The following is a 54246-nucleotide window of genomic DNA, read 5'->3' on the forward strand; positions in this document are numbered from 1 at the left end:
CGTGCTCGCAGCGGAACTGGGCGCCGGCCGCCACCGGCTCACCAGCTTCCGCCGCGAAACCCCCACCGCCATCGCCGCCTCGCAACGTCAGCCATCCGAGCGCGAGCCGGCGCAACCCGAGCAGCTCCTGGCCGCCTGAGACGGGGGCGCCCGGGGGAGGGCTGGCAACGCCTGAAGATCACAGGTCGCGGTTGAGCTTGCCGCTCACCAGGCCCTCCAGATCGAGCGACACGGCGCTGAAGCCCAGCTCCAAGAAGGTGGAGACCAGCTCGGCTCTGAGCTGGGGATCGGCCCAGCGGGCGCAGGCCTGAGCCAGCAGGGCCGCTGGCAGTTCGATGCGGGCGGTCTCCCCCTGGCTGCGCACCCGCACCTCCGGCCAGCCCTGCTGCAGCAGCCAGGCCTCGGCGGCCGCCACCCGCTGCAGCCTGGCGGCCGTGATCGGCTCGCCGTAGGGGAAACGGGACGCCAGGCAGGGCTGGGCCGGTTTGTCCCACCAGGGCAGCCCCAGGGCTCGGGACAGCCGCCGCACGCCGGCTTTGTCGATGCCCAGCTCCGCCAGCGGGGACCGCACCCCATGTTCCCGGGCGGCACGGATGCCCGGCCGGTGATCCCCGAGGTCGTCGTGATTGACGCCATCGAGCACCACGGCGCCGCCGGCGCTGGCGGCGATCGGCGCCAGCAGGCCGTGCAGTTCCCGCTTGCAGGCGTAACAGCGCTCCTGGGGATTGGCGGCGTAGGCCGGATCGGCCAGCTCGGCGGTGGGGATCTCCCGGTGGCGGATGCCCAGCCAGCGCGCCTGCTGCGCGGCCTCCCGGCGCAGGTGGGGGGCCAGGGCCGGTGAGACGCCGGTGACGGCCAGGGCGGCTGCGCCCCGCTGTTCCACCGCGATGGCCGCCACCAGGGCACTGTCGACGCCCCCGGAGTAGGCCACCACGACGCGCGGCAGTGCCGCCACCTGGTGGCGGAGATCGCTCAGGCCCCGCTCCAGCGAAGCCGGCAGGGAGTCCAGGAGGGTGAAGGCCATCGGTGAACCCGGCAGCGGCCGCAGGGATCCTGGCAGGTTCGCGGACGGCGCGGCCGGGAGACTGGGTGGCCGGCGAGGCTGGGTAGCATCGGTTCCACTGTCCCCGCGCCATGAGCTCCAGCAGCACCGGCACGCCGCAGCGGGGCAGCCAGCGCGGCACCGGCCGGGGCATCGGCATCCGCACGGCCGCCGGCAGCGAGGAGCGCGTGCACGGCCAGCTGCACGTGTACGACGGCGACGGCAAGGGCAAGAGCCAGGCGGCGCTGGGGGTGGTGCTGCGCACCATCGGCCTGGGCATCTGCGAGCAGCGGCGCACCCGGGTGCTGCTGCTGCGTTTTCTCAAGGGGCCCGGCCGCGCCTACGACGAGGACGCCGCCATCGAGGCGCTGCAGCAGGGCTTCCCCCACCTGATCGATCAGGTGCGCACGGGGCGCGGTGAGTACTTCGGCGCCGATGCCATCACCCGCTTCGACCGGCAGGAGGCCCAGCGGGGCTGGGACATTGCCAAGGGCGCCATCGCCTCCGACCTCTACTCGGTGGTGGTGCTCGATGAGCTCAACCCGGTGCTCGATCTGGGTCTGCTCGACAGCGAGGAGGTGTGCCGCACGCTGGCCGCCAAGCCGGCGGGGATGGAGGTGATCTGCACGGGCCGCGGTGCCCCGGCCCAGCTGATCCAGCTGGCGGATCTGCACTCGGAGATGCGCGGCCACCGCCGCCAGCACCCGGGCGCCGGCCAGGAGCCGGAGCGCGAGGGCGAGCCCTCCCGCCAGGGTCTCGATGGCATCGAGATCTACACCGGCGAGGGCAAGGGCAAGAGCACCAGTGCCCTGGGCAAGGCCCTGCAGGCGATCGGGCGAGGCATCAGCCAGGACAAGAGCCACCGGGTGCTGATCCTGCAGTGGCTGAAGGGGGGCAGCGGCTACACCGAGGATGCGGCCATCGCTGCCCTGCGCGAGAGCTATCCGCACCTGGTGGATCACCTGCGCTCCGGCCGCGACGCGATCGTGTGGCGGGGCCAGCAGCTGCCGATCGACTACGTGGAGGCCGAGCGGGCCTGGGAGATCGCCCGGGCGGCCATCGCCTGCGGGCTCTACAAGACGGTGATCCTCGATGAGATCAACCCCACCGTGGATCTGGAGCTGCTGCCGGTGGAGCCGATCCTGCAGACGCTGCTGCGCAAACCGGCGGAAACCGAGGTGATCCTCACCGGCCGCTGCAAGAACCGCCCCGCCTACTTCGACCTGGCCTCGGTGCACTCGGAGATGGTGTGCCACAAGCACTACGCCGAGCGCGGCGTGGACCTCAAGCGGGGCGTGGACTACTGAATCGGCGGGGCGATCAGTAGCGCGGCACCTCCGGGTCGATCTGTTCGCTCCAGGCGTCGATGCCGCCGCTCACATTCACACCCTCGATGCCGTGGCGCCCGAGGGCGATCAGGGCCTTGGCGCTGCGGCCACCCATCTTGCAGTGCACATAGAGCTTCTTGCCCTCGGCCAGGCGGCGCACGTCCTCAACCGCCTCGCCGCTCTCGATGCGGTCCAGCGGCACCAGCACCGCGCCGGGGATCACGGCGATGTCGGCCTCCTGGGGGTTGCGCACATCCAGCAGCAGGATGTCCTCGATCTGGCCATCGATCACGGTTTTCAGCTCAGCCACGGTGATGCTGGGCACGGCACCTGCTTCCTCCTGGCCAGGGGCGGTGCCGCCCACGCCACAGAATTCCTGGTAGTCGATCAGTTTGTCGATCACCGGCCGCTCCGGGCTGGGCCGCAGCTTGAGCTCGCGGAACTTCATGCCCAGGGCATCGAACAGCAGCAGCCGGCCACTGAGGGTGGTGCCGATGCCGGTGATGATCTTCACGGCCTCGGTGGCCTGGATGACGCCGATGATTCCGGGCAGCACGCCCACCACGCCGCCCTCGGCGCAGGAGGGCACCATGCCCGGCGGCGGCGGCTCGGGGAACAGGTCGCGGTAGTTCGGGCTTTCGGCATCGAGGTTGAACACCGTCGCCTGGCCCTCGAAGCGGAAGATCGAGCCGTAGACGTTGGGCTTGCCCAGCAGCACGCAGGCGTCGTTCACCAGGTAGCGGGTGGGGAAGTTATCGGTGCCGTCGCAGACGAGGTCGTAGGGCTCGATGATCGCCAGGGCGTTCTCGCTGGTGAGGGCCGTCTCGTAGAGATCCACCTGGCAGTGGGGGTTGATCTCGAGGATGCGGGCCTTGGCCGATTCGATCTTGGGTTTGCCCACCCAGCTGGTGCCGTGGATCACCTGGCGCTGCAGGTTGGAGTGATCCACCACGTCGAAGTCGACGATGCCGATCCGGCCCACGCCGGCCGCGGCCAGGTAGAGCAGCAGCGGTGAGCCCAGCCCGCCGGTGCCCACGCACAGCACCGATGCCGCCTTCAGCCGTTTCTGGCCGTCCATGCCCACTTCCGGCAGGATCAGGTGGCGCGAGAAGCGGGCCACCTCATCGGGGCTGAGCTGAACGCCGCTGATGTCGGGAGGGAGCATGGTGGCGCTGCCGGCCGGTTCAATCCTCCATTCTCCATGGCAGGGGCTGGGGCTGCTCCACCTCCTCCGCCAGCCACCAGAGCCGTTGCTCGCCGTCCTGACCCTGGATCAGCATCAGGGCAGGTCTCACGCACAGCTCCAGGTCCGTGGCGGAGGGGACCGGAAGGCCTGTGGGATGGCTGTGGGCATGGCCCAGCACATCCAGACCCCTGGCCCTGCCCCAGCGCTGAGCCAGCAGTTGCTCCCGCGGGTCGATGGCGAAGCGCCCGTGCCGCTCAGACGGCGCAGGCCACACGTTCAGACAGGGCCAGAGCCGGCGCAGACACCACCGGCCGGCGGGATCGCGCCGGTCTCCGAGCAACAGCAGGCAGCCCTCATCGGGCGCCGCTGAACGCAACAGGCAGGACAGCTGGATGCGCAGCCGCTGATCTGCCCCCAGGGCGGTTGGCGCAGAGCTGAGCACCCCGATACCTTATGAACGACCGCCACCGTGTGCAACGCAGGTCCATGAGCGACATCCTCTCCACCACCGCCGATCCCGGCGCCGATGCCAGCGTCGGCAGCGAAGCCGCCGGTGATGTGGCCGCCAGCGTGGAGGGCACGGCGGGCACCAGCGCCGTCGAGGACGCCGCTGCCGGCTTCAGCCAGCGTTACAGCGAGATCCTCGGCCAGGCCAACACCCTGCTGGAGCAGGTGGACTGGAGCCAGATGGGCCGGATCGGCAAGGCCGTGGGGATCCTGCTGGTGGTGATCGTGGCCCAGATCCTGATCAAGGGCGTGCTCGACACCATCAACCTGCTGCCGATCGTGCCGGGGCTCCTGGAACTGCTGGGTCTGGTGGTGGTGGGCCAGTGGAGCTGGCAGAACCTCACCACGGGCGAGAAGCGCAGCGCCGTGATGACGCGCATCCAGAACCTCAGGCGCGACTACCTGGGCTGAATCGCGCCTGCAGCCGGTCGAGACTGGCCTGGGCCTGGCGCCAGTAGCCGCCTCCGCAGCCGCCATCGAACAGATGGGCGTGGTTGAGCAGGTGATAGAGGTTGTAGAGCTGGGCCCGGACATCGGCGCCCGGCGGCAGAGGCCATGTGTCCTCATAGCCCTGGAAGAAGGCTGCCGGAAATCCCCCGAAGAGCCCGGCCATGGCCAGATCAACCTCACGGTCGGCCCAGTGGCTGGCGGGGTCGAACAGGGCGGCCCCCGATCCCGGTGTCAGCAGGCCGGCATTGCCGCTCCAGAGATCTCCGTGCACCAGCACAGGCTCGCAGCGATGGGCGCCCAGCCACGCCGGCAGAGCGGCCAGCAGCTGCTCGACGCCCCGCAGATGCCTGCCCGCCGCCGCCCCCAGTCGCAGCTGGGGGGCGATGCGGCAGTCAATAAAAAAGCCGGCCCAGTCGCTGTGCCAGGTGTTGGGCTGGGGGGTGGAGCCGATGAAGTTGTCGGTCTCGAAGCCGTAGCGCCCGGCTGAGCCGCCGCGGCTGCGGCGGTGCAGCTCGGCCAGTCCACGCCCCAGCTCCCGCCAGTCCTGGGCCCGACCGCCGCCGCCGCTGTGCAGATCGAGCCAGGGCAGCACGAGCACCGCCAGCGTGCCGGCAACTCCCACGGCCAGAGGCTCGGGCACCCGCAGGGGAGGGCGAGCCCAGACGCCCAGGGCCCGCAGGCCGGCGGCCTCCGCCTCGAGCAGAGGCAGGGCCTCGGCCCGGTTGGTCTTGACGAACAGGCGGCGTCCGTCGGCCAGATCCGCGCGCCAGGCCTGATGGATGCAGCCACCCCCCACCGGGGCGAGCTGCGTCAGGGTCACCTCCAGCCGCTCGGCAAGCCAGGAAGCCAGCAGCGCCTGGGGGAGATCGGACACGACGCGGCGGCAGGGGGGCCTTGCCAGCATGGCGCGATGCGACTGCCCGCAAGGCCATCCCCGCTGCGGCCTGCCCTCCAGACGCCCCCGGCCGATGCCCCCCTGGATGTGGTGGTGGTGGGGGCAGGCATCGCCGGCCTCACGGCCGCGGCGCTGCTGGCCCGGGAGGGTCTGACGGTGGAGCTGCTGGAAGCCCACCGCCAGAGCGGAGGCTGTGCCGGCACCTTCCGCCGCGGCCCTTACACCTTCGATGTGGGCGCCACCCAGGTGGCGGGCCTGGAGCCGGGGGGCAGCCATGCCCGCCTGTTCCGCCATCTGGGGGTGACGCCGCCGGCGGCGACGCCTCTGGACCCCGCCTGTGTGGTGCACCTCGCCGACGGCGGCGGGCCGGTGCGGCTGTGGCGGGATCCGCAGCGCTGGCGTGAGGAACGGCAGGCGCACTTTCCGGGCAGCGAACCCTTCTGGCGTCTCTGCGCCGCGCTGCACCGCGCCAACTGGGAGTTCGCCGGACGCGATCCGGTGCTGCCCCCCCGCAGCCTCTGGGACCTGGGCCAGACGCTGCGGGCCCTGGGCGCCGGCAACCTGCTCTCAGGACCGCTGATCGCCTCCAGCGTGGCCGACCTGCTGCGCCTGAGCGGCTGCGGCGGCGACACCCGGCTGCGCCGCTTTCTCGATCTGCAGCTGCGCCTCTACTCCCAGGAGCCGGCGGAGCGCACCGCAGCCCTCTACGGCGCCACCGTGCTGGCCATGGGTCAGGAGCCTCTTGGGCTCTGGCACCTGCACGGCTCGATGCAGGCGTTGAGCAGCCAGCTGGAGACGGCACTGGCGGCCGGCGGCGGCCGCTTGCGGCTTGGACACCGGCTGCAGCGGCTGAGACGGGCCGGCAACGGCCTCTGGGAGCTGGAGGCGACGGTGGGCCGGCAGGGCGGGGACTACCGCCGGCTGGCGCGCGACGTGGTGCTGGCGATCCCGCCCCAGGCCCTGCCCGATCTGCTGGGTGAGCAGCTGCCGCCGGGCTACGGCCGGCGCCTGCAGACGCTCCCCGACCCCAGCGGCGCCCTGGTGCTGTACGCGGCGGTGCCGCGCCGGGCGCTGGCGCCGGCCACCCCCGCCCACCTGCAGTTCGACGGCACCAGCCCGGGAGCCCTGTTCGTGTCGGTGAGTCAGGAGGGGGATGGCCGCGCCCCGGCGGGTCAGGCCACGCTGATCGCCAGCGTGTTCACCGAGGCCCGGCCCTGGTTCGGGCTCGAACCCGGCGCCTATGCCGCCGCCAAGGCGGAGACCCAGGCCGCCATCCAGGCAGGGCTGCAGCAGGGCCTCGGCCTGCCGCCGGACGCCTGGCTGCACGCCGAACTGGCCACGCCGCGGGGCTTCGCGCGCTGGACCGGACGGCCCTTCGGCTTCGTGGGGGGGCTGGGTCAGCGGCCGGGCTGCTTCGGCCCCTTCGGCCTGGCCAGCCGCACACCGCTGCCCGGCCTGTGGCTCTGCGGGGATTCCATCCATCCCGGCGAAGGCACTGCGGGCGTGAGCCTCTCGGCGCTCACCGCCTGCCGCCAGCTGCTGGCCCGTCGCGGCCGGCCGCTGCAGCTCGGGGCCTGAGGGCGCCCGGGGCGCTCAGAGGAACTCGGGACGCAGCCTGCGGCAGCGCTCGAGTTCGGCCTGCAGCCCGTCCCAGTCGGACGCCAGCAGCCGCCGCTCCAGATCGTCGAGACTGGCGCGGTAGGCCACCAGTGCCTCGGCCACGGCTTCCCGGTTGCAGCGGGCCATGAGCACGCCCAGCTCCGGATTGCCTCCGCCCACCCGGGTGGTGTCGGCAAAGCCGCTGGACGCCAGGAGGCGCACCAGCTGCGGCAGGTCGCAGGTCGGCGCCGCGGCGGCCGCACCGCGCTCAGCGGCCAGCAGCAGGCCAGCGCTCACCAGCACCGGCAGGTGGGAGATCAGGGCCACGGCCCGGTCATGGGCCTCGGCAGCGCAGGTGAGCCAGCACGCCCCCACGGACTCCGCCAGGGCCCGCACCACAGCGAGGGCCTCCGGTTCGGTGTCCACGGCCGGGGTCGCCACCCAGGGGCGGCCGCGGAACAGGTCCGCACGGCCCGCCTCCACGCCGGCATCGGCGGTGCCGGCCATGGGATGGCTGGCCACGAAGCGCGGATGCAGGCGGCGCCAGCGCTCCAGCACCGGCACCTTCACCGAGCCCACGTCGGTGACCACCGCCTGGGGGGGCAGTGCGGCCACCAGCTCGGCCGGGGGCTGCAGCAGGCGGTCCAGCGGCAGCGCCAGCACCACCAGCCGGCAGCCGGCCAGCACCGAGGCATCGGTGTCCACCACCTGGGCCAGCCCGCGCTGGCGGGCCCGCTCGGCCGTGGCGGGGCGATGCACCAGGGCTCGCACCCCATGGCCCTGCCGCTGCAGATCCAGCGCCAGGGAGCCTCCGATCAACCCCAGCCCCACCAGGCCGATCGGCCCCTGGAGGCGGCCGACGGGCACCGCCGGGGAACCGGCCGGGGAACCTGGAGTTGTCATCACGGCTGCAGAGCCCTCTGGTCAGCTTCCTACGATCGAGGGGCACCGGCTGACGGCGGATGCTCGAAGCCCGCGCCCACCACCAGCTCAAGGCGCTGCTGCAGCGTGAAGGTGGCGGGCGCTGGCCCCACCACCTCAGCCTCAGCCGGCTGGTGGCCCGCAGCCTGCGGCGTGGCGACCACACCCTGGTGCGCCTGGCCCCGGGCACCGACCCCAGCTGGTTGATCAGCCTGCTGGTTCCCCTGGCCCTCTGCGACACGCCCCTGGCGGTGGTGCTGAGCGAGCCCCTGCGCCGGCGGCTGCTGCAGCTGGAGCTGCCCCGTCTGGTGGCGGCCGACGCCAGCCTGGCCCTGCCCTGCGTGGAGGGGGCGGATCCCGGCGGGGCGAGGGTGTGGCTGCTCAGTCACCGGCAGCTGGTGGAGGCCTGGCAGAGCGGGGGGCTGGGAGAGCGCCAGCTGGTGATTCCCGAGGCCGAACAGCTCGATGCCGGCCTGCGGGAGGCCCTCGCCATCCGGCTCGAGACCGGCCACTGGGATCAGCTGCGGCGTGCCCAGCCGGGGGCGTCGGAGGCGCTGCTGGAGCTGCACGGCCGTCTCAGCCGCCGGGTGCTGCACCACCCCCGCACGGCCGCCGGCCTGGTGCCCCTGGCCCCGGAGGATGAGGCGCCGCTGCGGCAGCTGCTCGCCCTGCTGGGATCGCTGCCGCAGCCATGGCGCCGCTGGCTGGCCAGCGGTGACGAGCGCTGGGCCAGCTGGGCCCAGCGGGATGCCCGGCTGATGGAGTGGACCCTGCATCGCCAGCCGCTCGAACCCCTGCAGGTGCTGGAGGGCCTGCTCGAAGGACGGGGCGCCGTGGTGCTGGGCCAGCTGGGGCCCACGGTGGAGCTGAGCGGCGCGCTGGGGCTGGCGCCGGAGGTCTGCGTGGAGCTCGGTGATCCACCGCTGGCCGACCCGCTGCCCCTGTTCGCCCCCCTCAGGCAGCCGCTGCCCAACAGTCCCCATTTCGGCGAACACCTGCTGGAGCAGAGCCGGCGGCTGGTTCTGGGGCAGGCGGGGGTGAGCGTGATCCTGCTCGACGACGACGAGCTGCGGCTGGGTCTGGTCAGTGCGCTGGCCGCCGAGTTCGGCAGCCGGGTGGTGCATGAGCACACGGCGCCGGAGAGCAATGGGGTGGTGTGCTGCCGCTGGAGCTGGTGGCTGGAGCACCAGCAGCGTCTCCCCCTCCCCTGCCAGCTGATCGTGGCGCTGCTGCCGATCGCCAGCCTGGAGGACCCGCTCACCGCCGCCCAGGTGCAGTCCCTGCGCCGCCAGGGTCGTGACTGGTTCCGCGAACGCCTGCTGCCAGAGGGTCTGACGCGGCTGCAGCTGGCCGTCGGTGGTCTGCGCCGCAACGGTGGGCGCCTGGCCATCCTCGATGGCCGGCTGCGGGGTCGCAGCTGGGGGCGGCAGGTGCTCACGGCGCTGGAACCCTGGCTGGCCCTGAGCCGCCTCCTGCCCCGCTGAGCGACGGCAGCGACGCCGCGGCCCGGGCCGCACGACAGGCCTGACTAGCCTGGGCCGAGGCCACGAGGAATCCGATGGGAGAAGCCAGGCGTCGCAGCATGCAGGGCCTGCCGCCTCGGCAGACCAAGCCGCAGAGCAGGTCCGCGGCCAACGCCAGGGCCGACGACTCGCCACGGCTGGCACCCTGGCTGCCCCTCACCCGCAACCAGGCCGACCGCTTCGTGAGCATCACCTCCCGGGGTGCCTGGATCGGCATCGCCGCCCTGGTGATCTTCTGGGTCACCGTGCGCTTCATCGGCCCCGCCGCCGGCTGGTGGACCCTGGCCGACGGCTGAGTCGCAGGGCACAGACGGGAAAGCTGGGCTGGCGCGCAGGAGTGGGGTGGGGGAACCCTCACGCCGCAGCCCCACACGCGCCCAAAGCTGAAGAAAACCTTATAGTCACCGAATCATCCGTACTCGGCCATGTTCCCGCGTCTGGCGGAGCAATACCGCTGCCTCGTCCACGATCTGGTGCTCAGCCTCCACGCCCTCGCCCGGAGTCTCCAGGACCATGGCATGGCTGCCACCTGCTACAGCTGCGGGGATGGCCGCGACGGCCATGGCGCCTCCTTCGTGGCCAACCTCGGCACCAATCACATGGTGCGATTCCTGGTGTCCGATTTCGGCATCAGCTGGGTCGAATCCCGCGACGGTCACGAACTGGTGAAGCTCGAGGGCGCCGAGGCGATCCAGGAACTCCACCGTGTCGCCCAGCTCCTGCAGGAGTCCATCACACCCGGCCTGCAGACCCGAAGCAGCGCCAGCTCCATGGCGCTGCCGACCCGGCGGGCGGCCTCCTGACCGGCTCGCCGGGAGTGGCGCTCGCCCGGCGGCTCAACCCACCGCGGGAACTCCGCCGGCCCGGGCGGCTGCCGCCAGAGGCTTCATGGAATTCGCAGTGACCTCGGAGCCCTCGGTGAGCTTCTGACGGGTGAGGTGCTCCACCTGGGCACATTGCTCGGGGTTCTGCTCCAGCCAGGCGATGGTGTTGTCCCTGCCCTGGCCGATGTTGTCGCCCTCATAGCTGTACCAGGCGCCCTTGCGAACCACGACGCCGGTCTCCTCCGCCAGGTCCAGCAGACAGCCCAGGGTGCTGATGCCGCGTCCGAACAGGATGTCGAACTCGGCGATCCGGAAGGGCGGGGCCACCTTGTTCTTGGCCACCTTCACCTTGGCGCGGATGCCGTATTCCTCCGTGCCGCGCTTGAGCGTCTGGATGCGGCGGATATCCAGACGCACCGAGGCATAGAACTTCAGCGCATTGCCGCCGGTGGTGGTTTCGGGATTGCCGTAGGTGACGCCGATCTTCTGACGCAGCTGGTTCAGGAAGATCACCGTGCATCCCGACTTGCCGATGTTGCCGGTGATCTTGCGCATCGCCTGGCTCATCAGGCGGGCCTGGCTGCCCACGGCCAGATCCCCCATCTCACCCTCGATCTCAGCCCGGGGAGTGAGGGCGGCCACCGAGTCGACGACCACGATGTCGACGGCGGCGGAGCGCACGAGCTGGTCGACGATCTCCAGCGCCATCTCACCGGTGTCCGGCTGGGAGACGAGCAGATTCTCGATGTCGACCCCGAGGGCCGCGGCATACACCGGATCGAGGGCGTGCTCGGCGTCCACGAAGGCGGCGACGCCGCCGCGACGCTGCACTTCAGCGATGGCATGCAGGGTGAGGGTGGTCTTGCCGGAACTCTCCGGCCCGTAGACCTCCACCACCCGGCCCTTGGGATAGCCACCACCCAGGGCCAGATCGAGGGTGAGCGCCCCGGTGGAGATGGTCTCCACCCGCATGCGGGAGGCATCGCCCAGGCGCATGATCGAACCCTTGCCGAAGTTGCGCTCGATCTGGTTGAGCACCAGACCGAGGGCCTTGTCGCGCTCGGCGGCGGCCTTGGCATCAGCGGAACTCAGCGCCGACGTGGTCGCCGCTGTCGCGGGGGAAGCGGCCCCATTGCCGGCTGTGGACAGGGCGGAACTTGGCATGGTGCTGGGGGGCGTCGTGGTACCGGACTGCGAAGCGGCGGCCTTGGGATCGGCGGCCTTGGGATCAGGAGCCTTCGGATCGGCAGGCATGGGGCCGGGCATGGAACGGTTGGTGCGATGGAGCGGGCCGCGGAGCGATCCTGCCGGAAGAATTCCGCCAGGCGGACACCCTGCGGTCCCGGCAAGCAAGTGCCACCGAAGCGGGCCGGCGTCTCAGAGGCGCCTAGTACACACGTACCTTATCGGATCCCGGCCACTGCGCCAGGGGGCTCTCGAACTGGTGGGGCTCCAGCCAGTGGATGGCCGCGGGCAGATCGTGGCCATCGCCGGGGGCCAGGTAGCCCCAGCTGGCCAGGAAGCAGCGCACGGCGGCGAGATCCGGCCGCGCGCACACCTGCTCGAGGGTGGGTCGCCTGTCCTCCAGAAACCACAGCGGACGGGACTCCGCCAGCAGCCGCGCGAGCACCTCGGGCTTGCTGCCCTGCTCATGGCCGAAGACCGCCCGGGGCTGCAGTCCCGCCTCCTCCAGGAGGCGGCGGGCGAAGGCGCCCCCCTTGGTGGTGAGCACGAGCCAGGCGCTGCCCTCGCCGGCCAGCCGCTGCAGCCGCTCGATCACCCCGGGGTAGAAGCGGTGCAGGGCCAGCCAAGCCGGCAGATCATCGGCAACGGCCTGGCGGCGCACCTCCTCCAGGGCGGTCTGGAGCTGGTCGGCATGCCAGCCCCAGCGGCTGAGGGCCTCGGGCAGAGCCCCCGCGTAGGCCGCGAGCAGGGCTTCCAGATCGAGATCGGCCCGCGACAGTTCAGCCGCCATCAGCACCATCTCCCAGCCCTTGTGGATCAGCGGCCGCAGACGGGCAAAGCCTGGCGGCGCCTCCGCCGGCAGGTCCAGGTCCGGCCGCAGTCTCAGGGCTGCCCGACGGGCCGACCACCAGTACTCCGGCATGCCGTCCACAAGCACGCCGTCGAAGTCACACACCAACAGCGGCGTTCGCGGCACGGCGCGCAGAGGGGGTGCTCAGAACTGGGCCGCTAGGATTCGAACCTAGGAATGGCGGGACCAAAACCCGCTGCCTTACCACTTGGCGACGGCCCAACAGGAGCCCACGGAACCTGGGTTCACGCGGCACACCCGACGCCTTGGCCCGGGTGCTTAGACAGTTACCCACAGCGCCCCGCCCTTCGTCAACGGCTGCCGGTCCGGCGCCGCCCCTCAGGCGGGGAACACCCGCAGACGCTGCTGATCCCCCCGGCCGAACACGGCCGTGCGCAGGCGGTAACGGGCTGCCAGCTCTGCCTGCATGCCACGGATCGCCTCACTGCGGGGCAGCAGCTCCACCGGCTGGCCCGTGGCCAGCACCACCTGTTCCACGGCCAGCCGGCACTCCTCCATCGCGCCATGGGCGTCATCACCGGCAGGGTCGGGCGCAGCCAGCTGCGGCTGGTGGCCGCCATGGCGCTCCAGCAGCCGCTCCAGGGCCCGCTGCAGCTGGGGCGCCGCCGTGCTCTTGATCACCAGAATGGGGAGCCCGAGCTCACGGGCCTGGCGGCGCAGCAGGGGGTCGCGGCCCAGCTGCTGGCGCACGCTGAGCAGCACGTCGGCCGTTTCCACGCCGGCCACGACCTGCACGGGCAGGGCCCGGGAGCGCACCACCTGATCCAGCAGGACCCGGGGGATGCCGGCGCCGTACACGCGCAGCAGCTGGGGCGGCGCGGGAGTGGGTTGGGGTGTGGAGTCCGGAAGCGGGGAGCGGGCGGGGGGCACACCCTCGTCCCGCCGGGGAGACAGGGAGCGGGGCAGCGGCCGTGGGCGCAGCAGGGCAGGGGAGTCAGGCGGCGTGGGATGGGGCTCCGCGCAGCTGACGCGCCCGTCCTCGGCCAGCTCCCGCACCTGGGGCCGGGCGGCCTGGCCGCGCAGCAGGGCATCCACCGTGGCGGCCACATCCAGGTGCACCAGCCAGCGCCGCCGGCTGTGCATCTCCACGGCCAGGGGGAAGGTGGGCTCGGCGGCCCGCTCCAGCACGGTCTTCTGGGTGCGCCGGCGGCGGGCCTCCTCGTCTCCCAGGGTGACCGACTGGATCCCGCCCACGAGGTCGCTGAGGGTGGGGTTCTTGATCAGGTTCGCCAGCTCGTTGCCGTGGGCGGTGGCCACCAGCATCACGCCGCGCTCGGCGATGGTGCGCGCCGCCTGGGCCTCCAGCTCGGTGCCGATCTCATCGATGACGATGACCTCGGGCATGTGGTTCTCCACCGCCTCGATCATCACCTGGTGCTGCAGCTCGGGCCGGGCCACCTGCATGCGCCGGGCGCGGCCGATGGCCGGGTGGGGAATGTCGCCGTCGCCGGCGATCTCGTTGCTGGTGTCGATCACCACCACCCGCTTGCCCAGCTCATCGGCGAGCACGCGGGCGATCTCGCGCAGAGCCGTGGTCTTGCCCACCCCGGGGCGGCCCATCAGCAGCAGCGACCGGCCGGAATCGAGCAGATCGCGCACCATCGCCACGGTGCCGAACACGGCCCGGCCCACCCGGCAGGTGAGGCCCACGATCTCGCCGCTGCGGTTGCGAATGGCGCTGATGCGGTGCAGCGTGCGTTCGATGCCGGCCCGGTTGTCGCCGCCGAAGGCACCCAGCCGCTCCACCACGGCGGCCAGGTCGCCCCGCTCGACCGGCCGGGTGGCCAGCTCCACCACCCGGCCCGGGTAACGGGCCTCCGGCAGCCGACCCAGATCGAGCACCACCTCCAGCAGCTGATCGCGCTCCCGGCCGGCCGGCAGGGCCGCGGCGACCGGGGCCGGCAGCACCGCCAGCAGCCGGTCCAGATCGTCCGTGATGCGCTGGGGTGACTGCGGGCTGGACACCGGGGAACCACATGGGTGGATCAGGACCGTTCTAGCCAGGGCTGCAGCAGCGACCGGGCCAGCTCCAGGGCCCGGGGCCAGAGCTCGGGGTCATGGCGCAGTGCCCGGCCGCGCCCCTGGGCCGCCGCCAGCAGCGGCTGCAGGAGACGGCGCGCCACCCCCCCGAAGGCCACACCGGAGCAGGCCGCGGCGACCTCCGGCCGGGCCTGCAGGAACGGCAGGCTGCTCCCATTGGTGCCCCCGGCGAGCTGCAGGGGGCCCGGTGGCATCCCGGTGCTGCGCGCGGCCAGCAGGGCCACGGCCGCCCGGGCGGTGCCGGCGCCGACATCACCACTCATCGGCCGGCCGTCCAGCTGCCACAGGGGTCGGTGGCCCCAGGCGCGCAGAGCGGCGAACCGCTGCCAGAGCTCCGGCAGGGACACCTCCGCTCCGGCGCTCACGGCCAGGCGGCGCAGCGCCAGCCCGCTGGCGCGCAGCTGCCGCAGCCGCTGTTCGAAGGCCTGCTGCCGCCCGGGGCTGGTGTGCAGCTCCACCGCATCGGGCCGGAGTTCAGCAAGCAGGGGCGCCACCGTGCCCGCCTCCAGCACCAGCGAGCGTTCCTCGATCAGGCCCTGCGGGCAGGCGGGCAGACAGCGGCCGCAGCCGTAGCAGCGCTCCGCCAGCACCCCCGGCGCGCCCGTCGCCCGCTCACCGATGGCCAGGGCCGGACAGACCCGCTCGCAGGGGCGTGGGCAATCAGGCGGACAACGGCGTGGATCGAACCAGGCCTTGCGGAAGTGGGGGTCCTCGCCGTCACTGAGGCTCACCATCACCCAGGGAGGCGCGGCGCCGTGGGCCTCCGCCCAGGCCAGGCCGCGACGTGCGGCCGCCACCACGGCCGCATCCGCCGCCAGATCCACACAGTGGACGCCCGCCAGGGCATAGATCCCGGCCAGGTCTTCGATGGACTCCAGATCCTGATTGCTGGCGCCGGCGATCCACTTCACCCAGCGGCCGCTGGCGAGGGCCCGGTCGGCAGGGGTCAAATCAACTCGGCCAGGGGCTGCCAGCGCAGGGCCCTGGCGCCGCCCATCTCCACCACCACGCGCAGGCGAGGTTCGCGCCGGGTGAGGGACACGAGCGCCGCCAGCTCGGTGGAGGACAGCACCTGCCCTTCGAGGAGCCAGAGCAGCATCGGCTGGCTGCCCTCGAGCAGAGGTCCAAGCTGGGGCATCACGCGCTGCACCTCGCCCACGGCGGCGCCGCGCCCCACGCTCTGATGCCCCAGATGGGGTGGACGGACGCCGTGCAGCCCGAACAGGAAGGACTCCGGATCGCCCAGCCCGCGGGCGGAGGTGAGCTGGGCCCGGTAGCCGGCGGCCCGCAGCCTGCGCAGCAGCCGGGTCTCGGCACCGCCCTCGAGGGGAGCGAACAGCGCCAGCGCACCGGCCCGCTCCAGCTCCTGACGGAAACCTCGGCCGGTGAGCAGCAGCGGCATCGTGGGCTGGAAAGCTGGTGTGAGTCTGACAGCCGGGACGGGCACGGGAGGCCATGGACGCCACCTGGCGCCACCTGGAAGGGTGGAACGCCATGGGGTACAGTCATTCGCTGTGCCAGAAGTCTGCGCCCGTCCGCTAGCCGGGCCTCCGGACCCTGACACCGGATCACCAGTGGTGGTGGTCCTCTCCGGCCACTGGAACGGGTCTTACCGCCCGCTCCTCCGGGAAACTGCCTGAACGCGCCGGTCCACCGGTCCGGTCCAGGCAAGTCCCAGCCGCCGCTGAACGGGTCCTGATCCGTCTTGCTAGCCCCCTGGATTTCGCACCGGGCCTGTTCCCAGTCCCGTGCGGCCGCCAAGGCCGAGCCCGACCGTCACGACTGCTGCAGCCCCACCGGTTCCACCCGGGTCCCGGCCTCGCCGGTCCGGAGGTTTCACCGGATGTCCAGCTGGCGTCTACCTCCCTCCCATGTCCATCGGAATTCTCGGGAAGAAGCTGGGGATGTCCCAGTTCTTCGACGATGAAGGCAGGGCCGTCCCGGTCACCCTGATCGAGGCGGGCCCCTGCCGCATCACCCAGCTCAAATCGACCGCCACCGACGGCTACAACGCCGTTCAGCTCGGCTTCGGCGACGTCCGCGAGAAGCTCGTCAACAAGCCGGCCCGCGGCCACCTGGCCAAGTCGGGTGAAGAGCTGCTGCGCCACTTCAAGGAGTACCGCGTCGAGAGCGTCGATGGCCTGGAGCTGGGCTCCGCGGTCACCGTCGGCGACTTCGAGGCTGGCCAGAAGGTGGATGTGAGCGGCGACACGATGGGCCGGGGCTTCGCCGGCTACCAGAAGCGCCATGGCTTCAGCCGCGGCCCGATGAGCCACGGCTCCAAGAACCACCGTCTGCCCGGCTCCACCGGCGCCGGCACCACCCCCGGCCGCATCTACCCCGGCAAGCGCATGGCCGGCCGCTACGGCGGCAAGCAGACCACCACCCGCGGTCTCACCATCCTGAAGGTGGATGCGGAGCGCAACCTGCTGGTGGTGAAGGGCTCGGTGCCCGGCAAGCCCGGCGCCCTGCTCAACATCCGCCCGGCCAACCGGGTGGGCGCCAAGAGCGGCAACTGAGGAGCGAAACGATGGCTGATTGTGTTGTTCGCGACTGGCAGGGCAAGGAGGCCGGCAAGGCCAGCCTTGACCTGAAGGTCGCCAAGGAAAGCTCCGCCGCCGACCTCGTGCATCGCGCCGTGGTGCGGCAGCTGGCCCATGCCCGCCAGGGCACGGCCAGCACCCTCACCCGCGCCGAGGTGGCCGGCGGCGGCCGCAAGCCCTACAAGCAGAAAGGCACCGGCCGGGCCCGTCAGGGTTCGATCCGCACCCCCCTGCGCCCCGGCGGCGGCGTGATCTTCGGGCCCAAGCCCCGCAGTTACAACCTGGCGATGAACCGCAAGGAGCGTCGCCTGGCCCTGCGCACCGCGCTGATGAGTCGCATCGACGCCATCACCGTGGTGAAGGATTTCGGAACCTCCCTGGAGGCCCCGAAGACCCGGGAGATCACGGCTGCCCTGGCCCGCCTCGGCATCGCCGACGGCGCCAAGGTGCTGGTGGTGCTCGACAACCCCAGCGAGGTGGTGCGCCTCTCGGTGCGCAACCTCGCCAAGGTGAAGCTGATCGCCGCCGATCAGCTCAACGTGTTCGATCTGCTCCACGCCGATCACCTGCTGGTGGGCGAGGCGGCACTCGCGAAGATTCAGGAGGTCTACGGCGATGGCTGAGCGTTTTGCAGGACGGCTCGCGGATGTGATCCGCCGGCCGCTGATCACCGAGAAGGCCACCCGTGCCCTCGAGCTGAACCAGTACACCTTCGAGGTGGATCACCGCGCCGCCAAGCCCGACATCAAGGCGGCCGTCGAGGAGCTCTTCGACGTCAAGGTGGTGGGGGTCAGCACCATGAACCCGCCACGGCGCACCCGGCGGGTGGGCCGCTTCGCAGGCAAGCGCGCCCAGGTGAAGAAGGCCGTGGTGCGACTGGCGGAGGGCAACGCCATCCAGCTGTTCCCTGAGTCCTGAGGGGTCTGAAATTCCATGGCAATCCGCAATTACCGCCCCACCACCCCCGGCACCCGCACCCGCGTGGCCAGCAACTTTGCTGAGGTCACCGGAAGGGACCGCATCAAGGGACTGGTGGTGGCCAAGCACCGCCGCAAGGGCCGCAACAACCGCGGTGTGATCACCTGCCGCCACCGCGGCGGCGGCCACAAGCGTCTCTACCGCGTCGTCGATTTCCGCCGCGACAAGCACGGCGTGGTCGCCAAGGTGGCGGCCATCCACTACGACCCCCACCGCAACGCCCGTCTGGCCCTGCTCTTCTACGCCGATGGCGAGAAGCGCTACATCCTGGCTCCCGCCGGGGTGCAGATCGGCCAGGAGCTGGTGTCGGGCCCCGAAGCCCCGATCGAGAACGGCAACGCCCTGCCGCTCTCGGCCATCCCCCTCGGCTCCAGCGTCCACAATGTGGAGCTCTACGCCGGCCGCGGCGGCCAGATGGTGCGCACGGCTGGTGCCAGCGCCCAGGTGATGGCCAAGGAAGGCGACTACGTGGCCCTCAAGCTGCCATCCACGGAGGTGCGTCTGGTACGCCGCGAGTGCTACGCCACCCTCGGCGAGGTGGGCAACGCCGAGGTGCGCAACACCAGCCTCGGCAAGGCCGGCCGCAAGCGCTGGCTGGGCCGCCGCCCCGAGGTGCGCGGTTCGGTGATGAACCCCTGTGACCACCCCCACGGTGGTGGTGAGGGCCGCGCACCGATCGGCCGCTCCGGCCCGGTCACCCCCTGGGGCAAGCCGGCGCTCGGCCTCAAGACCCGCAAGCGGAACAAGCCCAGCAACCGGTTTGTGCTCCGGAAACGTCGCCGCACCTCCAAGCGGAGCCGTGGCGGACGCGATTCCTGATGACCCACACCGCTTTGCTCACCGCCTGAACTGCCATGGGACGCTCACTCAAGAAAGGTCCGTTCGTTGCCGACAGCCTGCTGCGCAAGGTTGAAAAGCAGAACGCAGCCGACGACAAGTCCGTGATCAAGACCTGGTCACGGGCCTCCACCATCCTGCCGATGATGATCGGTCACACGATCGCCGTACACAACGGCAAGTCGCATGTGCCGGTGTATGTCACCGAGCAGATGGTGGGCCACAAGCTCGGGGAATTCGCCCCGACCCGCACCTTCAAGGGCCACATCAAGGACAAGAAAGGAGGCCGCTGATTCATGGCTAACACCACCCCAGCCCAGGCCCAGGCCCAGGCCCATGGCCGCTACATCCGCGGCTCGGCCTCCAAGGTGCGCCGGGTTCTCGACCAGATCCGCGGCCGCAGCTACCGCGATGCGCTGATCCTGCTCGAGTTCATGCCCTACAGGTCGACCGGACCGATCACCAAGGTGCTGCGCAGCGCCGTGGCCAATGCCGAGCACAACCTCGGCCTGGATCCGGCCACCCTGGTGATCAGCCAGGCCAGTGCCGACATGGGCCCGTCGATGAAGCGCTTCCGGCCCCGTGCCCAGGGTCGCGCCTACGCGATCAAGAAACAGACCTGCCACATCAGCATCGCTGTGGCTCCTTCCACCTGACCCCGAGGACACCGCCCGATGGGACACAAGATCCATCCAACCGGCCTGCGCCTGGGGATCACCCAGGACCACCGCTCGCGCTGGTACGCCCCCAGCAAGACCTATCCCACCCTCCTCCAGGAGGATGACCGCATCCGCAAGTTCATCCACAAGAAGTACGGATCGGCCGGCATCTCCGACGTGCTGATCGCCCGCAAGGCCGACCAGCTCGAGGTGGAACTCAAGACCGCCCGGCCCGGTGTGCTGGTGGGTCGCCAGGGCAGCGGCATCGAGGAACTGCGTGCCGGCATCCAGAACACCGTGGGGGATGCCCATCGCCAGGTGCGCATCAACGTGGTTGAGGTGGAGCGGGTCGACGCCGACGCCTACCTGCTGGCCGAATACATCGCCCAGCAGCTGGAGAAGAGGGTGGCCTTCCGCCGTGTCATCCGCATGGCGGTTCAACGGGCGCAGCGCGCCGGTGTGCTCGGCCTCAAGATCCAGGTGAGCGGCCGCCTCAACGGCGCCGAGATCGCCCGCACGGAGTGGACCCGGGAAGGCCGCGTGCCTCTGCACACCCTGCGCGCGGACATCGATTACGCCACCCGGGTGGCCAGCACCACCTACGGCGTGCTGGGCATCAAGGTGTGGGTGTTCAAGGGTGAGGTGCTGCCCGGCCAGGCAGATCAGGCGCCCATGGGTGCCGCCCCGCGCCGCCGGGCCAGCCGGCAGCCCCAACAGTTCGAAGACCGCTCCAACCAGGAGTGATCAGGAGGCCTGAACCATGCTGAGTCCACGACGCGTCAAATTCCGCAAGCAACAGCGCGGCCGCATGCGCGGCATCGCCACCCGCGGCAACACCATCGCCTTCGGGCAATACGCCCTCCAGGCCCAGGAGTGCGGCTGGATCACCTCGCGCCAGATCGAGGCCAGCCGCCGGGCCATGACCCGCTACGTCAAGCGGGGAGGCAAGATCTGGATCCGCATCTTCCCGGACAAGCCGGTGACCATGCGGCCTGCCGAAACCCGCATGGGCTCCGGTAAGGGCAACCCGGAATTCTGGGTGGCCGTGATCAAGCCGGGCCGCATCCTCTTCGAGATGGGGGGTGCCGACATCACCCCCGAGATCGCCAAGGAAGCCATGCGCCTGGCGCAGTACAAGCTGCCCGTGAAGACCAAGTTCCTGACCCTGGCGGATCAGGAAGCCGACCTGGCCGCCGAGGCGGTCGCCACCGTGGAGTCCTGACCATGGCTCGTCCCTCGATTGCCGACACCCGCAAGCTCGCCGATGGCGAGCTCAGCGACCAGATCAACGCCACCCGGCGTGAGCTGTTCGAGCTGCGCTTCCAGCAGGCGACCCGCCGTCTGGAAGGCACCCACCGCTTCAAGGAAGCCCGCATCAAGCTGGCCCACCTGCTGACGGTGCAGAACGAGCGTCAAAGCTCCGGCAGCCCGGCTGCCGAGCCCAGCTCATCCGCCTCCTGATTCCCCCGCAAATCCCATGGCTACCAAGGAACGGGTCGGCATCGTCGTCAGCGACAAGATGGACAAAACGGTGGTGGTGGCGGTGGAAAACCGCTTTCCCCACCCCATCTACAAGAAGACGGTGAGCCGCACCAAGCGCTACAAGGCGCACGACGAAACCAACAACTGCAAGGTGGGCGACCAGGTGCGCATCACCGAAACCCGCCCACTCAGCCGCACCAAGCGCTGGACCGTGGCCGAGGTGCTCAACACCTCCGCCGCCAACTGAGGAGGACCGACCGATGATTCAACAGGAAACCTTCCTCAACGTCGCTGACAACAGCGGCGCCAAGCGCATCCAGTGCATCCGGGTGCTGGGCACCAACCGTCGCTATGCCCACGTCGGTGACGTGATCGTGGCCGCCGTCAAGGACGCGATGCCCAACATGGGCGTGAAGAAGTCGGATGTGGTCAAGGCCGTGGTGGTCCGCACCAAGGCCACCCTGCGGCGCGAAACCGGCAACGCGATCCGCTTCGATGACAACGCCGCCGTGATCCTCGGCAACGAGAACAACCCCAAGGGCACCCGTGTCTTCGGCCCCGTGGCGCGGGAGCTGCGCGAGCGCAACTTCACCAAGATCGTGTCCCTCGCCCCGGAGGTGATCTGACATGGCTACCGCAACCCCCAGGGCCAAGGCCCCCGTGCGCACCAAGATGCGCATCAAGAAGGGCGACACCGTCCAGGTGATCGCCGGCAAGGACAAAGGCAAGACCGGCGAGGTGCTGCGCACTCTGCCCTACGAGAATCGCGTCGTGGTGGCGGGAATCAACCTCCGCACCCGCCACGTGAAGCCCACCCAGGAGGGCGAGACCGGTCGCATCGTCACCGAAGAGGCATCCCTGCATGCCTCCAACGTGATGCTCTACTCCAACAGCCAGAAGGTGGCGAGCAGGGTGGAGGTCGTGACCGACAAGGACGGCACCAAGAAGCGTCGTCTCAAGAAAACCGGGGAATTCCTGGATTGATCCATTCGGGATCCTCTTCAGAACTCGGCGCCCCTCAGCAGCCCATCCTCTACACCAACCACTCCAGCTCTCAGCCCCGTCCAGCCTTCTGACCCAGACCAGAAGCGCAACCCCCTTTCCCCCCATGTCCCTGAAACAGCGCTACCGGGAGACGATCCAGCCCAAACTTCTCAAGGATCTGGATCTCTCCAACATTCACGAAGTTCCCAAGGTGGTGAAGGTCACCGTGAACCGGGGGCTTGGTGAAGCGGCCCAGAATGCCAAGGCCCTGGAGGCCTCGATCGCGGAACTCGCCACCATCACCGGACAGAAGGTTGTGGTCACACGAGCCAAGAAGGCGATCGCCGGCTTCAAGATCCGCCAGGGCATGCCGATCGGCGTGGCCGTCACCCTGCGCGGCGAGCGCATGTACGCCTTTCTGGAACGTCTGATTCACCTGGCTCTTCCCCGCATTCGCGACTTTCGCGGTGTCAGCCCGAAGAGTTTCGACGGACGGGGAAATTACACCCTGGGGATCCGTGAGCAGATCATTTTCCCCGAAATCTCCTTCGACAAGATCGATGCCATCCGTGGCATGGATGTGACGATCGTCACCACCGCCCGTAACGACGAAGAGGGCCGGGCCCTCCTCCGCGAGATGGGAATGCCGTTCCGCAGCAACTGAGCCCTCTTCGGACCCGACCATGGCCAATCACGATCCCATTTCCGACATGCTCACCCGCATCCGCAATGCGAGTGAGAAGCGTCACGAGACCACCAGCATCCCTGCCTCCCGACTGCTGCGCAGCATCGCTGATGTGCTGCAGCAGGAAGGATTCATCGCCGGCATCAGCGAGGAAGGTGACGGCGTGCGCAGGCAGCTGGTGCTGGAGCTCAAATACAGCGGCAAGCACCGCCAGCCCACGATCCGCTCGGTGCAGCGCGTGAGCAAGCCCGGCCTGCGCATCTACAAGAACAACCGCCAGCTGCCGAAGGTGCTCGGCGGCCTTGGAGTGGCGATCATCTCCACCTCCAAGGGTGTGATGAGCGACCGTGATGCCCGCAAGCAGGGCGTTGGCGGTGAAGTGCTCTGCTACGTCTACTGATCAGGGAGATTCAGCCATGTCACGTATCGGTAAAGCCCCCATCCCCGTGCCCGACAAGGTGAACGTCAGCCTCAACGGCCTGGACGTCACCGTCAAAGGTCCCAAAGGGGAACTCAGCCGCACCCTGCCCGAGGGGGTGACCATCAGCCAGGAGGGCAACACCCTCGTGGTGGCCCCGGCCCAGGACAACCGCCGTTCCCGGGAGCGTCACGGCCTCTGCCGCACCCTGGTGGCGAACATGGTCGAGGGCGTCAGTCAGGGCTACACCCGCAAGCTGGAGATCACCGGCGTCGGCTACCGCGCTGCGGTGCAGGGCAAGAAGCTGGTGGTCAGCGCCGGCTACAGCCACCCGGTGGAACTTGTGCCGCCCGACGGCATCACCTTCGCCGTGGAGAACAACACCACGGTGCTGGTCTCCGGCGCCAGCAAGGAGCTGGTGGGCAACGAGGCCGCGAAGGTGCGCGCCATCCGCCCGCCCGAGCCCTACAAGGGCAAGGGCATCAAATACGAGGGCGAGCGCATTCTGCGCAAAGCCGGAAAGACCGGCAAAAAATGAGGTCTGTCTGAGCGCATCTAGCCTGTATTCCCATGTCTTCCCTCTCCCGCAAACAGCAGACCCAGAAGCGTCACCGCCGGTTGCGCCGCCACCTCAGCGGCACCTCCGAGCGGCCGCGCCTGGCGGTCTTCCGCTCCAACAACCACATCTACGCCCAGGTGATCGACGACAGCGTCCAGAGCACCCTCTGCTCGGCGTCGACCGTCGACAAGGAGCTGCGCACCGGTCTCAAGTCCTCCGCCAGCTGCGATGCTTCAGTGGCGGTGGGCCAGCTGGTCGCCCAGCGCGCCCTCGCCAAGGGCATCTCCCAGGTGGTCTTCGATCGCGGCGGCAACCTGTACCACGGCCGGGTCAAGGCCCTGGCTGATGCCGCCCGGGAAGCGGGCCTTCAGTTCTGATCCCTGCTCTCACCATGACCGAAACCAACGATCAGCTTCAGTCCACCACCATCCCCGGGGCCGCCGATGTCCCCCCGGCAGCCGAGGGTCAGCAGGAGCGCCGCGGCCGCGGCGAGGGACGGGGCGGTGACCGCCGGGGCGGCCGCGGCCGGGAAGGCCGCCGCGGCCAGGAGCGCGACTCCGAGTGGCAGGAACGGGTGGTGCAGATCCGCCGCGTCTCCAAGACCGTCAAAGGCGGCAAGAAGATGAGCTTCCGGGCCATCGTCGTCGTCGGCAATGAGAAGGGCCAGGTGGGCGTGGGCGTCGGCAAGGCCGGCGATGTCATCGGCGCCGTGCGCAAGGGTGTGGCCGACGGGAAGAAGCACCTGGTGAAGGTGCCCCTCACCCGCCACAGCTCGATCCCCACCCTCAGCAACGGCCGCGACGGGGCCGCCAGCGTGCTGATCCGTCCGGCAGCCCCCGGTACCGGGGTGATCGCCGGCGGTTCGATCCGCACGGTGCTGGAGCTCGCCGGCATCAAGAACGTGCTGGCCAAGCGCCTCGGCTCCAAGACCCCTCTCAACAACGCCCGTGCGGCCATGGACGCCCTGGCCGCCCTGCGTACCCACAAGGAGACCGCCAAGGAGCGGGGCATCTCCCTTGAGCAGATCTACTCCTGAAGCCTCGCCATGACCATCACCCTCCAGTCCCTCAAGCCCCAGAAAGGCGCCCGCCGCCGCAAGCTGCGCAAGGGCCGCGGCATCGCAGCAGGTCAGGGCGCGAGCTGCGGCTTCGGCATGCGCGGTCAGAAGTCCCGTTCCGGCCGTCCCACCCGTCCCGGGTTCGAGGGCGGTCAGATGCCCCTGTACCGCCGGATTCCCAAGCTCAAGCATTTCGAACTGGTGAACCCCAGCCGGTTCACGGTGCTCAACGTGGCCCGGCTGGCCGACTGCAAAGCGGGCAGCACCGTCAACCTGGACTCCCTGGTGAAGGACGGCATCGTCACCAGCCCCAAGCACCCTCTCAAGGTGCTCGGCAACGGCGAGCTCAACGTGAAGCTCACGGTGCAGGCCGCCGCCTTCACGGCCAGCGCCCGGGCCAAGATCGAAGCCGCAGGCGGCACCTGCGAGGTGATCTGAACAGTTCCGGAGGCCCTCCGCCCTAGGGTCTGAGCCGTCCGCCATGTCACCGGCGGGCGGCTTTTTGCTGGCCACCTCCGGCTGGCCGGCATTCCCAGCGCCCATCCCAGCGGCGCCGTGCCCCTCCTCCCTACCGCCCCAGCCACCATGCTCGTCAGTCGGGGACGCAATCCCAGCGCCGGCGAAATCCTCAGCCAGCTGATTCAGTCCAAAGGCCTGCGCGACCGTGTGCTCACCACCCTCGGTCTGCTGCTGGTCGTGCGGCTGGGCATCTACATCCCGGTGCCCGGAATCGACCGGGTGGCGTTCCAGGACTTCCTGGCCCGGGGCGGCCAGCTGATCGGCTTCCTCGACATCTTCACCGGTGGCGGCCTGTCGACGCTGGGGGTGTTCGCGCTGGGGATCCTGCCGTTCATCAACGCCTCGATCATCATCCAGCTGCTCACCGCAGCCCTGCCCCAGCTGGAGGACCTGCAGAAGAACGAAGGGGAGGCCGGCCGGCGCAAGATCGCCCAGATCACGCGCTACGTGGCGCTCGGCTGGGGCATCCTGCAGAGCATTGTCTTCGCCCTGATCCTGCGGCAGTACGCCACCCAGGGGCTGTCGGAGCCGGTGTTCGTGATCCAGACCGCGCTGGCCCTGGTGACGGGCTCGATGGTGGTGATGTGGATCAGCGAAGTGATCACCGAACGGGGCATCGGTCAGGGCGCCTCCCTGGTGATCTTCGTGAATATCGTCGCCACCCTGCCCCGGGCCCTTGGCTCCACCATCGAGCTGGCCCAGAGCGGGGATCGCAGCACCGTGGGCGGCATCGTGGTGCTGGTGCTGGTCTTTCTGGTCACGATCGTCGGCATCATCTTCGTGCAGGAAGGCAACCGCCGGATTCCGATCGTCAGCGCCAAGCGTCAGGTGGGCGGGGCCGGCGTGCTGGCCGCCCGCCAGAGCTACCTCCCCCTCAAGCTCAACGCCGGCGGGGTGATGCCGATCATCTTCGCCTCGGCCGTGGTGTTCCTCCCGCTCACCATCGCCAACCTCACCGGCGCACCCTGGCTGATCCAGGTGGCCGGCTACCTCAACCCCAACAGCAGCACCCCCTGGCTGTATGCCCTGCTGTTCTTTGCCCTGATCTGCGGGTTCGCCTTCTTCTACGCCTCCCTCACGGTCAACCCGGTGGACATCGCAACCAACCTCAAGCGCGGCGGCGTGGCCATTCCCGGGGTGCGCCCCGGGTCGGCCACCGCCAGCTATCTGAGCGCGGTGCAGAATCGGCTCACCCTGCTGGGCGGCCTGTTCCTGGGGGCCGTGGCGATCATCCCCTCCGCCGTGGAGGGGGCCACCCAGGTGCGCACCTTCCAGGGCCTCGGCGCCACCTCGCTGCTGATCCTGGTAGGGGTGGCCATCGACACCGCCAAGCAGGTGCAGACCTACGTGATCTCCCAGCGCTACGAGGGCATGGTGCGCCAGTGAGCCCCGCCAGGGGACCACAACCCTGCGCAGCCGCCCCTCCGTTCCACCACCCGATCCCCGAAGCGATGAAGCGACGCCTCCTGTTTCTCGGCCCCCCCGGCGCGGGCAAGGGCACCCAGGCCCAGATGCTGGCAGCGGGCCGCGGCCTGCTGCACCTCTCCACAGGCGACCTGCTGCGCGCGGAAGTGGCCGCCGGCTCGGAGCTGGGCAAGCAGGCCGAAGCGGTGATGGCCCGGGGAGAGCTGGTGAGCGATGCCCTGGTGCTGGCGATCGTGCGCAGCCGGCTGGAAGGCCAGCCCCAGGGCGGCGGCTGGCTGCTCGACGGCTTTCCCCGCAACCTGGCACAGGCAGAAGCTCTGGCGGAGCTGCTTGACGATCTGGGCCAGCCGATCGAGCTGGTGGTGCTGATGGAGCTCGACGATGGCGTGCTGCTCCAGAGGCTGCTGAGCCGGGGACGGGCCGACGACAACGAGGCCGTCATCCGCCATCGCCTGGAGGTGTACCGCGAGCAGACCGCCCCCCTGATCAGCTACTACCGGGAGCGAGGACTGCTGGAGGCCGTGGAAGCCGACGGCACGATGGAGACCGTCGCGGGCCGGATCGCCGCACTGCTGGAGTAGGCCCCCGCCGCCTGAACCACGGTTGACGGCTGTGATAGGGTGGCGGTTTGCAAATTCGGAGAGCCCACCGCCCATGAAGGTGCGCGCCTCAGTCAAGAAAATGTGCGACAAGTGCCGCGTGATTCGGCGGCACGGCCGGGTGATGGTGATCTGCACCAACCCCAAGCACAAGCAGCGCCAGGGCTGAACTCCTGCGCCGGCCGCCTGCGGGCGGCCTACCCCACCCACCCATGGGTGGGCACCCCCTGCCCCTCACTCGTTTTCCCGTGGCTCGGATTGCCGGCGTCGATATTCCCCGCGACAAGCGGATCGAGATCGCCCTCACCTATGTGTATGGCATCGGTCTTACCCGTGCTCAGAAGATCCTTGCCAAAACCGGGGTGAACCCGGACACCCGGGTGAAGGACCTCGATGACGCCGACGTGCAGAAACTGCGCGGCGCGGCCGAGGCCTACACCCTGGAAGGCGACCTCAGGCGCCAGGAGGGCATGGCCCTCAAGCGCCTCCAGGACATCGGCTGCCTGCGCGGCCGCCGTCACCGCCTCGGGCTGCCCGTGCGCGGTCAACGCACCCGCACCAACGCCCGCACCCGCCGGGGCGCCCGCAAGACCGTGGCGGGCAAGAAGAAGTAAGGGCCGTCCGCTTCTCACCAGGGGCGTCCGCACACCCCAGGGTCCTGCCGGGTCTCCGGCTCCGCTTCACCGCGCCGGTCGCCACCGCGCCGACCCGTCACCAGGGCCCCAGCCTCCGTTTCCGATCACCTTCCCTGCATCCGCAGGCCCATCCCCATGGCCAAGCCTCCCCAGAAGTCCGGCCCCAAGAAGGCCAAGCGCAACGTTCCCAACGGTGTTGCCCACATCCAGAGCACCTTCAACAACACGATCGTCTCGATCACCGACACCGCCGGAGAGGTGATCGCCTGGAGTTCCGCAGGAGCGAGCGGCTTCAAGGGGGCACGCAAAGGCACCCCGTTCGCGGCGCAGACCGCCGCCGAAGCCGCTGCCCGCCGCGCCCTGGATCAGGGCATGCGCCAGATCGAAGTGCTCGTGCGCGGTCCCGGCTCCGGCCGTGAGACGGCCATTCGCGCCCTGCAGGTGGCCGGCCTGGAAATCACCCTCATCCGCGACGTGACGCCACTGCCGCACAACGGCTGCCGTCGTCCCAAGCGCCGTCGCGTCTGAGCCTGCCGCGTCCCCAGAGCGGACAACCCGTCAACCTTCCGAGCCTTCAGACCGTGCTGCACTACCAAATTGACCGGGTCGAGCACCAGGTCGCCGAAGACCGGTCCCAGACCGGGGTGTTCCTGATCGGTCCCCTGGATCGCGGCCAGGCGACCACCCTCGGCAACGCCCTGCGCCGCGTGCTGATCGGCGGCCTCGAAGGCAGCGCCATCACCGCCGTGCGCATCGCCGGCGTCAATCACGAATACGCCACCGTGCCCGGCGTCCGCGAGGACGTGCTCGACATCCTGCTCAACTGCAAGCAGGTGGCGGTCAACAGCCGCAGCCGGGACCTGGAGATCGGCCGGCTGGTGGTCACCGGCCCGGCCACCGTGACCGCCGCTGATCTCCAGTTCTCCTCCCAGGTCCAGGTGATCGATCCCTCCCGGCTGATCGCCACCGTGGCCGATGGCCACAGCCTGGAGATGGAGGTGCACGTGGAGCGTGGCGTCGGCTACCGCCCCGTGGACCGGCACACCGAGGACACCAGCGCCATCGATCTGCTGCAGATCGATGCGGTGTTCAAGCCCGTCAAGCGGGTCAACTACTCGGTGGATGAGACCGCCGTGGGCGAAGGTGGTTCGGCCCGGGAGCGGTTGCGGCTCGAGATCGAGACCGACGGCAGCGTGACGCCCGATGACGCCATGGCCCAGGCTGCCAATCAGCTGATCGCCCTGTTCCAGCCCCTGGCCAGCCTGACGGCGGTCGAGGAGCCTGGCCAGGAACCGGAGCCTTCCGCAGAAGCCCAGATCCCCCTGGAGGAACTGAACCTCTCGGTGCGCGCCTACAACTGTCTGAAGCGGGCCCAGGTGAACTCCGTGAGCGATCTGATGGGCTTCAGCTACGAAGATCTGCTGGAGATCAAGAACTTCGGCTCCAAGTCAGCCGACGAGGTGATCGAAGCGCTCGAGCGCATCGGCATCACCCTGCCCCAGAGCCGCACCAGCGCCTGATCGGCGGCCTTCGACCATCCCCGGACCCAAGCACCATGCGACACCAATGCCGAGTCCCCCAGCTGGGACGCCCCGCCGACCAACGCAAGGCCATGCTGCGTGGACTCACCACCCAGCTGATCCGCGAAGGTCGTGTGACCACCACCAAGGCCCGCGCCAAGGCCCTGCGTGACGAAGCCGAACGCATGATCACCCTGGCCAAGGACGGCAGTCTTGCCGCCCGCCGCCGGGCGATCGGCTACATCTACGACAAGCAGCTCGTGCACGCCCTGTTCGACAAGGCCCAGGAGCGCTACGGCGACCGCAGCGGTGGTTACACCCGGATCATCCGCACGGTGCCACGCCGGGGCGACAACGCCGAAATGGCCATCATCGAGCTGGTCTGAGACCAGGGCCTGGCACGACCGAGAGCGGTGGCTCAGCTGCCCCTGCCCTTGCGGCGGATCGCCCTCTGCTTCCAGTACGACGGCAGCGCCTTTCATGGCTGGCAACGCCAGCGCAATGCCTCCAGCGTGCAGGCCACGCTGGAGGCTGCTCTGCGTGACCTCGACCCCGACGGTCCTGGCCACTGCCTCGCAGCCGGCCGCACCGACACCGGCGTGCACGCCGCAGCCCAGGTGGCCCACTTCGACTGCGCCGGGCCGATCCCGGCAGCGCGCTGGCCCAAGGCCCTGAACGGACGACTGCCGTCCACGATCCGGGTGCGCGCCGCCAGTGAGGTGCCTGCCGGCTGGCACGCCTGCTTCTCGGCCTGCTACCGCCGGTACCGCTACACCATCTACAACGGCCGCAGACCCAATCTCTTCCTCCAGCCGTGGAGCTGGCATCGCTACAGGCTGCCGATCGCCGTGGAGCCGATGCGCACGATGCTCGAGATGATGCTCGGCGAGCACGACTTCGCCGCCTTCCAGCTGGCCGGCAGCCGCCGGAGCCACAGCCGCACCTGCCTGCAGGAGGTGGCTGTGGAGCGGCAGGGGGATCTGATCAGTGTGGAACTTCAGGCCAGCGGCTTCCTGTACGGGATGGTGCGGCTGGTGATGGGGCAGCTGGTGGCCGTGGGGGAAGGGCGGTTGAGTGCCACGGAGTTCGAGCGGCGCTGGCGCCGGCGGGAACGGGCGGCCGTGAAGGAAGCGGCCCCGCCCCAGGGCCTCTGCCTGCTTCGCGTCGGCTACGCGCAGCAGGTGTTCCCTCCTGCCGCCTGGTACGATTGTCAACCGCGGTATCAGCTGGGTCTCTCCGATCCACCGGATCAGGCGCCGGATTGAGGCAGCAGGGACGCAAGCCCTGCCGCCGTGACTGGCCCCTCCACAAGCTCAGCCGCTCCCCCGTCCGCTCCGGAGTTCCCGCAACAGGGCAACCCGGATCAGCGAGGAGTTGAGCAGTCTCCGGTGGTGTTGAGAAGCTGGCCTACGCCGATCCGCCGAGCCGCAGGCCCTTCAACCGGCCGAGCGGTAGGTTGAGCGACGGACTGACCGTCACGGACGCTGCGGCTGCCATGCCAGCCGACTGCAGCCGTCACGTCAGCCCCTTCAACCGCCAGCCCTGCCCCCTACGGCCTGCCGGTGCCCGACCAGGCGCTATGAACAAGACTCCTCTGCCATCCACCGATTCGATCGACCGCCAGTGGTACCTGGTGGACGCTGCGGATCAGACCCTCGGCCGCCTGGCCAGCGAAGTGGCCTCCGTGCTGCGGGGCAAGAACAAGCCCAGCTACACCCCCCACCTCGACACGGGTGACTTCGTGGTCGTGATCAACGCCGACAAGATCCGGGTGAGCGGCAACAAGCCCACCCAGAAGCTGTACAGGCGCCACTCCGGCCGGCCCGGTGGCATGAAGACCGAGACCTTCGCCCACCTTCAGGCTCGGATCCCAGAGCGCATCGTGGAGAAGGCCATCAAGGGCATGCTTCCCCACAACGCTCTCGGCCGGCAGCTGTTCCGCAAGCTGAAGGTCTACAAGGGCAGCGAGCATCCGCACGCCGCCCAGAATCCCCAGGTTCTCGCCCTCGACCCCGCCACTGCAGCCCAATGAGCTCCGCCAAAGTCGTCTACTGGGGTACCGGCCGTCGCAAGACCGCCGTGGCCCGCGTCCGTGTGATCCCCGGCAGTGGCTCGGTGACCATCAACGGCCGCCCGGGCGACAACTACCTCAATTACAACCCCGTCTACCTGGCTGCCGTCAAGGCTCCCCTGCAGACCCTGGGTCTGGAGGGTGAGTACGACCTGCTGGTGAACGTGCGCGGCGGCGGTCTCACCGGCCAGGCCGATGCCATCAAACAGGGCGCCGCCCGCGCCCTGTGCGAGCTCTCACCCGAGAACCGCAGGCCCCTGAAGACCGAAGGCCACCTGAGCCGCGACCCCCGCGCCAAGGAGCGGCGCAAGTACGGCCTCAAGAAAGCCCGCAAAGCCCCCCAGTTCTCGAAGCGCTGATCATGCCCAAGGCCGACATCCACCCCACCTGGTACCCCGAAGCCAAGGTGGTCTGCAATGGAGAAGTGGTGATGACCACCGGCTCCACCCAGCCCGAGATCCACGTTGATGTGTGGAGCGGCAACCACCCCTTCTACACCGGCACCCAGAAGATCCTCGACACCGAGGGCCGGGTGGATCGGTTCATGCGCAAGTACGGCATGGGTGGTGCCAGCACCACCGGCAAGCAGGACAAGGAGAGCGCCGAGACCGGCGCCTGAAGACCTGCACCCCTGCCTGACGGCTGACCCGCACGGGGCGGCATCACACGTGGCCGGATGTCCGTTGGCATCCGGCCTTCGTCATGGCGGCCGCTGAGCATCCAGCATCTCCCGGCGGTATGGCCGGCGCTCACTTCCGTGATGGACACCTCCCTGCTGCACGAGCGCCTGGAAACGGCCCGGCGCACCTTCCACACCCTGGAACGGCAGCTCGCCGATCCCGACGTGGCCGCCGACCCCGCGCAGCTCCAGAGGATCGCCCGCGAACGGGCCCGGCTGGAGCCCCTGGTGCTGGATCAGCAGCAGCTCCAGCGCCTGGAGCAGGAGCAGCATCAGGCCCGCGCCCTGCTCCGCGACCATCAGGACGACGAGGCCATGGCAGCCCTCGCCAGTGAGGAGCTGGTCCGGCTGGAGCAGGAGATCGGCGGACTGCGCCAGCGCCTCACCCTGGCCCTGCTGCCCCGCGATCCCCGCGATGAGCGCAGCGTGATGCTGGAGATCCGCGCCGGTGCCGGCGGCGATGAGGCGGCCATCTGGGCCGGGGATCTGGCCCGCATGTACGAACGCCACGCCCAGAGCGTGGGCTGGCGGGTGGAGCCGGTGAGTGCCTCGGAGGCCGAACTCGGGGGCTACAAGGAACTGATCCTTGCCATCCGCGGCGACGGCGTTTACAGCCAGCTGAAATTCGAGGCGGGCGTCCACCGGGTGCAGCGGGTCCCGGCCACCGAGTCCCAGGGCCGGGTGCACACCTCCACCGCCACGGTGGCGGTGATGCCGGAGGCCGATCCGGTGGAGGTGCAGATCGATCCGGGCGATCTGGACATCAGCACGGCCCGCTCCGGCGGCGCCGGCGGCCAGAACGTGAACAAGGTGGAGACGGCGGTGGATCTGCTGCACAAGCCCACCGGCATCCGCGTGTTCTGCACCCAGGAGCGCTCCCAGCTGCAGAACCGTGAGCGTGCCATGGAGATCCTGCGGGCCAAGCTCTACGAGCGCGAGCTGGCGGCGGCCCAGGCCCGGGAGCGCTCCGCCCGCCTGGCCCAGGTGGGCAGCGGCGACCGCAGCGAGAAGATCCGCACCTACAACTACAAGGACAACCGGGTGACCGACCACCGGCTGGGCCGCAACTTCACCCTCGAGCCCGTGCTCAACGGCCAGCTCACGGACCTGATCGGTGCCTGCGTCGCGGCCGACCAGAGCAGGCGGCTGGAGGAACTGGCCGCCGGGGCCAGCGGTGCCGACGGCTGAGGTCTACCGGCAGCGCGGCAGACCGGCTGACGTGCCGGGTGCGCTAGGCCGCCAGGGGGCCGGCGGCCGGATCGTCGGTGGGCACCACCTCCAGTCCGATCACGTACTTGGCCCATTCCCGGTGCACCCCGGCGCGCACCAGGCGGGTGGCCTCGAAACCGGGACCGCTGAGGGGACGGTGGGGCTCCCGCGCCAGGCGCATCCCGGCCTCGCGTGGGGTGCGGTTCCCCTTGCGCACGTTGCAGGGCAGGCAGGCGGTGGTGACGTTCTCCCAGCTGTCGCTGCCGCCCCGGCTGCGGGGCAGGATGTGGTCGATCGAGAGCCGCTCACCGTTGTAACCGCAGTACTGGCAGCGATGACCATCCCGCTGGAACAGATTGCGGCGGGTGAGCGGCAGGGGCTTGTAGGGCACCCGCACGAACTGGCGCAGCCGGATGACGGTGGGCAGCAGCAGATCGTCGCGGATCACCCGGCCGGGATCATGCTCGAGACCCTCGGCCTTGCCCTTGAGCAGCATCACCATGGCCCGCCGCCAACTGGTGATGTTGAGGGGTTCATAGGAGGCATTGAGGACGAGAACGTGCCCCATCGCCACAACCGGGATCGTCAGAATGCTAACGAGGCTGATCCCTTGGGTCGGTGTCGTCCACGACCGGGCATGCCTCCGGAGCGCCCTGCCCCATGACCCTTCCCGCACCACGAGAGCTGGCCGCCCTGCTGGATGGCGAGCTGCGGGGAGTGCCGGCGGAGCAGCCCCCGCGTGCGGTGGCGATCGACTCGCGCCGGGTGCTGCCGGGCGATCTCTTCGTGGCCCTGGGGGGCCGTCACTGCGACGGCCACGAGTTCGTGGAGGCGGCCGAAGCCGCCGGGGCGTCGCTGGTGGTGCTGCGGCGGGACCGCTGCCCCGACGCCGGCGCGGGGCGGCCGGGCTGTGCCCGCCTGCTGGTGAACGACCCACTGCTGGCCCTGCAGCGGCTCGCCGCCTGGTACCGCCGCACCCACATCCGCAGGGTGGTGGCGATCACCGGCAGCAACGGCAAGACGGTGGTCAAGGCCGCCCTGACCGCCATGCTGGCCGGCCGCTTCCGCGTGGCCGCCAGCCCCGGCAGCTGGAACAGCCAGGTGGGCGTGCCCCTGGCGGTGCTCACGGCTCCACCCGGCACCGAGCTGGGGGTGTTCGAGGCCGGAATCTCGGCCCCGGGGGAGATGGAGCGCCTGGCGGCGATCCTGGCGCCCGACCACGGCGTGCTGGTGAACGTGGGCCTGGCCCACCTGGGCAGCTTCGGCAGCCGCGAGGTGACGGCACGGGAGAAGATGCGCCTGTTCCAGGACATGGACGAGCAGGGCTGGGTGATCGCCCCGGATGACCCGCTGGTGAACGCCCAGCCGCTGCCCTGCCCCCGCATCCACCCCGGCGCGGGGCCGCCGCGGCTGCTGGGCCAGAGCCCCCAGGGCAGCGGGATGCTGCTGCACCTCGATCTGGGCGGCAGCCAGGCCCAGGTGAGGGTGCGCACCCGCTCCCAGCCCCTCATCGAGGACCTGGTGATCGCCATGACCGCCGCCCAGCGGCTGGGGGTGCCAGCCGAGGAGATGGTGGAGGTGCTGCAGGACTACACGTTCGGTCCCACCCGCATGGAGACCTGGCGGACTCCGGAGGGCATCACGATCGTCAACGACACCGCCAGCGACGATCCGCTCTCGGTGCAGACCGCCCTGGCCACGGTGGCCTCCTTCCCAGGGGACGGCCGACGCCTGTTCGTGTTCGGCGGGATGGCGGATCTGGGCTCCGGCGAGCGGCGGGAACACGAACTGATCGGGCGAATGGCGGCCGAGCGGGGCTTCGCGGAGCTGCTGCTGCTGCCCCACCCTGCCCGCAGCCACACTGCCGCGGCCTGGAATGTGCGCCATCCCGGCCAGGCGGCCCGGGAACTGGGCGACACCGCCGCCCTGCGCCAGACGATCCGGCAGCTCGCCGAACCCGGAGACACCGTGCTGCTCAAGGGTGCCGCCCGCCAGGAGCTGAGCAGCGCGGCCCGGGCGATCTGGGAATCGATGGCGCCGCGCCGCCTGCTGGTGGATCTCGACGCCATCCGCGACAACATCGCCCGCTTCCGCAGCCTCTGCGGCCCCGGGGTGGCAATGCTGGCGGTGCTCAAGGCCTGGGCCTACGGCACCGAACTGCCGCGACTGGCGACGGCGCTGCAGGACAGCGGCATCGACTGGATCGGGGTCTCCGCCGCCGACGAGGGTGCCGCCATCCGCCGGGCCGGCGTGCACCGGCCGGTGCTGGTGATGCTGATGGACACCGATGAGGTGGACAAGGCGGTGCGCTGGCGGCTGACGCCGGTGGTCTATTCCCTGCTCTTCGCCCGCAGCCTGGTGGCGACCCTGCAGGCGATGGGCGCCCGCCTCGATGTCCACCTCGAGATCGAGACGGGCATGGGTCGCCTCGGTGTGGCGCCGGAGGAGGCCCTGGCCGCCGCCCGGCTGCTGCGCGAGTCCGGCGTCGTGACCGTGAGCGGCGTGATGACCCATCTGGCCAGCGCCGATGATCCCGCCGCCGATGGCGACACCACCGCTCAGCTGCAGAGGTTCGACGCGGTGGTGGACGAGCTGCGCCGGGACCTGGGCACGCCCCTGCTGGTGCACGCGGCCGCCACCTCCGGCGCCGTGCGCTTCCCGGCCTCCCGTCATGACATGGTGCGGCTGGGTCTGGGGCTGTTCGGTCTGCATCCCTCGCCGGCCGTGGCCGGCGCGATCGAGCTGGAGCTGGCGGTGGCGTTCATCAGCCGCCTGGTGCAGGTGCGCCACTGCAGCCAGGGCCAGCGCATCGGCTACAACGGCACCTACCGGGTGAGCGCCCAGCGCCAGCGCATCGGCATCGTGGCCGCCGGTTACAACGACGGCGTGCCCTGGCGGTTTGGCAACCGGGGCGAGGTGATGATGCAGGGCCGGCGCCTGGCGGTGCTGGGCCGGGTGTCGATGGACTCGATGGCGATCGATCTGGAGCCGCTGCCGGAGGCGGCGGTGGGCGATGAGGTGCTGATCTTCGGGGCCCACGAGGGCCAGGTGCTGCGCCCGGAGGAGGTGGCCAGGCAGGCGGGCACGATCCCCTACGACCTGCTGGTGAAGGTCGACGGCCGGCGCGTGCAGCGCATCTTCCGGGGCGGCTGAAGCGGAAGCCGACGCAGACCCGCCCGGCCGGCCCGATGCGTTCAGGTAAGCTCCTGGAGCCGCTGGAGAGGTGGCTGAGTGGTTGAAAGCGGCTCCCTGCTAAGGAGTTACAGGAGGCAACTTCTGTCGAGGGTTCGAATCCCTCCCTCTCCGTTGTCCATCGTCCCGACGGCGATCACCCGAGCCGGCAGCAGGCGCTGAGCCGGCGCGCAATCTCAGGCAGCAGGGAGGAATCGCCAGCGCAGGCCTCGCCTTCGCTGAAGGCCACCAGCAGGAACGGGGCATGGCCTTCGGCCTCCACGTAGGCCGCATCGTGGCGGGCCTGGCTCATCCAGCCCGCCTTGCTCCACAGCCGGGCCGCCGCGGGCAGTCCCTCGCCCAGAAAGCCGTCCACCTGGTTCTCCGGATCGGCCGCGCGCTGCAGCGGATCGAGGCTGCGGGCCAGCACGGCGCGCATGCGGGCGCAGGCCGGCGGAGACACGATGGCGGACGCCATCACGGCCTGCAGCAGCCTGGCGGTGGCCTCGGTGCTGAGGCGGTTGCGGTTCCCGCCTTCGGGTCCATAGAACTCCCGCTCCCGCCCGAACGGCCCGTCACTCCAGGTCTTCTGGCAGGCGTTCACCCCGTCCAGTTCGGGCCAGCCCAGCTCGCCGAGCCACCGGTTCACCAGCTGCCGCTGACTCACCCAGCTGTCCATGGCGGTGGCGGGCAGCTCCGGACCGCTGGTGGTGCCCGTGAGCAGGTCCAGCACCAGGCCCGTGGCGTCGTTGCTGGAGTCGCGGATCATCGCCTCCAGCGCGCGCCGCAGCTCGGGACCATCCTCGAGCAGATCGTCCTGCAGCCAGGCCTCGGCGGCGATCAGATACACCAGCTTCACCACACTGGCGGGATAGCGCTGGCGCCCCCCGCCCCAGCTCGCCCCCAGTGCCGACGCCGCGGCCGCATCAGCGCCGGAATCGCCAGCGGAGCCGGTGAGCGGGGAGGCGTAGCGCACCCAGGTGATCGAAAGCCGCTGGCTCAGGCCTGCCCGTCCATCCAGCTCCAGGGCCCGGACCAGATCCGCCAGGATCTGCTCCATGGCCGGACTGGGGCTGTAGAACGCCATGGCTACCGGCACCTGTTGCGGCGACATTAGACATGGCTCCCCAGCCCAGCGCTCCAACACCTCCCGGCCTCGCCAGCGGGACGCCAGTGGCGGCCGAGCTGCTCCGCCCCGGCAGTGTCTGGGCGCTCCAGGCCGCACTGAACCTGCAGGCAGGACCGCGGGGTGACGGTCTGGCCACCCAGGCGGCAGCGGGCCGGCGTCTGCAGCTGCTCGGCGCTGCCCAGACCAGCCAGTCCGCCGGGGCGTCGACCCCGCAGCGCCTGCGCGTGCGCCTGCTGGAGGATGGCTACCCGGGCTGGGTGGACCCGCAGGCACTGCTGGGGGTTGCCGTGGCGGCCAACCGACCCAGGCCCCGGCTGCTGCAACGGGCCGCCATCGAGGGCCTGCTCGACGCGGTGCTCGCCTGGGCGCTGGCGGCGGCGGAGCGGCCCAACACCTACCTGTGGGGCGGCGCCATCGGCCCGGACTTCGACTGCTCCGGCCTGGTGCAGGCCGCCTACGCCAGCGTCGGTGTGTGGCTGCCGCGGGACGCCTACCTTCAGGAACGCTTCTGCCAGCCCGTGGCCGTGCGCCCCGGGCAGACCCATCTGCTGGCAGCCGGGGATCTGATCTTCTTCGGAACGCCCCGGCGCTGCACCCACGTGGGTCTGCATCTGGGAGGCGGACGCTATCTGCACAGCTCCGGCCGGGAGCACGGCCGCAACGGCATCGGCATCGACGACCTGAATCCGCGCAACGACCATCCGGTGGCCCGGCACTACCGCAGTGAGCTGCGCGGGGCCGGGCGGGTGATGCGCGCTCACGACGGCAGCCCCCTGCCCGCGTAGGTTCCATCCAGCCGCGCCGCAGCCATGGATCTTTCGGTGGTGGTGCCGCTCTACAACGAAGAGCAGAGCCTGGCGCCGCTGGTGGCTCAGGTGCTGGCCGCGGTGCGCCCGCTGGGCCTGAGCTTCGAGCTGGTGCTGGTGGACGACGGCTCCCGGGACGGCACCGCCGCCGAGCTGAAGCGCCTGCAGCCGGAGGTGCCGGAACTGGTGGCGGTGCTGCTGCGCCGCAACTACGGCCAGACCGCGGCGATGGCCGCCGGCTTCGATGCCAGCAGCGGCCGGGTGATCGTCACGCTCGATGGCGACCTGCAGAACGATCCGGCCGACATTCCACTGTTGCTCACGCGCCTGGCGGAGGGCTACGACCTGGTGAGCGGCTGGCGGCACCAGCGCCAGGACGCTTCCCTCAGCCGGCTGCTGCCCAGCAGGGTGGCGAACCGGCTGATCGGCAAGGTGACGGACCTGCGCCTGCATGACTACGGCTGCTCGCTGAAGGCCTACCGGCGGGAGGTGATCGAGGATCTCAATCTCTATGGCGAGCTGCACCGATTCCTGCCCGCCCTGGCGGCGATCGAGGGAGCGCGGATCACGGAGGTGCAGGTGAATCACCACGCCCGTCGCTTCGGCCGGAGCAAGTACGGCATCGACCGCACGTTCCGGGTGCTGATGGACCTGCTCACCGTGTGGTTCATGAAGCGCTTCCTCACCCGGCCGATGCACGTGTTCGGGCTGGGTGGTCTCGTGGCGATGGGGGCAGGGCTGCTGATCAGCCTCTGGCTGGTGGGCGAGAAGCTCCTTCTGGGAGTGGATCTCGGAGACCGGCCGCTGCTGTTGGTGGCCCTGATCAGCTTTCTCGCCGGTGTGCAGCTGTTCTGCTTCGGCCTGCTGGCCGAACTGCAGATGCGCACCTATCACGAAAGCCAGGGGCGGCCGATCTACCGCATCCGCGACACGTTGCGGGGCAGCGGCAGCTGAGCCCCGGCCACCCCAGCGCCAGCAGCCGCCCTCGGGCTGCAGCGGAAGCGCTCCATGCCCTGCGCTGCCTCCAGGACGACGGCAAGGTCCACATCCCGCAGGCCACGGCGCAGCACGGGCAGCGCCGCCATATCGCCCCACTGCCGGGCCGTGCGCATGGCCTGGAGGCGCGAGGACGCATCTCCGCTCAGCTGACGTTCCAGCCGGGCCAGGAGGATGGCCCGCTGACGGGCGTCAGGGGGCGGCGGGATCGGGGCGGGGTCGGCCCCGGAGGTGGACGGCTCAGGGACGGCAGCGGCGACAACGGCGCTCCGGTCGCCAGCGTCGCCGCGCACCAGGGCGATCTGGGCCCGGTTGAGTGCAGCGATGGAACTGGCGTCGGTGGAGCGCAGCAGCACCGGCGATCGGCGCCGCAGCGACCAGTAGGCGAACAGCAGGAGTGCGGCGACTCCGCCAAGGATCGTCGGGCTCATGGATTGAACTTTTATGTCGCCGTCGGCGGGGCCGGGAAGCCCCTCTGGGAGCAATCTTTACAGTACCGGCGGTAACTATGGCCCATGTCATGACTGGAGATTTCGCCGCTGCCTGGATGCCTTCGGTGTTCGTTCCCCTTGTGGGCATCATCGGACCGGCCGTGGCCATGGCCCTGCTGTTCAACGTGATCGAAGCCACCGAATGACCTTGCCGGGGCACTCCAGGGCCATCCTGTCGGCCTCCGAGCACCTGATCCCTGCCGATCTGCACCGCAGAGCCCCGTCCTGCTCAGCGACCCACTCCTGAGTCATCCAGCTGAGTCGTCCACGACTCAGCCCTCCACTGCCCAGCCTTCGAGAACCACCCCATGACCGTGACCCCCGTGGCCGACCCCTGCGTCGGCAATCTGGCCACTCCCGTCAACAGCAGCTACTTCAGCAAGGCATTCCTGAACGCGCTGCCCGCCTACCGGCCGTCCCTCTCCCCGAATCGCCGGGGTCTGGAAGTGGGCATGGCCCACGGCTATCTGCTCTACGGGCCCTTCGCCGTGACCGGCCCCCTGCGCGCCACCGAGTACGCCAGCACGGCCGGGCTGCTGGCGGCCATCGGTCTGGTCTCGATCCTCACCGTCTGCCTCTCGATCTACGGCACGGCGGGTACCGGGCCGAATGTGGAGCCGGCTGATGCCACGGTCGACAATCCCCCTGCCGATCTGTTCACCAAGGCAGGCTGGGCTGAGTTCGCCAGTGGCTTCTGGCTGGGCGGCTGCGGCGGCGCCGCCTTCGCCTGGTTCCTCTCCAGCATGGCGCTCAACAGCCCCCTGGCTCACCTGGGTGGAATCTGGGGCGCCAGCTGACGCCGACAGGCAACAGATCCCCTCACAGATCCCCTCCTGGCTGTTTCCACACCTCTCGGCTGTTTCCACACCCCGGGACAGCGCCCTCACCCAAACCGTTCCGACCGATCAGGTCGGCCTGGCCCCGCAACACGGGGCCTTTTTCATGGCTGGGCACGCAGTGCTTGGAAGGCTCTCTGTCGTCAATGCTCTCTGTGGTCAGGGTTGACTGCCTTCAGGGCCCTGGCCCAGGCAGGGGTCTCAGCAGGATGATCGGAACCTGACGTGCCGCTGAGCGCAGACCATGCCCGCAACGACCACGAGGCTGAACCCACACCGCCCGACGCCGCGTCCGGGCATCCCGGCCATCCGGCTGCCGCTTCTGCTGGCGGCTGGCCTGGCGCTGACGGGCTGCAACCTGAAGACCGGCGAGGCCCTGATGCGCCAGGGACATCAGGCGATGGTGGAGTGTCAGCACGGTGAGAGGGCCATCACCGATGGCGATGAACTCCGCTGCGAGGACTGGGAGTACGTGCGCAGCAACTATCTCGAACGCAGACGCTCTGACAGGCAGGCGCCCTGAACCCACGGCCGGATCGCCGCACTGGCCCGCGCCATGACACAAAAAACCCCGGCACGGGCCGGGGTGATGTGTCCCTCGAGAGGAGAACAGGTGTTCTCTTGAGAGAACACCCGCTCGGTTCAAGGTCGTTGGGTCGAAACGGAGTACAGCCTCAATCCCGGGAGGGAATCAGCCGAACTTGCCGGACGTGGACGCGATCAGGAAGGCGGCGTAGGTGAGGAAGTAGCCCACGGTGAAGTGAGCGAGACCCACCACACGGGCCTGAACGATCGAGAGAGCCACGGGCTTGTCACGCCAGCCCACCAGATTGGCGAGCGGTGTGCGCTGGTGAGCCCAGACGATGGTCTCGATCAGCTCCTGCCAGTAACCACGCCAGGAGATCAGGAACATGAAGCCGGTGGCCCAGACCAGGTGGCCGAAGAGGAACATCCAGGCCCAGACGGCCAGGTTGTTGGTGCCGGCCGGGTTGTAGCCGTTGATCAGCTGGGAGCTGTTGAGCCACAGGTAATCGCGGAACCAGCCCATGAGGTAGGTGCTGGATTCGTTGAACTGAGCGACGTTGCCCTGCCAGATGGCGAGGTGCTTCCAGTGCCAGTAGAAGGTCACCCAACCCACGGTGTTCAGAGCCCAGAAGACAGCCAGATAGAAGGCATCCCAGGCACTGATGTCGCAGGTGCCGCCACGGCCGGGGCCGTCGCAGGGGAAGGAGTAGCCGAAGTCCTTCTTGTCGGGCATCAGCTTCGAACCCCGGGCATCCAGGGCGCCCTTCACCAGGATCAGGGTGGTGGTGTGGAGACCCAGCGCGATGGCGTGGTGCACCAGGAAGTCACCAGGACCGATCTGGAGGAACAGGGAGTTGGTGCCGGAGTTGAGGCTCTCCAGCCAACCGGGCAGCCAGACGGCGCCGTAGTTGGGCCAGGCGGTGGCGGCGATGCTCTCGGGGTTGGAGAGCAGCACATCCATGCCGTAGAGGGCCTTGCCGGAGGAGGCCTGAACGAACTGGGCGAACACAGGCTCGATCAGGATCTGCTTCTCGGGGGTACCGAAGGCCACGACCACGTCGTTGTGGACGTAGAGGCCGAGGGTGTGGAAGCCGAGGAACAGGGACACCCAGCTGAGGTGGCTGATGATCGCTTCCTTGTGCTCGAGCATCCGGGCCAACACGTTGTTCTTGTTGGCTTCGGGGTCGTAGTCACGGATGAAGAAGATCGCACCGTGGGCGAAGGCACCGCACATCAGGAAGATGGCGATGTACTGGTGGTGGGTGTAGAGGGCTGCCTGCGTGGTGTAGTCCCGGGCGATGAACGCATAGGAGGGCAGCGCATACATGTGCTGCGCCACGAGGCTGGTGACCACACCGAGGCTGGCCAGGGCAAGTCCGAGCTGGAAGTGCAGGGAGTTGTTGACCGTGTCGTAGAGACCCTTGTGGCCTGCACCCAGATCCCCAGGGGTTCCCTTGGGAGGGTTGTGGGCCTCGAGGATCTCGCGGATCGAGTGACCGATCCCGAAGTTGGTGCGGTACATGTGGCCGGCGATCACGAAGATCACGCCGATCGCCAGGTGGTGATGGGCGATGTCCGTGAGCCAGAGGGCCTCGGTCTGGGGGTGGAAGCCACCCAGGAAGGTGAGGATCGCGGTGCCGGAACCCTCAGCGGTGTTGAACACCTGGTAGGGGGTATCCGGGTTCTGGGCGTAGACGCCCCAGTTGCCGGTGAAGAACGGAGCCAGACCGGCGGGGTGGGGCAGCACGGAGAGGAAGTTGTCCCAACCGACGTGCTGACCGCGCGACTCGGGAATCGCCACGTGCACCAGGTGGCCGGTCCAGGCGATGGAGCTGAAACCGAACAGAACCGCCAGGTGGTGGTTGAGACGGGATTCAGCGTTCTTGAACCAGGCCAGCGAGGGGCGGAACTTGGGCTGGAGGTGGAGCCAGCCGGCGAACAGGGCCCAGGCTGACAGGATCATCATGAAGATGGCGCCCTGGTACAGCTCGGCGTTGGTGCGCATGCCGATCGTGTACCACCAGTGGTACAGACCGGAGTAAGCGATGTTCACCGGAGAGGAGGCACCGGCCTGGGTGAAGGCGGTGATGGCCCCTTCACCGAAGTGGGGATCCCAGATCGCGTGAGCGATGGGACGGACATGCAGAGGATCGGTGACCCACTGCTCAAAGTTGCCCTGCCAGGCGATATGGAACAGGTTGCCCGAAACCCAGAGGCCGATGACGGCCAGGTGTCCGAAGTGGGTGGAGAACAGCTTTTGGTAAAGCCGCTCCTCGGTCATGCCGTCGTGACTCTCGAAATCGTGAGCCGTGGCGATGCCGTACCAGATCCGGCGGGTTGTCGGGTCCTGTGCCAGACCCTGGCTGAACGAAGGAAATTTCGTTGCCATTGGGAAAGGTCAGGAAAGGTCAGCCGACCGCAATCATGCGGGCCAGGAAGAACGACCAGGTGGTCGCGATACCACCCAGGAGGTAGTGGGCGACACCCACGGCGCGGCCCTGGGTGATGGACAGCGCTCGGGGCTGGATGGCCGGCGCCACCTTCAGCTTGTTGTGAGCCCAGACGATGGACTCGATCAGCTCCTGCCAGTAGCCGCGGCCGCTGAACAGGAACATCAGGCTGAAGGCCCAGATGAAGTGGGCACCGAGGAACATCAGGCCATAGGCGCTGCTGCTGGAGCCATAGCTGTTGATCACCTGTGCGGCCTGAGCCCACAGGAAGTCACGCAGCCAGCCATTGATGGTGATCGCGCTCTGGGCGAAGTTGCCGTTGGTGATGTGCTGGACGCTGCCGTCGGCGTTGACGGTGCCCCAGACGTCGCTCTGCATCTTCCAGGAGAAGTGGAAGATCACGATCGACAGGGAGTTGTACATCCAGAAGAGACCCAGGAACACGTGGTCCCAGGCCGACACCTGGCAGGTGCCGCCACGGCCGGGGCCGTCGCAGGGGAAGCGAAAACCGAGGTTCGCCTTGTCGGGGACCAGACGGGAGCTGCGGGCATACAGCACACCCTTCAGCAGGATCAGCACGGTGACGTGGATCGTGAAGGCGTGGATGTGGTGGACCATGAAGTCCGCCGTGCCCAGGGGAATGGGGGCGGCGGCGACCTTGCCACCCACGGCGACGACGGAGCCGTTGAACACCTCGCTCACACCCGCAAGGGCATTGGGAGCGGTGGTGCCGGCAGCGGCGGCGTGCAGACCCTGGATCCACTGCGCGAAGACGGGCTTCAGGGCAATGGCGGAGTCGCTGAACATGTCCTGGGGACGGCCCAGGGCACGCATGGTGTCGTTGTGGATGTACAGGCCGAAGCTGTGGAAGCCCAGGAAGATGCACACCCAGTTGAGGTGGCTGATCAGGGCGTCGCGAGCCTTGAGCACCCGATCGAGCACGTTGTCGATGTGCTGGGCGGGGTCGTAGTCGCGCACCATGGCGATGGCCGCGTGAGCGCCTGCCCCGACCACCAGGAACCCGCCGATCCACATGTGGTGGGTGAACAGCGAGAGCTGGGTGGGATAGTCGATCCCGAGGTAGGGGTAGGGCGGCATCGCATACATGTGATGCGCCACGATGATCGTGAGCGAGCCGAACAGGGCGAGGTTCACGGCCAGCTGAGCATGCCAGCTGGTGGTCATGAACTCGAACAGGCCGTCATGACCATTGGGAGCGGGGAACAGCAGGGGATCACCCTTCTGGCCCTCGAGAATCTCCCTCAGGCTGTGACCGATGCCCCAGTTGGTGCGGTACATGTGGCCAGCCACGATGAACAGCACCGCGATCGCCAGATGGTGATGGGCGATGTCGGTCATCCAGAGGCTGCCGGTGACCGGGTTGAGTCCACCCTTGAAGGTGAGGAAGTCGCTGTAGGCAGCCCAGTTGCCGGTGAAGAACGCCGAGATGCCGGCGCCGAACCCGGGATAGAGCTGGGACAGGACGTCCTGGTTGATGAACTCGTGGGGAAGCGGGATGTCCGCGTAGGACGCGATGGTCTTGCCGTTGATGGCCAGCGGCTGGCCGGCATCGATGGCGTCCATCAGAGCCGTTGTCGGCAGGGACACGTGCAGGAGGTGTCCTGTCCAGGAGAGGGAGCCCAGACCCAGCAGACCTGCCAGGTGGTGGTTGAGCATGGACTCAACGTTCTGGAACCACTCCAGCTTCGGAGCTGCCTTGTGGTAATGGAAGACGCCGGCGTTGAGCATCAGGCCGGCCATCACCAGGGCACCGATGGCCGTGCAGAGGAGCTGGAACTCATTGGTGAAGCCCCAGGCCCTCCACACGTGGAAGAGGCCGGAGGTGATCTGAATGCCGTTGAAGCCGGCACCCACGTCACCGTTGAGGATTTCCTGGCCGAACACGGGCCAGACCACCTGGGCTGAAGGCTTGACGTGCAGGGGGTCAGCCAGCCAGCCGGTGTAGTTGGAGAAGCGGGCACCGTGATAAAAGGCGCCGCTCAGCCAGATGAAGATGACGGCCAGGTGGCCGAAGTGAGCCGAGAAGATCTTGCGAGAGACCTCTTCGAGGTCGCTCGTGTGGCTGTCGAAGTCGTGAGCGTTGGCGTGGAGGTTCCAAATCCAGGTGGTGGTTTTGGGACCTTTGGCCAGGCTGCGGTCGAAATGCCCGGGCTTTTCGAAAAGCTCGAACGTGGCCGGAACGCGGTTCCGGTCGACCATGGCCTCGGCCTTTTTCCCACGCTCTGGTGGGCTGATGGTCATCGAGACGTTCCTCGAGGGACGGAGTCGAGGTGGGGGTCCCCACCCCTGCCGGTGACGGCGCGCCTTCTGGAAACCAGCAGGCGCGCCGTCACCGGCGGGCCCCATGGAACCAGCGGGACAGGCCCGTCGGTCCATGGGCTCCAGCCGCAGGGGGGTTCGGCGAAAAATCACCAAACCCCCTGCCGCGGCTGGGGCTTGGGCCCCAGTTAGGGGACCGCTCGGCGCAGTATAGGGGCCAGTTTCAAAGGGCTTCGGGGCTCAGTTACAAAGGTTCAATAGGCCTGATTCCCAGTCGTGGACTGGCCTCTCGGGGCCAGTAAGCACTATCAGGAAATCACCATTCGAACCGCAATACTTATATCTTCACTGCGAACATCACCGCCGGTGCCGCCCCGGTGCGCGGATCGCTCCGGCCAGCAGAATGCCCGCAGCAACCCATTGGAGAGACGAGGGTGATGCGGGCCGGCAGCGAACCACGGCGCAGGCTCTCCGGGGCGGCGCCCCTCCAGGGCTTGATCCTGGCCCTGCTGCTGCTGGTGCTGCTGCTGCCGGCGGGCTGCACCCGCAGCAGCCAGGCGGGTGCATCGAAGGCGGCCGGCGCCCCGTCCTCCGCCCGTCCGGCAGGACGGCTGCAGGAGGTGGCGCCCCCCCCGGCCGTGCAGCAGCTGGCGGCGGTGCTGTCGGAGCACCGTCCCCGGGTGACCATCGCCGCTCCCCGGGACGGCAGTCTGCTGCCGCCGGGGGAGTGGATCCTGGAGATCACAGGCAGCGACTGGCCTCTGGCGGACGCCGGTGGGCTGGGGCTGGGAGCCCACATCGCGGTGCAGGTGGACGAGGCTGCGCCTGTGCGCCTGACGAAAGCACAACCGGACTCGGATGGCTTCCGGCTGAGTGTGCCCATGGCGGAGCTGGCGCCGGGCAGCCATCGGATCACGGTGTATGCAGCCCGCCCCTGGGGGGAAACGGTCAAGCGCCCGGGGGCCTCCGCCCAGATCCGCGTGCACCGTGCAGCCATCAACCCCCTGGGACTGCCGGCTGCGGGCAGCGCTCAGCTGATCGCCGCCAGTCCGGCGGAGCTGAGCACCGCCGAGCCGGTGCTGCTGGACTGGCTGCTCAGGGATGCCCCGCTTCAGGGTCTGCGCGAGGGCGACCGGCGCTGGAGGGTGCGAGTGACCATCAACGGGGACAGCGTGCTGATCGACCAGAACACGCCGCTGTGGCTGAAGGGATGGCGCAGCGGCAGCAACAGTGTGCTGCTGGAGCTCGTGGATGAGCGCGGCGACCCCATCAATCCGCCCTTCAACAGCCTCGTGCGCGAGGTGAACCTGGGGGGGGGAGGTCCCCGGCCCCGCTGGCTGGGGGGCCCGCTCAGCGAAACGGAGCTGGCGGCCCTGCTGGGCGAGGTCCAGCGTGCACCCCCCGCCGGCCCCGCGGCGGAATCGGCAGCGGCACCGGCCGATCCTTCGGGCGATGCAGCCGACGGCGGCATTGAGGCTGCAGGGCCGCCGCCGGCCGCGGCAAGCGCCGATGGGCCGGTGCAGGCCGGAGAGGAGACCGGCGATCCCGAGGCTGGCGTGGAACCACCTCTGGATGGGGCCGCATCCTCCGATCTAGCCGTGTCTGCGCAACCCGGAGGTCCGGCAGCCGAGCCGGAAGCACCGGAAGCCCCCCTCAGGGCGGACCAGCCGGATCCCGCCGCAGAAGCGGGCACAGGAGCTGCGAGCCCACAGACTCAGGAGCCCCCGGAGGCATGAACCGCCAGGGAGTGTGGGGACTGAGCTTCAGTCCCGGTGGTGAAGCTCTGCTGGAGCCCCTGCGCCAGGCCGGCCTGATCGATCAACCCCTCCTGCTCAGCGGCGAGCCCCGCCTCTCCGCCAGCATGGCCGAACACTGGAGCCAGGCCCGGGGCTTCGTGGTGGTGGGCGCCTGCGGGCTGGTGGTGCGGCTGGTGGCGCCGCTGCTGGCGAGCAAGCAGGAGGATCCGGCCGTGGTGGTGCTCGATCCCCAGGGGCGCTACGCCATCCCCCTGCTGGGCGGGCATCAGGGAGGTGCCGAGCGGCTCGCTCAGCTGGTGGCGGCCGTGCTCGGCGCTGGCGTGGTGAGCACCGGCAGCAGCAGTGGCCGGATGCACCTGCCGCTGGACAGCTTCGGCCGCGACTGGGGCTGGCGGCGGGCTGGCGCCACTGACGCCTGGAGCGCCCTGATGAAGCAGGCCGCCCAGCCGGAGGCGGGGCTGCGGGTGTCGCAGGACGCCGGCTGCCGCCTCTGGCAGCGGCTGGAGGCATCACGCCAGCTCACTCCCATCGAAGCGCTCCAGCCGGAGGAACCGCCGCCGGCTGATCTGGCCATCACCATCCAGCAGGGTCCGGGCTGCCGCTGGCATCCTCCCAGCCTCTGGCTGGGGCTGGGCTGTGAGCGTCACACCTCCCTGGCGCTGCTGGAGCGGCTGGTGGATGGACGGCTGAGGGACCTGAACCTGGCTCCCCAGGCCGTGGCCGGGGTGGCCAGCATCGACCGCAAGGCGGATGAACCGGCCCTGCTGGCGCTGGCGAGCCGGCGCGGCTGGCCGCTGCGCTGGTTCCCCGCCGCTGAGCTGGCCGCCGTGGCCGTGCCCAACCCCTCGGCGGTGGTGGCGGCCGAGATGGGCACCGCCAGCGTGGCCGAAGCCTCGGCCCTGCTGGCCGCAGGACCGGCGGCCCGCCTGCTCGCGGGCAAGCAAGTGGAGCGGGCAATGAGCGGCGAGCAGGGAGCCGCCACCCTCGCCATCGCCCTGGCCGGGGAACAGTGGCTGCCCAAGCAGGGGCAGCTGCATCTGGTGGGCAGCGGCCCGGGGCGCCTGGACCTGCTCACCCCCGATGCCCGTCGCGCCCTGGCCGGCGCCACGGTGTGGGTGGGCTACGGCCTCTACCTCGACCTGCTGGAACCCCTGCGCCGCCCCGACCAGCTGCGCTGGGACGGCCGGCTCACAGAGGAGGAGGCCCGCTGCGGCCTGGCCCTGGACCTGGCCAGCCAGGGACTGAACGTGGCGCTGGTGTCCTCCGGCGACAGCGGCATCTACGCCATGGCCGGGCTGGCGCTGGACCTGTGGCTGCGGCGGCCCGCCGACGGACGCCCCGCTTTCACGGTGCATCCCGGCCTCTCGGCGCTGCAGCTGGCCGCGGCCCGGGTCGGGGCGCCGCTGATGCATGACTTCTGCACCGTGAGCCTGAGCGACCGCCTCACCCCCTGGGGGGTGATCGAGCGGCGGCTGCGGGCGGCGGCGGCCGGCGATTTCGTGGTGGCCCTCTACAACCCCCGGTCCCGGGATCGCCACTGGCAGCTGGAGCGGGCCCGCGAACTCCTGCTGGCAGAGCGCCCCAGCTCCACACCGGTGGTGGTCGCCCGCCAGCTGGGCCGCCCCCAGGAACAGGTGACGGTGCACACCCTGGACACGCTGCCGGTGGAGGAGGTGGACATGCTCACGCTGGTGCTGGTGGGCAACAGCACCAGCCGCAGCAGCGGCGGCTGGGTGGTGACGCCCCGGGGGTATCCGGGGGCGGAGATCACCGACAAGTCGGGATGACAGGATTCGAACCTGCGGCCCCTTCGTCCCGAACGAAGTGCGCTACCAAGCTGCGCTACATCCCGATGGCCCGACTGTAGGTGATGATGCTTCGGCCCGCTGCCTCCGGGCGTTTCTAGAGTCCTGGGCCGTCCCAACCGGCCCGAGCGGGGTCGTCGCCGCCTTGCTGAAACCCGACTGGCTGCGCGTCAAGGCCCCGCAGCGCGAACGCATCGGCGCCGTGGCGGACCTGCTGGTGGACCTGAAGCTCAACACGGTGTGCCAGGAGGCCAGCTGCCCGAACATCGGCGAATGCTTCGCCGGCGGCACCGCCACCTTCCTGATCATGGGGCCGGGCTGCACCCGCGCCTGCCCCTACTGCGACATCGACTTCGACAAGAGCGTGCGCAGCCTCGATCCCACCGAGCCCGAGCGGCTGGGGGAAGCGGTGCAACGGCTTGGACTCAGCCATGTGGTGATCACCGCGGTGAACCGCGACGACCTGGGCGACGGCGGCGCCAGCCAGTTCGTCGCCTGCATCGAACAGGTGCGCCGGCGATCCCCGCACACCACGATCGAGCTGCTGATTCCGGACTTCTGCGGCAACTGGGATGCCCTGGCCGCGGTGATGGAGGCAGCCCCCCATGTGCTCAACCACAACATCGAAACGGTGCCGAGGCTCTACAAGCGGGCCCGGCCCCAGGCGATCTACGGGCGTTCGTTGGAGCTGCTGCGGCGGGTGCGCGAGGGCTGGCCCCGCGCCTACACCAAATCGGGCCTGATGGTGGGGCTGGGGGAGTGCGACGCGGAAGTGCGGTCGGTGATGGCCGACCTGCGGCGTCACGCCGTGGACATCGTCACCATCGGCCAGTACCTCTCACCCGGTCCGAAGCACCTACCGGTGGATCGCTTCGTGACGCCGGAGCAGTTCGAGGCTTACCGCCGGCACGGCGAGCAGGAGCTGGGGTTTCTGCAGGTGGTGAGCTCTCCGTTGACGCGGAGCAGCTACCACGCCGGTGAGGTGCGGCGGCTGATGCTTCAAGAACCCAGGTGAACGCCGCCACCAGATCGAGGGACACACAGAAAACACACAACGAGAGGGGTATTGAACGTGAAAGTGTGCTTGCACATAGGGCCACATAAAACCGGCACAAGCGCAGTTCAGAATGTTCTATCAACTCAAAGCTTTGCGGCGTTTCACTATCCCCAGATTGGCCGGTGGCCCGACGGCTCTCATCACAACTTGATATTCAGCCTGGTTCCAGAACTCGGCAGGGAGGACGCCGAGCCCTTGCCAGAGCAATCCATCGCCAATCAGCTGAGATCAGAAGTGGCAGCGGCAGGCAAGAAGCAGTTAGTCATCAGCAGCGAGTACCTCAGCCTCGGAGACTCCTGCAGCAAGTTGCTGGATTGGCTGACCGCCCACGAATTCAGCGACCCAGGGGACTCAACTGCCCTGGTCGTGGTTAGAGATCCGATTCTGAGGGCATCGTCACTATACAACCAGAGAGTAAAGGATCCACTGGTAGGCGAAACTCGAAGTCCCGACGACTTCCTTCACCAGGAAGCCAAGAAACAATGCTACTCCAGCATTATTCAAAACCTAATGCGCCATCACATTTCAACGCAGATCATTGCTTATGAACCGTCAAGCTCTCTGGTTGAGCGTGTTCTGCTTGCTGCTGGCGCGACCACTGATGAAATACCAGAGACAAGCCAGCGGAGAAATGTTTCGCTGGCGAAGCATGTATTAGTAGCCATGCTTGCCGTCAATCGAGTGGTCCCCGAGATTCAACGCAGACGCATGTATTTTGCTGCCATCAGCAAGGCTCGGCCAGCATTCCAGCCAGCCAACAACATCTTTTCGTCACAAGCGACCGCATGGGCGCTCAGTGTATTTCAAAGAGACTTGGCGATACCAAGCCTCACGGCAGGCATGAAAAGCGGAGCGAGCCAATCTGAAAAAGTAAGCCAACACAACAAAACCGAACCGGACGAGGACTTCCTTTTATTGACTGAAGGCGAAAGAATGCTCATCGAGAACGCCGTCAGAACTTCCGGCCTGGACTGGAAGAATGTATCTAAAGAGATTGACGTTCTCGCAGGAATCTCAAGGAACAGAAATCAGTTATGAACCAGTTCGCACATCAATCTAAATAGACCCAACGTGCTGGCGGCTGCACGCTGATCGAATTCACGAGATCGCAGTCAGAAGAAAGTCTGAGGCATCGCTCCCTAAAGCTATTGAGCTTCCCCTCAAAGTCGGGGATCTCCACAATTTGCCGATCAAGAGATTGACAAGCCCTGATCCAAAGAGATTGGTCCAGCTCAAGCATGTTCAGAATCCAACTGGGCATTGAGTCAAGAGAAACGTCATCAGCCACAACTGCGGAGTCAGACGCCAATGCACCAGGAGATCTTGTGTTGAGGGGAGCGGCGTAGGAAAGATCAGACGGAAGGCCTAGGGCCTGGAAGTGATGCTCAAGCGCGACCAAGGACTCATCAAATCGCTCGACAACGCCTACAAACAAGTCGACTCGATCCATATCAATGAGATCGGGCCGCAACTGCCAACCCTGACGAAATTGGAAACCCTGAAGACCCTGCGGTGATAGATGACGACTTTGAAAGTTTGCCAATATGCCTTTATATTGAGACTCCATGTAATGACGAAAGGAAGTCTCCTGGGGCAGCTTATGCTGAACATCGCGGACAAAACGAAAGGCAGACTGATAGCGATCCCATGGCTTGCGAACAAACGAAACCTTGAGGGCAGCCAGCTCGCCGGGAGGAGGGCAGTCAATCAAATGGGATGTAAGAGCCCGGTAAGGCTGAAGATCAAGGCTCTGCTCGACTCTTTGCCAACTCAGCCTGGCACTTGAGTTGCTTGACTCAACATACAAAACCTGAGATGAAAAGATTTTCTCAAGGATCCAACTGAACGTGGTGCCGGCGCACTTAAATGTATGCAGATGCAGAACCTTCAGCGGCAGATCCTTGATCATCGCCAACGAAAATCTCAACCTTTTCTAGAATCTTGCACATCTGGCGACGAGCCTTGGAGTAGGAAAAACAAGTCTTCGCAAACTCACGGGAATTTGCCGACAATTTGTTCCAAAGAGTTTCCTCCTCGATCAAGGCCGTGATAGCGGCACGCCATTCGTCAGGGCTGCGCGCAATCAGGCAGTCAAAACCATCGCGAAGGCCTATGCCCTCGGCAGCGCAAGGAGAAAGCACAGTGGGAATACCAAACGCCAATGCGTTAATGACCTTACCCTTGACCCCGGCGCCGCTTAACAGTGGCGCAACGAAAACGGCATGCTGAGTATAGACTGTAGAAACATCTTCAACATATCCATGGGCAAGAATATGCCCTGAGGAGAGCTCTTTAATGTGTTGCGGCATTCTGGAACCATAAAGGTGCAGCATATACTGGCCACCTTGATTCTGCTCTAGGAGTGGCATCACGGAATGGCAGAACCATTGTATACCCTCTACATTGGGGTGATGAAGATAGCTGCCAACAAATGACATCCCGTTTCGTCCACGACGATGGGGGATATCGCGGGGAAAGCGCACGAACCAGGGGCAAATAGCCGATTCAGCTTGGCAGTTTGTACTAGAATCAATTGCTGCCAGTTCCTCAGAAGAATAAGATAAGACAAGATCCGACTGCTTCATCATTTCTACTTCCCTATCTTTTACGATCATGGCCTGATCAAATGCCTCTGGCGAACGCTGGGATGAAGCAGAACGAAGAAGCCTGAGATAATGCAAATCCGCGAGATTTAGAATTATTTTTGCACTGGGGTTGGAGCGTCGAATGAAATGGTTCACCGCTTGAGCAACGTCATACCGATTGACATAGAACAAGTCAAATTCGGCAGCACGCTCCAGCAGAAAAGTTTCCAGTGAGAGATAAAATGGCGCTGTTATGACTTCAACTCCCTGCCTCTCAAGGCGGTCAACATAAACTCCGAAGTGCGCCAGGTTAGCGGGCAAGAATGTTACTTTTGCCCCAAAAGACTGGAGGAGCTGAATTTCGTTAACGGCAGCAAAAGAGCCAGCATCCTTATCAGGCATACTGACTTTATCGTCGACAAATAAAACACGAAAGGAAATATTCCTATCCTTCACCAAATCCGGCTGTTCACCTTCGGCACCAAGCTGCTTGAAGGCAAGCGACCATTTACGTTTAAACTTAGGGCGGTTGACTTCTTGAAAAGCCTTAAAACCATCAGAAATATCAGTTCCACTCGTTGCCCCCTCGTAATGAAAAACAGTTGCCGAGGGAATGTACCAAGTGGTGTAGCCTGAGGCTCGGACTTTAAAGGAAAGATCTGTATCCTCAAAATACATCGGCTCTAGATAGCTGCTCAATCCGCCGACTTGATCCCAGGCTTCCCGAGAAATCATCAAAGCAGCACCAGAAAGATAGTCAGCCTGACGTGCATAGCGAAAGCGTGGATCGTGGGGGCTTTCGCCACGCCCATAGTTCCAAGGATTACCACTATTCCAAACAATTCCACCAGCATCCTGTAAGATTCCTGAAGGGTAGAGAAGCTTCGCTCCGCAGACTCCCACCCTAGGAAAACGTCGGAATCCTTCCAGAAGTTGATCGAGCCAAGATACCGTAACCTCTGTGTCATTGTTTAGAAGCACCAAGTAATCTCCTTGGGCAACCCGAGCACCTGCATGACAGGCCTTGATAAATCGCTGTGGGGTCTCATTGCGAAGGACTTTTATCCCCTTGAAGACGGAGACAGCGTTAGTTGTTTCATCATCAGACCCGTCATCTACAAGGATCAC

63 protein-coding genes and 3 tRNA genes (1 of these 66 only partly in view) are annotated in these 54246 nt (G+C 68.2%); 47 read left to right on the plus strand and 19 right to left on the minus strand.

Annotation, left to right across the window (positions count from 1 at the left end; translation table 11 throughout):
• Positions 1–178 precede the first annotated feature (178 nt).
• A complete protein-coding gene (gene larE / locus KBY90_RS11550; protein ID WP_254968802.1) occupies positions 179–1024 on the minus strand; it encodes an ATP-dependent sacrificial sulfur transferase LarE in 846 nt (281 codons plus the stop codon).
• 110 nt (positions 1025–1134) lie between these two features.
• On the opposite strand from larE, the gene KBY90_RS11555 reads away from it, so the two are divergent.
• A complete protein-coding gene (locus tag KBY90_RS11555; protein WP_254968803.1) occupies positions 1135–2349 on the plus strand; it encodes a cob(I)yrinic acid a,c-diamide adenosyltransferase in 1215 nt (404 codons plus the stop codon).
• A 13-nt stretch (positions 2350–2362) separates the two neighbouring features.
• On the opposite strand, the gene moeB is transcribed toward KBY90_RS11555, so the two are convergent.
• Together moeB and KBY90_RS11565 are read right to left on the minus strand one after the other, a co-directional pair.
• Positions 2363–3535 (minus strand): molybdopterin-synthase adenylyltransferase MoeB, encoded by a 1173-nt coding sequence (gene moeB, locus KBY90_RS11560; RefSeq protein WP_254968804.1) that lies wholly within the window; start codon positions 3533–3535, stop codon positions 2363–2365.
• Between the two features lie 19 nt (positions 3536–3554).
• Positions 3555–3998 carry a M67 family metallopeptidase gene (locus KBY90_RS11565; protein WP_254968805.1) on the minus strand — a complete coding sequence of 148 codons (444 nt, stop codon included), beginning with the start codon at positions 3996–3998 and terminating at the stop codon, positions 3555–3557.
• A 44-nt stretch (positions 3999–4042) separates the two neighbouring features.
• Here KBY90_RS11565 and KBY90_RS11570 point away from each other — a divergent pair, with 44 nt between their 5' ends.
• Positions 4043–4474, plus strand: a complete 432-nt coding sequence (locus tag KBY90_RS11570; RefSeq protein ID WP_254968806.1) for a CAAD domain-containing protein — start codon at positions 4043–4045, stop codon at positions 4472–4474.
• Here KBY90_RS11570 and KBY90_RS11575 read toward each other — a convergent pair.
• A complete protein-coding gene (locus KBY90_RS11575) occupies positions 4452–5387 on the minus strand; it encodes a fructosamine kinase family protein (RefSeq protein ID WP_254968807.1) in 936 nt (311 codons plus the stop codon). The genes KBY90_RS11570 and KBY90_RS11575 overlap by 23 nt on opposite strands.
• Before the next feature lie 36 nt (positions 5388–5423).
• Here KBY90_RS11575 and crtD point away from each other — a divergent pair, with 36 nt between their 5' ends.
• Complete coding sequence (gene crtD, locus KBY90_RS11580) at positions 5424–6986, plus strand: C-3',4' desaturase CrtD (RefSeq protein WP_254968808.1); 1563 nt, start codon at positions 5424–5426, stop codon at positions 6984–6986.
• Between the two features lie 15 nt (positions 6987–7001).
• Here crtD and KBY90_RS11585 read toward each other — a convergent pair whose 3' ends face one another.
• A complete protein-coding gene (locus KBY90_RS11585; RefSeq protein ID WP_254968809.1) occupies positions 7002–7910 on the minus strand; it encodes a prephenate/arogenate dehydrogenase in 909 nt (302 codons plus the stop codon).
• A gap of 59 nt (positions 7911–7969) precedes the next feature.
• On the opposite strand from KBY90_RS11585, the gene KBY90_RS11590 reads away from it, so the two are divergent.
• The 3 genes from KBY90_RS11590 to KBY90_RS11600 all read left to right on the plus strand — a co-directional run bounded on the left by KBY90_RS11590 (position 7970) and on the right by KBY90_RS11600 (position 10254).
• Entirely contained in the window at positions 7970–9412 is a 1443-nt protein-coding gene (locus KBY90_RS11590) for a helicase (protein WP_254968810.1), read from the plus strand.
• Positions 9413–9486: 74 nt separating this feature from the next.
• Positions 9487–9747, plus strand: coding sequence for a DUF2839 domain-containing protein (locus KBY90_RS11595; RefSeq protein WP_254968811.1), 261 nt, complete (start codon positions 9487–9489; stop codon positions 9745–9747).
• A 129-nt stretch (positions 9748–9876) separates the two neighbouring features.
• Positions 9877–10254, plus strand: coding sequence for a DUF1815 family protein (locus KBY90_RS11600; protein WP_254968812.1), 378 nt, complete (start codon positions 9877–9879; stop codon positions 10252–10254).
• 33 nt (positions 10255–10287) lie between these two features.
• Here KBY90_RS11600 and recA read toward each other — a convergent pair whose 3' ends face one another.
• The 6 genes from recA to KBY90_RS11630 form a co-directional block, all read right to left on the minus strand.
• The gene (recA, locus tag KBY90_RS11605) at positions 10288–11439 is read right to left on the minus strand and encodes a recombinase RecA (RefSeq protein ID WP_254968882.1); all 1152 of its coding nucleotides are present in this window, start codon (positions 11437–11439) and stop codon (positions 10288–10290) included.
• Between the two features lie 223 nt (positions 11440–11662).
• Positions 11663–12436 carry an HAD family hydrolase gene (locus tag KBY90_RS11610; RefSeq protein ID WP_254968813.1) on the minus strand — a complete coding sequence of 258 codons (774 nt, stop codon included), beginning with the start codon at positions 12434–12436 and terminating at the stop codon, positions 11663–11665.
• A 24-nt stretch (positions 12437–12460) separates the two neighbouring features.
• Positions 12461–12532, minus strand: a tRNA-Gln gene (locus KBY90_RS11615).
• 117 nt (positions 12533–12649) lie between these two features.
• Positions 12650–14296 (minus strand): AAA family ATPase, encoded by a 1647-nt coding sequence (locus tag KBY90_RS11620; RefSeq protein WP_254968814.1) that lies wholly within the window; start codon positions 14294–14296, stop codon positions 12650–12652.
• A 20-nt stretch (positions 14297–14316) separates the two neighbouring features.
• Entirely contained in the window at positions 14317–15321 is a 1005-nt protein-coding gene (locus KBY90_RS11625) for an LdpA C-terminal domain-containing domain (RefSeq protein WP_254968815.1), read from the minus strand.
• Positions 15318–15773 (minus strand): NAD(P)H-quinone oxidoreductase subunit N, encoded by a 456-nt coding sequence (locus tag KBY90_RS11630; RefSeq protein ID WP_254968816.1) that lies wholly within the window; start codon positions 15771–15773, stop codon positions 15318–15320. Before KBY90_RS11630 ends, KBY90_RS11625 begins: the two co-directional genes overlap by 4 nt.
• 469 nt (positions 15774–16242) lie before the next feature.
• Here KBY90_RS11630 and rplC point away from each other — a divergent pair, with 469 nt between their 5' ends.
• From rplC to prfA, 30 genes are all read left to right on the plus strand, one after another.
• Positions 16243–16890 carry a 50S ribosomal protein L3 gene (gene rplC, locus KBY90_RS11635; RefSeq protein ID WP_254968817.1) on the plus strand — a complete coding sequence of 216 codons (648 nt, stop codon included), beginning with the start codon at positions 16243–16245 and terminating at the stop codon, positions 16888–16890.
• Between the two features lie 11 nt (positions 16891–16901).
• Entirely contained in the window at positions 16902–17537 is a 636-nt protein-coding gene (gene rplD, locus KBY90_RS11640) for a 50S ribosomal protein L4 (protein ID WP_254968818.1), read from the plus strand.
• Positions 17530–17832 carry a 50S ribosomal protein L23 gene (locus tag KBY90_RS11645; protein ID WP_213203278.1) on the plus strand — a complete coding sequence of 101 codons (303 nt, stop codon included), beginning with the start codon at positions 17530–17532 and terminating at the stop codon, positions 17830–17832. The genes rplD and KBY90_RS11645 overlap by 8 nt, the downstream gene beginning before the upstream one ends.
• 15 nt (positions 17833–17847) lie before the next feature.
• Complete coding sequence (rplB, locus tag KBY90_RS11650; protein ID WP_254968819.1) at positions 17848–18711, plus strand: 50S ribosomal protein L2; 864 nt, start codon at positions 17848–17850, stop codon at positions 18709–18711.
• A gap of 35 nt (positions 18712–18746) precedes the next feature.
• Complete coding sequence (rpsS, locus tag KBY90_RS11655; protein WP_254968820.1) at positions 18747–19022, plus strand: 30S ribosomal protein S19; 276 nt, start codon at positions 18747–18749, stop codon at positions 19020–19022.
• 3 nt (positions 19023–19025) lie between these two features.
• On the plus strand, positions 19026–19385 hold the full coding sequence (gene rplV, locus KBY90_RS11660) for a 50S ribosomal protein L22 (RefSeq protein ID WP_254968821.1): 360 nt from the start codon (positions 19026–19028) through the stop codon (positions 19383–19385).
• Positions 19386–19403: 18 nt separating this feature from the next.
• Complete coding sequence (gene rpsC / locus KBY90_RS11665; protein WP_254968822.1) at positions 19404–20132, plus strand: 30S ribosomal protein S3; 729 nt, start codon at positions 19404–19406, stop codon at positions 20130–20132.
• Between the two features lie 16 nt (positions 20133–20148).
• The gene (gene rplP / locus KBY90_RS11670) at positions 20149–20610 is read left to right on the plus strand and encodes a 50S ribosomal protein L16 (RefSeq protein WP_254968823.1); all 462 of its coding nucleotides are present in this window, start codon (positions 20149–20151) and stop codon (positions 20608–20610) included.
• Between the two features lie 2 nt (positions 20611–20612).
• The gene (gene rpmC, locus KBY90_RS11675; RefSeq protein ID WP_254968824.1) at positions 20613–20849 is read left to right on the plus strand and encodes a 50S ribosomal protein L29; all 237 of its coding nucleotides are present in this window, start codon (positions 20613–20615) and stop codon (positions 20847–20849) included.
• A 16-nt stretch (positions 20850–20865) separates the two neighbouring features.
• On the plus strand, positions 20866–21117 hold the full coding sequence (gene rpsQ, locus KBY90_RS11680; protein ID WP_254968825.1) for a 30S ribosomal protein S17: 252 nt from the start codon (positions 20866–20868) through the stop codon (positions 21115–21117).
• Between the two features lie 13 nt (positions 21118–21130).
• The gene (rplN, locus tag KBY90_RS11685; RefSeq protein WP_254968826.1) at positions 21131–21496 is read left to right on the plus strand and encodes a 50S ribosomal protein L14; all 366 of its coding nucleotides are present in this window, start codon (positions 21131–21133) and stop codon (positions 21494–21496) included.
• 1 nt (position 21497) lies between these two features.
• Entirely contained in the window at positions 21498–21854 is a 357-nt protein-coding gene (gene rplX, locus KBY90_RS11690) for a 50S ribosomal protein L24 (protein WP_254968827.1), read from the plus strand.
• A gap of 124 nt (positions 21855–21978) precedes the next feature.
• Positions 21979–22518 carry a 50S ribosomal protein L5 gene (gene rplE / locus KBY90_RS11695; protein ID WP_254968828.1) on the plus strand — a complete coding sequence of 180 codons (540 nt, stop codon included), beginning with the start codon at positions 21979–21981 and terminating at the stop codon, positions 22516–22518.
• 19 nt (positions 22519–22537) lie between these two features.
• Positions 22538–22939, plus strand: a complete 402-nt coding sequence (rpsH, locus tag KBY90_RS11700) for a 30S ribosomal protein S8 (RefSeq protein ID WP_254968829.1) — start codon at positions 22538–22540, stop codon at positions 22937–22939.
• A gap of 16 nt (positions 22940–22955) precedes the next feature.
• Positions 22956–23495, plus strand: coding sequence for a 50S ribosomal protein L6 (rplF, locus tag KBY90_RS11705; protein WP_254968830.1), 540 nt, complete (start codon positions 22956–22958; stop codon positions 23493–23495).
• Between the two features lie 32 nt (positions 23496–23527).
• Entirely contained in the window at positions 23528–23893 is a 366-nt protein-coding gene (gene rplR / locus KBY90_RS11710) for a 50S ribosomal protein L18 (protein ID WP_254968831.1), read from the plus strand.
• Positions 23894–23907: 14 nt separating this feature from the next.
• Complete coding sequence (gene rpsE, locus KBY90_RS11715; protein ID WP_254968832.1) at positions 23908–24552, plus strand: 30S ribosomal protein S5; 645 nt, start codon at positions 23908–23910, stop codon at positions 24550–24552.
• A gap of 9 nt (positions 24553–24561) precedes the next feature.
• On the plus strand, positions 24562–25011 hold the full coding sequence (rplO, locus tag KBY90_RS11720) for a 50S ribosomal protein L15 (protein WP_254968833.1): 450 nt from the start codon (positions 24562–24564) through the stop codon (positions 25009–25011).
• A gap of 147 nt (positions 25012–25158) precedes the next feature.
• Positions 25159–26478 (plus strand): preprotein translocase subunit SecY, encoded by a 1320-nt coding sequence (gene secY, locus KBY90_RS11725; protein ID WP_254968834.1) that lies wholly within the window; start codon positions 25159–25161, stop codon positions 26476–26478.
• Between the two features lie 65 nt (positions 26479–26543).
• Positions 26544–27098, plus strand: coding sequence for an adenylate kinase (locus KBY90_RS11730; RefSeq protein WP_254968835.1), 555 nt, complete (start codon positions 26544–26546; stop codon positions 27096–27098).
• A 73-nt stretch (positions 27099–27171) separates the two neighbouring features.
• Positions 27172–27285, plus strand: a complete 114-nt coding sequence (gene rpmJ / locus KBY90_RS11735) for a 50S ribosomal protein L36 (RefSeq protein WP_006173336.1) — start codon at positions 27172–27174, stop codon at positions 27283–27285.
• Between the two features lie 79 nt (positions 27286–27364).
• Positions 27365–27730, plus strand: a complete 366-nt coding sequence (rpsM, locus tag KBY90_RS11740) for a 30S ribosomal protein S13 (RefSeq protein ID WP_254968836.1) — start codon at positions 27365–27367, stop codon at positions 27728–27730.
• Positions 27731–27886: 156 nt separating this feature from the next.
• Complete coding sequence (gene rpsK / locus KBY90_RS11745) at positions 27887–28279, plus strand: 30S ribosomal protein S11 (RefSeq protein WP_254968837.1); 393 nt, start codon at positions 27887–27889, stop codon at positions 28277–28279.
• A 53-nt stretch (positions 28280–28332) separates the two neighbouring features.
• Positions 28333–29271, plus strand: coding sequence for a DNA-directed RNA polymerase subunit alpha (locus KBY90_RS11750; protein ID WP_254968838.1), 939 nt, complete (start codon positions 28333–28335; stop codon positions 29269–29271).
• Positions 29272–29306: 35 nt separating this feature from the next.
• Positions 29307–29657 carry a 50S ribosomal protein L17 gene (gene rplQ / locus KBY90_RS11755; RefSeq protein WP_254968839.1) on the plus strand — a complete coding sequence of 117 codons (351 nt, stop codon included), beginning with the start codon at positions 29307–29309 and terminating at the stop codon, positions 29655–29657.
• A gap of 9 nt (positions 29658–29666) precedes the next feature.
• Positions 29667–30536 (plus strand): tRNA pseudouridine(38-40) synthase TruA, encoded by an 870-nt coding sequence (gene truA / locus KBY90_RS11760; RefSeq protein WP_396122581.1) that lies wholly within the window; start codon positions 29667–29669, stop codon positions 30534–30536.
• 314 nt (positions 30537–30850) lie between these two features.
• On the plus strand, positions 30851–31303 hold the full coding sequence (gene rplM, locus KBY90_RS11765; RefSeq protein ID WP_254968841.1) for a 50S ribosomal protein L13: 453 nt from the start codon (positions 30851–30853) through the stop codon (positions 31301–31303).
• Positions 31300–31701: a 30S ribosomal protein S9 gene (gene rpsI / locus KBY90_RS11770; protein WP_254968842.1), complete on the plus strand. Its 402-nt coding sequence runs from the start codon at positions 31300–31302 to the stop codon at positions 31699–31701. Before rplM ends, rpsI begins: the two co-directional genes overlap by 4 nt.
• A 2-nt stretch (positions 31702–31703) precedes the next feature.
• Complete coding sequence (gene rpmE / locus KBY90_RS11775) at positions 31704–31961, plus strand: 50S ribosomal protein L31 (protein ID WP_254968843.1); 258 nt, start codon at positions 31704–31706, stop codon at positions 31959–31961.
• 141 nt (positions 31962–32102) lie between these two features.
• Positions 32103–33209, plus strand: a complete 1107-nt coding sequence (gene prfA / locus KBY90_RS11780) for a peptide chain release factor 1 (RefSeq protein WP_254968844.1) — start codon at positions 32103–32105, stop codon at positions 33207–33209.
• Between the two features lie 43 nt (positions 33210–33252).
• Here the strand turns inward: prfA and KBY90_RS11785 are convergent, their stop codons facing one another.
• On the minus strand, positions 33253–33798 hold the full coding sequence (locus KBY90_RS11785) for an HNH endonuclease (protein ID WP_254968845.1): 546 nt from the start codon (positions 33796–33798) through the stop codon (positions 33253–33255).
• A gap of 92 nt (positions 33799–33890) precedes the next feature.
• Here KBY90_RS11785 and alr point away from each other — a divergent pair, with 92 nt between their 5' ends.
• A complete protein-coding gene (alr, locus tag KBY90_RS11790; RefSeq protein WP_254968846.1) occupies positions 33891–36383 on the plus strand; it encodes an alanine racemase in 2493 nt (830 codons plus the stop codon).
• A 64-nt stretch (positions 36384–36447) separates the two neighbouring features.
• Positions 36448–36536, plus strand: a tRNA-Ser gene (locus tag KBY90_RS11795).
• 22 nt (positions 36537–36558) lie between these two features.
• Here KBY90_RS11795 and KBY90_RS11800 read toward each other — a convergent pair.
• Positions 36559–37488 (minus strand): serine hydrolase, encoded by a 930-nt coding sequence (locus KBY90_RS11800; protein WP_254968847.1) that lies wholly within the window; start codon positions 37486–37488, stop codon positions 36559–36561.
• A 32-nt stretch (positions 37489–37520) separates the two neighbouring features.
• On the opposite strand from KBY90_RS11800, the gene KBY90_RS11805 reads away from it, so the two are divergent.
• Positions 37521–38315, plus strand: a complete 795-nt coding sequence (locus KBY90_RS11805) for a C40 family peptidase (RefSeq protein WP_254968848.1) — start codon at positions 37521–37523, stop codon at positions 38313–38315.
• Between the two features lie 24 nt (positions 38316–38339).
• Complete coding sequence (locus KBY90_RS11810) at positions 38340–39290, plus strand: glycosyltransferase family 2 protein (protein ID WP_254968849.1); 951 nt, start codon at positions 38340–38342, stop codon at positions 39288–39290.
• On the opposite strand, the gene KBY90_RS11815 is transcribed toward KBY90_RS11810, so the two are convergent.
• Positions 39251–39763, minus strand: a complete 513-nt coding sequence (locus KBY90_RS11815; RefSeq protein ID WP_254968850.1) for a hypothetical protein — start codon at positions 39761–39763, stop codon at positions 39251–39253. The two genes, KBY90_RS11810 and KBY90_RS11815, sit on opposite strands and share 40 nt — an antisense overlap.
• An 89-nt stretch (positions 39764–39852) precedes the next feature.
• Between KBY90_RS11815 and KBY90_RS11820 the strand changes: the two genes are divergently transcribed.
• The 3 genes from KBY90_RS11820 (at position 39853) to KBY90_RS11830 (ending at position 41182) form a co-directional block, all read left to right on the plus strand.
• Positions 39853–39969: a photosystem I reaction center subunit VIII gene (locus KBY90_RS11820; RefSeq protein WP_254968851.1), complete on the plus strand. Its 117-nt coding sequence runs from the start codon at positions 39853–39855 to the stop codon at positions 39967–39969.
• 162 nt (positions 39970–40131) lie between these two features.
• On the plus strand, positions 40132–40620 hold the full coding sequence (locus KBY90_RS11825; protein ID WP_254968852.1) for a photosystem I reaction center subunit XI: 489 nt from the start codon (positions 40132–40134) through the stop codon (positions 40618–40620).
• A 283-nt stretch (positions 40621–40903) separates the two neighbouring features.
• Positions 40904–41182 carry a hypothetical protein gene (locus tag KBY90_RS11830; RefSeq protein ID WP_254968853.1) on the plus strand — a complete coding sequence of 93 codons (279 nt, stop codon included), beginning with the start codon at positions 40904–40906 and terminating at the stop codon, positions 41180–41182.
• A 168-nt stretch (positions 41183–41350) separates the two neighbouring features.
• On the opposite strand, the gene psaB is transcribed toward KBY90_RS11830, so the two are convergent.
• Together psaB and psaA are read right to left on the minus strand one after the other, a co-directional pair.
• On the minus strand, positions 41351–43573 hold the full coding sequence (psaB, locus tag KBY90_RS11835) for a photosystem I core protein PsaB (protein ID WP_254968854.1): 2223 nt from the start codon (positions 43571–43573) through the stop codon (positions 41351–41353).
• A 19-nt stretch (positions 43574–43592) separates the two neighbouring features.
• Complete coding sequence (psaA, locus tag KBY90_RS11840) at positions 43593–45896, minus strand: photosystem I core protein PsaA (RefSeq protein ID WP_254968855.1); 2304 nt, start codon at positions 45894–45896, stop codon at positions 43593–43595.
• A 455-nt stretch (positions 45897–46351) separates the two neighbouring features.
• Here psaA and KBY90_RS11845 point away from each other — a divergent pair, with 455 nt between their 5' ends.
• Positions 46352–47650, plus strand: a complete 1299-nt coding sequence (locus KBY90_RS11845) for a hypothetical protein (protein WP_254968856.1) — start codon at positions 46352–46354, stop codon at positions 47648–47650.
• On the plus strand, positions 47647–49458 hold the full coding sequence (gene cobJ / locus KBY90_RS11850; protein WP_254968857.1) for a precorrin-3B C(17)-methyltransferase: 1812 nt from the start codon (positions 47647–47649) through the stop codon (positions 49456–49458). Before KBY90_RS11845 ends, cobJ begins: the two co-directional genes overlap by 4 nt.
• Here cobJ and KBY90_RS11855 read toward each other — a convergent pair.
• A tRNA-Pro gene (locus KBY90_RS11855) sits at positions 49450–49523 on the minus strand. The two genes, cobJ and KBY90_RS11855, sit on opposite strands and share 9 nt — an antisense overlap.
• 98 nt (positions 49524–49621) lie before the next feature.
• On the opposite strand from KBY90_RS11855, the gene lipA reads away from it, so the two are divergent.
• Together lipA and KBY90_RS11865 are read left to right on the plus strand one after the other, a co-directional pair.
• Positions 49622–50491: a lipoyl synthase gene (lipA, locus tag KBY90_RS11860; protein ID WP_254968858.1), complete on the plus strand. Its 870-nt coding sequence runs from the start codon at positions 49622–49624 to the stop codon at positions 50489–50491.
• Between the two features lie 189 nt (positions 50492–50680).
• Entirely contained in the window at positions 50681–51571 is an 891-nt protein-coding gene (locus KBY90_RS11865) for a hypothetical protein (protein ID WP_254968859.1), read from the plus strand.
• 13 nt (positions 51572–51584) lie between these two features.
• Here the strand turns inward: KBY90_RS11865 and KBY90_RS11870 are convergent, their stop codons facing one another.
• Both KBY90_RS11870 and KBY90_RS11875 read right to left on the minus strand, forming a co-directional pair.
• Positions 51585–52442, minus strand: a complete 858-nt coding sequence (locus KBY90_RS11870) for a sulfotransferase family 2 domain-containing protein (protein WP_254968860.1) — start codon at positions 52440–52442, stop codon at positions 51585–51587.
• A protein-coding gene (locus tag KBY90_RS11875; protein ID WP_254968861.1) for a glycosyltransferase crosses the window boundary here: on the minus strand, positions 52396–54246 show its 3' portion. 1431 nt of this gene lie beyond the right edge of the window; 1851 of the gene's 3282 nt are visible here — the last part of the coding sequence; the start codon falls outside the window, past its right edge; it ends in the stop codon at positions 52396–52398. The genes KBY90_RS11870 and KBY90_RS11875 overlap by 47 nt, the downstream gene beginning before the upstream one ends.

Source organism: Cyanobium sp. CH-040, from assembly GCF_024346135.1.
Lineage (GTDB): Bacteria > Cyanobacteriota > Cyanobacteriia > PCC-6307 > Cyanobiaceae > NIES-981.

Bases quoted from the DNA above. Each gene is read 5' to 3' on its own strand.
- larE (WP_254968802.1), bottom strand. From the start codon at position 1,024: ATGGCCTTCACCCTCCTGGACTCCCTGCCGGCTTCGCTGGAGCGGGGC.
- KBY90_RS11555 (WP_254968803.1), top strand. From the start codon at position 1,135: ATGAGCTCCAGCAGCACCGGCACGCCGCAGCGGGGCAGCCAGCGCGGC.
- moeB (WP_254968804.1), bottom strand. From the start codon at position 3,535: ATGCTCCCTCCCGACATCAGCGGCGTTCAGCTCAGCCCCGATGAGGTG.
- KBY90_RS11570 (WP_254968806.1), top strand. From the start codon at position 4,043: ATGAGCGACATCCTCTCCACCACCGCCGATCCCGGCGCCGATGCCAGC.
- crtD (WP_254968808.1), top strand. From the start codon at position 5,424: ATGCGACTGCCCGCAAGGCCATCCCCGCTGCGGCCTGCCCTCCAGACG.
- KBY90_RS11585 (WP_254968809.1), bottom strand. From the start codon at position 7,910: ATGACAACTCCAGGTTCCCCGGCCGGTTCCCCGGCGGTGCCCGTCGGC.
- KBY90_RS11590 (WP_254968810.1), top strand. From the start codon at position 7,970: ATGCTCGAAGCCCGCGCCCACCACCAGCTCAAGGCGCTGCTGCAGCGT.
- KBY90_RS11595 (WP_254968811.1), top strand. From the start codon at position 9,487: ATGGGAGAAGCCAGGCGTCGCAGCATGCAGGGCCTGCCGCCTCGGCAG.
- KBY90_RS11600 (WP_254968812.1), top strand. From the start codon at position 9,877: ATGTTCCCGCGTCTGGCGGAGCAATACCGCTGCCTCGTCCACGATCTG.
- recA (WP_254968882.1), bottom strand. From the start codon at position 11,439: ATGCCAAGTTCCGCCCTGTCCACAGCCGGCAATGGGGCCGCTTCCCCC.
- KBY90_RS11630 (WP_254968816.1), bottom strand. From the start codon at position 15,773: ATGCCGCTGCTGCTCACCGGCCGAGGTTTCCGTCAGGAGCTGGAGCGG.
- rplC (WP_254968817.1), top strand. From the start codon at position 16,243: ATGTCCATCGGAATTCTCGGGAAGAAGCTGGGGATGTCCCAGTTCTTC.
- rplD (WP_254968818.1), top strand. From the start codon at position 16,902: ATGGCTGATTGTGTTGTTCGCGACTGGCAGGGCAAGGAGGCCGGCAAG.
- KBY90_RS11645 (WP_213203278.1), top strand. From the start codon at position 17,530: ATGGCTGAGCGTTTTGCAGGACGGCTCGCGGATGTGATCCGCCGGCCG.
- rplB (WP_254968819.1), top strand. From the start codon at position 17,848: ATGGCAATCCGCAATTACCGCCCCACCACCCCCGGCACCCGCACCCGC.
- rpsS (WP_254968820.1), top strand. From the start codon at position 18,747: ATGGGACGCTCACTCAAGAAAGGTCCGTTCGTTGCCGACAGCCTGCTG.
- rplV (WP_254968821.1), top strand. From the start codon at position 19,026: ATGGCTAACACCACCCCAGCCCAGGCCCAGGCCCAGGCCCATGGCCGC.
- rpsC (WP_254968822.1), top strand. From the start codon at position 19,404: ATGGGACACAAGATCCATCCAACCGGCCTGCGCCTGGGGATCACCCAG.
- rplP (WP_254968823.1), top strand. From the start codon at position 20,149: ATGCTGAGTCCACGACGCGTCAAATTCCGCAAGCAACAGCGCGGCCGC.
- rpmC (WP_254968824.1), top strand. From the start codon at position 20,613: ATGGCTCGTCCCTCGATTGCCGACACCCGCAAGCTCGCCGATGGCGAG.
- rpsQ (WP_254968825.1), top strand. From the start codon at position 20,866: ATGGCTACCAAGGAACGGGTCGGCATCGTCGTCAGCGACAAGATGGAC.
- rplN (WP_254968826.1), top strand. From the start codon at position 21,131: ATGATTCAACAGGAAACCTTCCTCAACGTCGCTGACAACAGCGGCGCC.
- rplX (WP_254968827.1), top strand. From the start codon at position 21,498: ATGGCTACCGCAACCCCCAGGGCCAAGGCCCCCGTGCGCACCAAGATG.
- rplE (WP_254968828.1), top strand. From the start codon at position 21,979: ATGTCCCTGAAACAGCGCTACCGGGAGACGATCCAGCCCAAACTTCTC.
- rpsH (WP_254968829.1), top strand. From the start codon at position 22,538: ATGGCCAATCACGATCCCATTTCCGACATGCTCACCCGCATCCGCAAT.
- rplF (WP_254968830.1), top strand. From the start codon at position 22,956: ATGTCACGTATCGGTAAAGCCCCCATCCCCGTGCCCGACAAGGTGAAC.
- rplR (WP_254968831.1), top strand. From the start codon at position 23,528: ATGTCTTCCCTCTCCCGCAAACAGCAGACCCAGAAGCGTCACCGCCGG.
- rpsE (WP_254968832.1), top strand. From the start codon at position 23,908: ATGACCGAAACCAACGATCAGCTTCAGTCCACCACCATCCCCGGGGCC.
- rplO (WP_254968833.1), top strand. From the start codon at position 24,562: ATGACCATCACCCTCCAGTCCCTCAAGCCCCAGAAAGGCGCCCGCCGC.
- secY (WP_254968834.1), top strand. From the start codon at position 25,159: ATGCTCGTCAGTCGGGGACGCAATCCCAGCGCCGGCGAAATCCTCAGC.
- KBY90_RS11730 (WP_254968835.1), top strand. From the start codon at position 26,544: ATGAAGCGACGCCTCCTGTTTCTCGGCCCCCCCGGCGCGGGCAAGGGC.
- rpmJ (WP_006173336.1), top strand. From the start codon at position 27,172: ATGAAGGTGCGCGCCTCAGTCAAGAAAATGTGCGACAAGTGCCGCGTG.
- rpsK (WP_254968837.1), top strand. From the start codon at position 27,887: ATGGCCAAGCCTCCCCAGAAGTCCGGCCCCAAGAAGGCCAAGCGCAAC.
- rplQ (WP_254968839.1), top strand. From the start codon at position 29,307: ATGCGACACCAATGCCGAGTCCCCCAGCTGGGACGCCCCGCCGACCAA.
- rplM (WP_254968841.1), top strand. From the start codon at position 30,851: ATGAACAAGACTCCTCTGCCATCCACCGATTCGATCGACCGCCAGTGG.
- rpsI (WP_254968842.1), top strand. From the start codon at position 31,300: ATGAGCTCCGCCAAAGTCGTCTACTGGGGTACCGGCCGTCGCAAGACC.
- rpmE (WP_254968843.1), top strand. From the start codon at position 31,704: ATGCCCAAGGCCGACATCCACCCCACCTGGTACCCCGAAGCCAAGGTG.
- prfA (WP_254968844.1), top strand. From the start codon at position 32,103: ATGGACACCTCCCTGCTGCACGAGCGCCTGGAAACGGCCCGGCGCACC.
- KBY90_RS11785 (WP_254968845.1), bottom strand. From the start codon at position 33,798: ATGGGGCACGTTCTCGTCCTCAATGCCTCCTATGAACCCCTCAACATC.
- alr (WP_254968846.1), top strand. From the start codon at position 33,891: ATGACCCTTCCCGCACCACGAGAGCTGGCCGCCCTGCTGGATGGCGAG.
- KBY90_RS11800 (WP_254968847.1), bottom strand. From the start codon at position 37,488: ATGGCGTTCTACAGCCCCAGTCCGGCCATGGAGCAGATCCTGGCGGAT.
- KBY90_RS11805 (WP_254968848.1), top strand. From the start codon at position 37,521: ATGGCTCCCCAGCCCAGCGCTCCAACACCTCCCGGCCTCGCCAGCGGG.
- KBY90_RS11810 (WP_254968849.1), top strand. From the start codon at position 38,340: ATGGATCTTTCGGTGGTGGTGCCGCTCTACAACGAAGAGCAGAGCCTG.
- KBY90_RS11815 (WP_254968850.1), bottom strand. From the start codon at position 39,763: ATGAGCCCGACGATCCTTGGCGGAGTCGCCGCACTCCTGCTGTTCGCC.
- KBY90_RS11820 (WP_254968851.1), top strand. From the start codon at position 39,853: ATGACTGGAGATTTCGCCGCTGCCTGGATGCCTTCGGTGTTCGTTCCC.
- KBY90_RS11825 (WP_254968852.1), top strand. From the start codon at position 40,132: ATGACCGTGACCCCCGTGGCCGACCCCTGCGTCGGCAATCTGGCCACT.
- KBY90_RS11830 (WP_254968853.1), top strand. From the start codon at position 40,904: ATGCCCGCAACGACCACGAGGCTGAACCCACACCGCCCGACGCCGCGT.
- psaB (WP_254968854.1), bottom strand. From the start codon at position 43,573: ATGGCAACGAAATTTCCTTCGTTCAGCCAGGGTCTGGCACAGGACCCG.
- psaA (WP_254968855.1), bottom strand. From the start codon at position 45,896: ATGACCATCAGCCCACCAGAGCGTGGGAAAAAGGCCGAGGCCATGGTC.
- KBY90_RS11845 (WP_254968856.1), top strand. From the start codon at position 46,352: ATGCGGGCCGGCAGCGAACCACGGCGCAGGCTCTCCGGGGCGGCGCCC.
- cobJ (WP_254968857.1), top strand. From the start codon at position 47,647: ATGAACCGCCAGGGAGTGTGGGGACTGAGCTTCAGTCCCGGTGGTGAA.
- KBY90_RS11870 (WP_254968860.1), bottom strand. From the start codon at position 52,442: ATGATCAAGGATCTGCCGCTGAAGGTTCTGCATCTGCATACATTTAAG.